At 69.2% G+C, this 55,635-nt stretch carries 56 protein-coding genes and 1 riboswitch (1 of these 57 only partly in view); of the genes, 28 read left to right on the top strand and 28 right to left on the bottom strand.

Features of this window, described 5'->3' with window-relative positions:
• Nucleotides 1-204, top strand: the 3' portion of a protein-coding gene (locus E2L08_RS03920) for a sugar transferase (RefSeq protein WP_133395759.1). 405 nt of this gene lie to the left of the window's left edge; 204 of the gene's 609 nt are visible here — the last part of the coding sequence; its start codon lies off the left edge, out of view; the stop codon is at nt 202-204.
• A gap of 2 nt (nt 205-206) precedes the next feature.
• On the opposite strand, the gene E2L08_RS03915 is transcribed toward E2L08_RS03920, so the two are convergent.
• From E2L08_RS03915 to E2L08_RS03905, 3 genes are all read right to left on the bottom strand, one after another.
• Nucleotides 207-878, bottom strand: coding sequence for a YjbF family lipoprotein (locus E2L08_RS03915; RefSeq protein WP_133395758.1), 672 nt, complete (start codon nt 876-878; stop codon nt 207-209).
• Nucleotides 875-3,055: a YjbH domain-containing protein gene (locus tag E2L08_RS03910; protein WP_133395757.1), complete on the bottom strand. Its 2,181-nt coding sequence runs from the start codon at nt 3,053-3,055 to the stop codon at nt 875-877. Before E2L08_RS03910 ends, E2L08_RS03915 begins: the two co-directional genes overlap by 4 nt.
• A 112-nt stretch (nt 3,056-3,167) precedes the next feature.
• On the bottom strand, nt 3,168-5,150 hold the full coding sequence (locus E2L08_RS03905; protein ID WP_133395756.1) for a polysaccharide biosynthesis protein: 1,983 nt from the start codon (nt 5,148-5,150) through the stop codon (nt 3,168-3,170).
• 290 nt (nt 5,151-5,440) lie between these two features.
• On the opposite strand from E2L08_RS03905, the gene gnd reads away from it, so the two are divergent.
• From gnd to E2L08_RS03890, 3 genes are all read left to right on the top strand, one after another.
• On the top strand, nt 5,441-6,844 hold the full coding sequence (gnd, locus tag E2L08_RS03900) for an NADP-dependent phosphogluconate dehydrogenase (RefSeq protein ID WP_133395942.1): 1,404 nt from the start codon (nt 5,441-5,443) through the stop codon (nt 6,842-6,844).
• A 79-nt stretch (nt 6,845-6,923) separates the two neighbouring features.
• Complete coding sequence (locus E2L08_RS03895; RefSeq protein WP_133395755.1) at nt 6,924-8,159, top strand: putative DNA modification/repair radical SAM protein; 1,236 nt, start codon at nt 6,924-6,926, stop codon at nt 8,157-8,159.
• Nucleotides 8,159-9,595 carry a UdgX family uracil-DNA binding protein gene (locus tag E2L08_RS03890; RefSeq protein WP_133395754.1) on the top strand — a complete coding sequence of 479 codons (1,437 nt, stop codon included), beginning with the start codon at nt 8,159-8,161 and terminating at the stop codon, nt 9,593-9,595. The genes E2L08_RS03895 and E2L08_RS03890 overlap by 1 nt, the downstream gene beginning before the upstream one ends.
• Before the next feature lie 85 nt (nt 9,596-9,680).
• Here the strand turns inward: E2L08_RS03890 and ychF are convergent, their stop codons facing one another.
• A complete protein-coding gene (ychF, locus tag E2L08_RS03885; protein WP_133395753.1) occupies nt 9,681-10,778 on the bottom strand; it encodes a redox-regulated ATPase YchF in 1,098 nt (365 codons plus the stop codon).
• Nucleotides 10,779-10,849: 71 nt separating this feature from the next.
• A complete protein-coding gene (locus tag E2L08_RS03880) occupies nt 10,850-11,044 on the bottom strand; it encodes a hypothetical protein (RefSeq protein ID WP_133395752.1) in 195 nt (64 codons plus the stop codon).
• Nucleotides 11,045-11,147: 103 nt separating this feature from the next.
• On the opposite strand from E2L08_RS03880, the gene trpA reads away from it, so the two are divergent.
• The 7 genes from trpA (at nt 11,148) to trpB (ending at nt 17,035) form a co-directional block, all read left to right on the top strand.
• Nucleotides 11,148-11,939, top strand: a complete 792-nt coding sequence (gene trpA, locus E2L08_RS03875) for a tryptophan synthase subunit alpha (protein ID WP_133395751.1) — start codon at nt 11,148-11,150, stop codon at nt 11,937-11,939.
• A gap of 134 nt (nt 11,940-12,073) precedes the next feature.
• Complete coding sequence (gene rpsA, locus E2L08_RS03870) at nt 12,074-13,825, top strand: 30S ribosomal protein S1 (RefSeq protein WP_276321518.1); 1,752 nt, start codon at nt 12,074-12,076, stop codon at nt 13,823-13,825.
• 179 nt (nt 13,826-14,004) lie between these two features.
• On the top strand, nt 14,005-14,286 hold the full coding sequence (gene ihfB, locus E2L08_RS03865) for an integration host factor subunit beta (protein ID WP_133395749.1): 282 nt from the start codon (nt 14,005-14,007) through the stop codon (nt 14,284-14,286).
• An 8-nt stretch (nt 14,287-14,294) separates the two neighbouring features.
• On the top strand, nt 14,295-14,657 hold the full coding sequence (locus E2L08_RS03860; protein ID WP_133395748.1) for a lipopolysaccharide assembly protein LapA domain-containing protein: 363 nt from the start codon (nt 14,295-14,297) through the stop codon (nt 14,655-14,657).
• On the top strand, nt 14,654-15,316 hold the full coding sequence (locus tag E2L08_RS03855; RefSeq protein WP_133395747.1) for a phosphoribosylanthranilate isomerase: 663 nt from the start codon (nt 14,654-14,656) through the stop codon (nt 15,314-15,316). Before E2L08_RS03860 ends, E2L08_RS03855 begins: the two co-directional genes overlap by 4 nt.
• Nucleotides 15,317-15,407: 91 nt before the next feature.
• Entirely contained in the window at nt 15,408-15,773 is a 366-nt protein-coding gene (locus E2L08_RS03850) for a tryptophan synthase subunit beta (RefSeq protein WP_133395746.1), read from the top strand.
• Between the two features lie 38 nt (nt 15,774-15,811).
• Complete coding sequence (gene trpB, locus E2L08_RS03845; RefSeq protein WP_133395745.1) at nt 15,812-17,035, top strand: tryptophan synthase subunit beta; 1,224 nt, start codon at nt 15,812-15,814, stop codon at nt 17,033-17,035.
• 9 nt (nt 17,036-17,044) lie between these two features.
• On the opposite strand, the gene E2L08_RS03840 is transcribed toward trpB, so the two are convergent.
• The 4 genes from E2L08_RS03840 to E2L08_RS03825 all read right to left on the bottom strand — a co-directional run bounded on the left by E2L08_RS03840 (nt 17,045) and on the right by E2L08_RS03825 (nt 19,584).
• Complete coding sequence (locus tag E2L08_RS03840; RefSeq protein WP_133395744.1) at nt 17,045-17,620, bottom strand: DUF4893 domain-containing protein; 576 nt, start codon at nt 17,618-17,620, stop codon at nt 17,045-17,047.
• A complete protein-coding gene (locus E2L08_RS03835) occupies nt 17,617-18,009 on the bottom strand; it encodes a DUF2237 family protein (protein ID WP_133395743.1) in 393 nt (130 codons plus the stop codon). Before E2L08_RS03835 ends, E2L08_RS03840 begins: the two co-directional genes overlap by 4 nt.
• Nucleotides 18,010-18,062: 53 nt before the next feature.
• A complete protein-coding gene (gene pth / locus E2L08_RS03830) occupies nt 18,063-18,752 on the bottom strand; it encodes an aminoacyl-tRNA hydrolase (RefSeq protein ID WP_133395742.1) in 690 nt (229 codons plus the stop codon).
• Between the two features lie 163 nt (nt 18,753-18,915).
• Nucleotides 18,916-19,584, bottom strand: a complete 669-nt coding sequence (locus E2L08_RS03825) for a 50S ribosomal protein L25/general stress protein Ctc (RefSeq protein WP_133395741.1) — start codon at nt 19,582-19,584, stop codon at nt 18,916-18,918.
• Between the two features lie 169 nt (nt 19,585-19,753).
• On the opposite strand from E2L08_RS03825, the gene E2L08_RS03820 reads away from it, so the two are divergent.
• Nucleotides 19,754-20,929, top strand: coding sequence for an alpha-hydroxy acid oxidase (locus E2L08_RS03820; protein ID WP_133395740.1), 1,176 nt, complete (start codon nt 19,754-19,756; stop codon nt 20,927-20,929).
• A gap of 62 nt (nt 20,930-20,991) precedes the next feature.
• Nucleotides 20,992-22,923, top strand: a complete 1,932-nt coding sequence (locus E2L08_RS03815) for an alpha-amylase family protein (RefSeq protein ID WP_133395739.1) — start codon at nt 20,992-20,994, stop codon at nt 22,921-22,923.
• Between the two features lie 10 nt (nt 22,924-22,933).
• Here E2L08_RS03815 and E2L08_RS03810 read toward each other — a convergent pair whose 3' ends face one another.
• From E2L08_RS03810 to miaB, 12 genes are all read right to left on the bottom strand, one after another.
• A complete protein-coding gene (locus E2L08_RS03810; RefSeq protein ID WP_133395738.1) occupies nt 22,934-23,542 on the bottom strand; it encodes a (d)CMP kinase in 609 nt (202 codons plus the stop codon).
• On the bottom strand, nt 23,542-23,976 hold the full coding sequence (locus tag E2L08_RS03805; protein ID WP_133395737.1) for a GFA family protein: 435 nt from the start codon (nt 23,974-23,976) through the stop codon (nt 23,542-23,544). Before E2L08_RS03805 ends, E2L08_RS03810 begins: the two co-directional genes overlap by 1 nt.
• Nucleotides 23,973-25,325 carry a 3-phosphoshikimate 1-carboxyvinyltransferase gene (gene aroA / locus E2L08_RS03800; RefSeq protein ID WP_133395736.1) on the bottom strand — a complete coding sequence of 451 codons (1,353 nt, stop codon included), beginning with the start codon at nt 25,323-25,325 and terminating at the stop codon, nt 23,973-23,975. The genes E2L08_RS03805 and aroA overlap by 4 nt, the downstream gene beginning before the upstream one ends.
• Before the next feature lie 281 nt (nt 25,326-25,606).
• Entirely contained in the window at nt 25,607-26,326 is a 720-nt protein-coding gene (trmB, locus tag E2L08_RS03795; protein ID WP_133395735.1) for a tRNA (guanine(46)-N(7))-methyltransferase TrmB, read from the bottom strand.
• A gap of 142 nt (nt 26,327-26,468) precedes the next feature.
• Nucleotides 26,469-27,650, bottom strand: a complete 1,182-nt coding sequence (gene metK / locus E2L08_RS03790; RefSeq protein WP_133395941.1) for a methionine adenosyltransferase — start codon at nt 27,648-27,650, stop codon at nt 26,469-26,471.
• 7 nt (nt 27,651-27,657) lie between these two features.
• Nucleotides 27,658-27,707, bottom strand: a riboswitch (SAM-SAH riboswitch).
• 39 nt (nt 27,708-27,746) lie between these two features.
• Nucleotides 27,747-29,249, bottom strand: a complete 1,503-nt coding sequence (gene lnt / locus E2L08_RS03785) for an apolipoprotein N-acyltransferase (protein WP_133395734.1) — start codon at nt 29,247-29,249, stop codon at nt 27,747-27,749.
• Nucleotides 29,242-30,108 (bottom strand): CBS domain-containing protein, encoded by an 867-nt coding sequence (locus tag E2L08_RS03780; RefSeq protein WP_133395733.1) that lies wholly within the window; start codon nt 30,106-30,108, stop codon nt 29,242-29,244. The genes lnt and E2L08_RS03780 overlap by 8 nt, the downstream gene beginning before the upstream one ends.
• A gap of 10 nt (nt 30,109-30,118) precedes the next feature.
• A complete protein-coding gene (gene ybeY, locus E2L08_RS03775) occupies nt 30,119-30,643 on the bottom strand; it encodes an rRNA maturation RNase YbeY (RefSeq protein WP_133395732.1) in 525 nt (174 codons plus the stop codon).
• The gene (locus E2L08_RS03770) at nt 30,627-31,586 is read right to left on the bottom strand and encodes a PhoH family protein (protein WP_370450612.1); all 960 of its coding nucleotides are present in this window, start codon (nt 31,584-31,586) and stop codon (nt 30,627-30,629) included. The genes ybeY and E2L08_RS03770 overlap by 17 nt, the downstream gene beginning before the upstream one ends.
• A 205-nt stretch (nt 31,587-31,791) precedes the next feature.
• A complete protein-coding gene (locus E2L08_RS03765) occupies nt 31,792-32,088 on the bottom strand; it encodes a hypothetical protein (protein ID WP_133395731.1) in 297 nt (98 codons plus the stop codon).
• Nucleotides 32,089-32,093: 5 nt separating this feature from the next.
• Nucleotides 32,094-32,645 (bottom strand): OmpA family protein, encoded by a 552-nt coding sequence (locus E2L08_RS03760; RefSeq protein WP_133395730.1) that lies wholly within the window; start codon nt 32,643-32,645, stop codon nt 32,094-32,096.
• Nucleotides 32,646-32,818: 173 nt separating this feature from the next.
• Nucleotides 32,819-34,138 carry a tRNA (N6-isopentenyl adenosine(37)-C2)-methylthiotransferase MiaB gene (gene miaB, locus E2L08_RS03755; RefSeq protein WP_133395729.1) on the bottom strand — a complete coding sequence of 440 codons (1,320 nt, stop codon included), beginning with the start codon at nt 34,136-34,138 and terminating at the stop codon, nt 32,819-32,821.
• Between the two features lie 117 nt (nt 34,139-34,255).
• Here miaB and E2L08_RS03750 point away from each other — a divergent pair, with 117 nt between their 5' ends.
• From E2L08_RS03750 to E2L08_RS03740, 3 genes are all read left to right on the top strand, one after another.
• A complete protein-coding gene (locus E2L08_RS03750) occupies nt 34,256-35,122 on the top strand; it encodes a hypothetical protein (RefSeq protein ID WP_133395728.1) in 867 nt (288 codons plus the stop codon).
• A gap of 105 nt (nt 35,123-35,227) precedes the next feature.
• Complete coding sequence (locus tag E2L08_RS03745) at nt 35,228-37,519, top strand: FdhF/YdeP family oxidoreductase (protein WP_133395727.1); 2,292 nt, start codon at nt 35,228-35,230, stop codon at nt 37,517-37,519.
• Nucleotides 37,516-38,292 carry a formate dehydrogenase accessory sulfurtransferase FdhD gene (locus E2L08_RS03740; RefSeq protein ID WP_168771040.1) on the top strand — a complete coding sequence of 259 codons (777 nt, stop codon included), beginning with the start codon at nt 37,516-37,518 and terminating at the stop codon, nt 38,290-38,292. Before E2L08_RS03745 ends, E2L08_RS03740 begins: the two co-directional genes overlap by 4 nt.
• A gap of 4 nt (nt 38,293-38,296) precedes the next feature.
• On the opposite strand, the gene irrA is transcribed toward E2L08_RS03740, so the two are convergent.
• Nucleotides 38,297-38,737 (bottom strand): iron response transcriptional regulator IrrA, encoded by a 441-nt coding sequence (gene irrA, locus E2L08_RS03735; protein ID WP_133395725.1) that lies wholly within the window; start codon nt 38,735-38,737, stop codon nt 38,297-38,299.
• A gap of 136 nt (nt 38,738-38,873) precedes the next feature.
• Between irrA and fabA the strand changes: the two genes are divergently transcribed.
• Genes fabA through E2L08_RS03720 form a run of 3 tightly spaced genes read left to right on the top strand, consistent with a single transcriptional unit; the run spans nt 38,874 to nt 41,437 of the window.
• Nucleotides 38,874-39,383 (top strand): bifunctional 3-hydroxydecanoyl-ACP dehydratase/trans-2-decenoyl-ACP isomerase, encoded by a 510-nt coding sequence (gene fabA, locus E2L08_RS03730; RefSeq protein ID WP_133395724.1) that lies wholly within the window; start codon nt 38,874-38,876, stop codon nt 39,381-39,383.
• Between the two features lie 25 nt (nt 39,384-39,408).
• Nucleotides 39,409-40,635, top strand: coding sequence for a beta-ketoacyl-ACP synthase I (fabB, locus tag E2L08_RS03725; RefSeq protein ID WP_133395723.1), 1,227 nt, complete (start codon nt 39,409-39,411; stop codon nt 40,633-40,635).
• Nucleotides 40,636-40,639: 4 nt separating this feature from the next.
• The gene (locus E2L08_RS03720) at nt 40,640-41,437 is read left to right on the top strand and encodes an enoyl-ACP reductase FabI (protein ID WP_133395722.1); all 798 of its coding nucleotides are present in this window, start codon (nt 40,640-40,642) and stop codon (nt 41,435-41,437) included.
• A 39-nt stretch (nt 41,438-41,476) separates the two neighbouring features.
• On the opposite strand, the gene E2L08_RS03715 is transcribed toward E2L08_RS03720, so the two are convergent.
• On the bottom strand, nt 41,477-41,905 hold the full coding sequence (locus E2L08_RS03715) for an FKBP-type peptidyl-prolyl cis-trans isomerase (protein WP_133395721.1): 429 nt from the start codon (nt 41,903-41,905) through the stop codon (nt 41,477-41,479).
• A 288-nt stretch (nt 41,906-42,193) separates the two neighbouring features.
• On the opposite strand from E2L08_RS03715, the gene E2L08_RS03705 reads away from it, so the two are divergent.
• On the top strand, nt 42,194-43,018 hold the full coding sequence (locus E2L08_RS03705; RefSeq protein ID WP_133395719.1) for an alpha/beta fold hydrolase: 825 nt from the start codon (nt 42,194-42,196) through the stop codon (nt 43,016-43,018).
• The gene (locus E2L08_RS03700; protein WP_240758106.1) at nt 43,015-43,992 is read left to right on the top strand and encodes a threonine ammonia-lyase; all 978 of its coding nucleotides are present in this window, start codon (nt 43,015-43,017) and stop codon (nt 43,990-43,992) included. The genes E2L08_RS03705 and E2L08_RS03700 overlap by 4 nt, the downstream gene beginning before the upstream one ends.
• A 42-nt stretch (nt 43,993-44,034) precedes the next feature.
• On the opposite strand, the gene E2L08_RS03695 is transcribed toward E2L08_RS03700, so the two are convergent.
• Nucleotides 44,035-45,414, bottom strand: coding sequence for an aspartate aminotransferase family protein (locus tag E2L08_RS03695; RefSeq protein WP_133395718.1), 1,380 nt, complete (start codon nt 45,412-45,414; stop codon nt 44,035-44,037).
• A gap of 139 nt (nt 45,415-45,553) precedes the next feature.
• On the opposite strand from E2L08_RS03695, the gene E2L08_RS17105 reads away from it, so the two are divergent.
• From E2L08_RS17105 to argE, 4 genes are all read left to right on the top strand, one after another.
• A complete protein-coding gene (locus tag E2L08_RS17105) occupies nt 45,554-45,889 on the top strand; it encodes a hypothetical protein (RefSeq protein WP_206076961.1) in 336 nt (111 codons plus the stop codon).
• Nucleotides 45,886-47,769, top strand: coding sequence for an outer membrane protein assembly factor BamB family protein (locus E2L08_RS03690; protein WP_206076960.1), 1,884 nt, complete (start codon nt 45,886-45,888; stop codon nt 47,767-47,769). Before E2L08_RS17105 ends, E2L08_RS03690 begins: the two co-directional genes overlap by 4 nt.
• 90 nt (nt 47,770-47,859) lie before the next feature.
• Nucleotides 47,860-49,041, top strand: coding sequence for a M24 family metallopeptidase (locus tag E2L08_RS03685; protein WP_133395716.1), 1,182 nt, complete (start codon nt 47,860-47,862; stop codon nt 49,039-49,041).
• Nucleotides 49,038-50,225: an acetylornithine deacetylase gene (gene argE / locus E2L08_RS03680; RefSeq protein ID WP_133395715.1), complete on the top strand. Its 1,188-nt coding sequence runs from the start codon at nt 49,038-49,040 to the stop codon at nt 50,223-50,225. Before E2L08_RS03685 ends, argE begins: the two co-directional genes overlap by 4 nt.
• On the opposite strand, the gene cobD is transcribed toward argE, so the two are convergent.
• Genes cobD through E2L08_RS03660 form a run of 4 tightly spaced genes read right to left on the bottom strand, consistent with a single transcriptional unit; the run spans nt 50,200 to nt 53,454 of the window.
• Nucleotides 50,200-51,168 carry a threonine-phosphate decarboxylase CobD gene (gene cobD / locus E2L08_RS03675; protein ID WP_133395714.1) on the bottom strand — a complete coding sequence of 323 codons (969 nt, stop codon included), beginning with the start codon at nt 51,166-51,168 and terminating at the stop codon, nt 50,200-50,202. The two genes, argE and cobD, sit on opposite strands and share 26 nt — an antisense overlap.
• Nucleotides 51,165-52,097, bottom strand: coding sequence for an adenosylcobinamide-phosphate synthase CbiB (cbiB, locus tag E2L08_RS03670; protein ID WP_133395713.1), 933 nt, complete (start codon nt 52,095-52,097; stop codon nt 51,165-51,167). Before cbiB ends, cobD begins: the two co-directional genes overlap by 4 nt.
• Nucleotides 52,094-52,909, bottom strand: coding sequence for a GHMP family kinase ATP-binding protein (locus tag E2L08_RS03665; protein WP_240758105.1), 816 nt, complete (start codon nt 52,907-52,909; stop codon nt 52,094-52,096). Before E2L08_RS03665 ends, cbiB begins: the two co-directional genes overlap by 4 nt.
• Entirely contained in the window at nt 52,900-53,454 is a 555-nt protein-coding gene (locus E2L08_RS03660) for a histidine phosphatase family protein (protein WP_240758104.1), read from the bottom strand. Before E2L08_RS03660 ends, E2L08_RS03665 begins: the two co-directional genes overlap by 10 nt.
• Before the next feature lie 117 nt (nt 53,455-53,571).
• Between E2L08_RS03660 and cobU the strand changes: the two genes are divergently transcribed.
• The 3 genes from cobU to E2L08_RS03645 form a co-directional block, all read left to right on the top strand.
• On the top strand, nt 53,572-54,078 hold the full coding sequence (gene cobU, locus E2L08_RS03655; RefSeq protein WP_133395710.1) for a bifunctional adenosylcobinamide kinase/adenosylcobinamide-phosphate guanylyltransferase: 507 nt from the start codon (nt 53,572-53,574) through the stop codon (nt 54,076-54,078).
• A gap of 2 nt (nt 54,079-54,080) precedes the next feature.
• Nucleotides 54,081-55,097, top strand: a complete 1,017-nt coding sequence (gene cobT, locus E2L08_RS03650) for a nicotinate-nucleotide--dimethylbenzimidazole phosphoribosyltransferase (protein WP_133395709.1) — start codon at nt 54,081-54,083, stop codon at nt 55,095-55,097.
• Nucleotides 55,094-55,635: adenosylcobinamide-GDP ribazoletransferase (locus E2L08_RS03645; RefSeq protein WP_240758103.1), on the top strand; the 542-nt coding region annotated here is incomplete at its 3' end. The genes cobT and E2L08_RS03645, both read left to right, overlap by 4 nt.

The following is a 55,635-nucleotide window of genomic DNA, read 5'->3' as shown; positions in this document are numbered from 1 at the left end:
ACCGGGCTCGCCACCCTGCGGTTTCACCGCCACGAAGAACGGCTGCTCGCCGCCTGCGCCTCCGGGGCGGAAACCGACGCCGTCTATCGGCGCCGCTGCGTGCCGCGAAAGGCCGCGCTCGACCTGATCTATCAGCGCAACCGCAACCTCTGCATGGACATGGCGATCATGTGGGAGACCCTGGTGCGGGTCGTCCGCCGCTAGGCTCAGCGCCGCCCGGTATGGACGTCGCCGATGGTCAGGTATCCCAGCCCCGGCGTCGCGAACTGGCGCGACTTGCGGATCGCGCCGCTGCCGTCGATCCAATACCGGTTTTCAAAGGTGGGACCGGTCGGCGATGTGCAGCGTTCGGTCAGCACCCGCGTGGCAAAGACGCGGCCCGTGACGGTCACGTTCTCGGTCCCGCCATCGCCGAGGGTGCAGGCGTAATCCACCCGCTCGACCCGCTCGTCACCGCCGAGAATATAGCGCGCCCGGCTCGCCTGCGGCGCGTTGAACGTCGGCGCCGTGGCCGAGGTCAGGTCGTTTCCGAATCCGATGGTCCCGACAAGCTGCCCGCCGCGGGTGACGATCTGCTTTCGGTCGTCGGATTGCCACGTCACCGTGTCCCGGTTCACCGCGGCCTGCACGAAGCCGGTGCGCGAGCCGAGCGTCTCGCTCTCCACGATCAGGACGTTCATCGGCAGCGCGTTGATCTGCGCATCGCTCAACTCGATATCGTCGCCGCCTGACGCCCCGTTGCCGAGGATCGGCCCGCCCGCGAGCGCGCGGTCGAGGATGTCGCCATAGGCGCTGTCCTTGCCGCCGCTGCTGCATCCGGCAAGCGCCGTGGCCAGCAGCGCCGTCAGCGCCAGCGCTCGGGTTCGATGGCTCATCATCTCCACACCCGCCCAAAGGAATTGCCGATGCTGCTTTCGTGGTAATCCGTCACGCGGTCGTAGAGCCGTCCATCGACGCGCAGCCGCGCCCCGCCATCCTGCGTCACGGGGCTGACCGATGTGGACAGCGTCTGGCGCGTGGGCTTGCCCAGGAACCAGTCGAGCGGAACCTCGACGCGGATGCCCTTGTCGAACGAGCCCTCGCCGAAATCCTCGGCCGATACGTCGGTCTTGGTGGCATAGGCGCCGATCTTCCAGCCGCTCGCGAACTCGCGGTCGAGCGCGAGCGTCGCACCCACGTCTCCGGCGAGGTAGCGGCCTACATCCACCTGCGCGGTAAATCCGCGGGGCAGCTCGTAATAGGCCGAGACGTGGCCGGTGACGACGTCGTAATCGCGGAAATCGAACTGCGTCTCGTAGCCGCGCTTCTGCACATAATTGATCTCGGCCCCGAGGCCGAGGCGGCTGTCCACGGGCTTCCACAGGACTTCGGCCGAGACGCCGCCGAACATGCGTTCGAGATAACCCGCCGTGACACGGCCATAGGTGTTGGGCGCGATGTCGAAATAATAGGCGGCCGTCAGGCGGTCGAGCGCGATATCGGTCTCTTCGTTGTAGCGGCCGTAATCGGTTCGCACCTGCGGGATGTTCCCCGCGTCCTCGGTGCGGTCGCTGTCAACGTCGCCGATCAGCCCTTTCGAGACCGATCCCGAAAAGACGAGCCCCGGCAGGGGTTCGTAATCGGCCTGCGCGCGGATGCCGAACTGAAGCCGCACCGGCTCGGCCGGATCGAAGAGCAGCCGCCGCACGAAGGGCGAGATCGCCCAGTCGAAGCGGGGAAAATACTCTTCGTTGCGCGCGGCGGTGGGGTCGATGGGCAGGCCTGCCTCGATCCGCGTCGTCTGCGCCAGCGCATCGGTGCCGCCGGGCGCGTTCACCGTCGCCTCGAGGCTCGAGCGATTCATGACGAGGGTCGAGACCGCCATGCCGTCGATCTCGGGCACGATGCGGAACGTCTCGACCGAGGCCGGCATTACCCGGCTGAGCGAGCGGGCCACGCGCCCCACGGCCTGCGCCTCGGAGTTATAGCGCAGGTTGCGGAAATGCACCTCGACCTCTTGCGGCGAGCGCACGTCGAGCGAGGTCGCCACCAACCCCTCGGTCTCGAGATCGTCGTTGAGCTTTTCGAGGAAAGTCTGCTGCATGTCCTTCACGCCGACCCAGGCGGTGGTCCAGGCCTGCGGCTGGGCCTGCCGCGACGGGCGTTCCGCAAGCGGCTTGGGCGCCGCGCCGGCGCTGCCCACGACGCCGGGGCGGTTGGGGTTGGCGTTGAAGCTGACGCGCAGCCCGAACTCGGAGCCGTAGAGATAGGCGGCGCCCAGCGTCACGTTGTCGTTCAGCCGATAGCTCGCCGCAAAGTTGAAAGCCGAATCGCGGTCGAAAAGCGGCTCGTCGCGGGGGCCGCGCCCGCCGGTTTCGCGAACGTAGTCATCGGACGAATATTCCGCCGTCAGCGTCAGCCGGTCGTTGGGGCGATAGGCGACCGAGGCAAAGGACGCGGCCGGCCCCTTGAAGAACTGGTCAACCTCGAACTCGCCCCCCTGCCCCGCCTTGCGGCGCGGGCGGTCGCCAAAGGGGGTGCCAATCTCGCCGAAGGTACCGAGCCGACCCCAGCCGATGCCGCCGCTGAGCTCGAGCTGCCCGCCGGCGAGGGTCTTGGACGCCACGATATATTCGCCCGACAGGACGCCGGTGCCGATGAAGTCCTGGAACCCGATCTTCATCGCCGGAAGATAGCGGCGTTCCTTGAGGACCTGGACCGTCAGGTCGAAGCTGCGGTCGTAGTAATCCTCGTAGCCGCCGAAATAGAGATTGTCGAAGCCGGTATACCGAAAGGCGCCCTGGACGCGCGGCAGGATCTGGAACGACAGGGTGAACCGGTTGATCCCCGCAAAGCTCGACGCGGTGAACCCGAACTCCCCATCGGGTTGCGAGAATGCCGATGGCGTGTCGATCGCCCCCGTCACGCCGTAGAAGTTGAGCGTGGGCCGCGGGGCGATCTCGCCCGGAGCGGTCTGCGCCGCGGCCGGGACTGCGCCGAGGCTGGCCGCGATGGCGGTCGCCGCCGCTGCGGCCTTGAGCCGGCGCGCGGCCTTGCGGTCAGGGTGGTCTGTCATCGGCAGCACGTCGTCCCCGTCGTCAAGCCAGTCGGTGCATTCGTCCCGACCGGTATGCCCGCCGTCCGCCTTGAGGTAAAGGCCGCGCGTGGCCCCATCTCGGGCGCGCGCATCATGCGGGCGTGGGCGCAACAACCAGCGGGCCGGTATCGTCGTCGGTGGCCTCGGCCATGACGGCCTCGGCCGGGGCGACGACCGGGGCAGGCGCGGGCCGGGTGCCGGTTCGGTGGGCGGCGTAGCCCTCGACCCAGCGGGAGGCGACGGCCGAGGCGGCCGCCTCGTCGCCGGTTGCCAGCGCCTCGCGCAGGGCGCGGATGGCAGAGGCGACCTCGATCTCGGACAGGCGGGCCTCGCGCGCGCAAAAGATCTTTTCGTGCTGGGTGCTGATATGGGCCTGCCCGATCATCAGCTCTTCGTGCAGCTTTTCGCCCGGCCGCAGCCCCGTCTCGACGATCTCGATATCGCCGTCGGGATTGTCGGCCGTCTTTACGGTGGAGTCGGATTCGAGGATCAGCCGCGCCGCGATGTCCCAGATCCGCAGCGGCTTGCCCATGTCGAGAACAAAGACCTCGCCCCCCGCGGCAAAGGATCCGGCGACCAGCACGAGGCTCACCGCCTCTTCGACGCTCATGAAATAGCGGGTGACATCGCGATGTGTCACCGTCACCGGGCCCCCTTGGGCGATCTGTTCCTTGAAGAGTGGAATGACCGAACCCGATGAGCCGATGACATTGCCGAACCTCACCATCGAAAAGATCGTGCCGGTCGACCGCGCGGCGAGGTCCTGCACGACCAGTTCGGCCAGCCGTTTCGAGGCGCCCATCACGTTGGTCGGCCGCACGGCCTTGTCCGACGAGATCAGCACGAACCGCTCGGCCCCGGCGGCATGGCTTTCGCGCGCCAGCGTCCAGGTGCCCAGCACGTTGTTGGCAAGCCCCACCAGCGGATTGCACTCGACGATGGGGACATGCTTGTAGGCGGCGGCGTGGAACACGACCTGGATCGCGTAGGTCTGCAGCACATGGCGCACCAGCCGCGCCTCGGTCACCGAGCCCAGCACCGGCACCAGTTCGACCCCCGCCTCGTCGGCAAGGGGGCGCAGCGCGCGTTCGGTTTCGTAAAGCGCCAGTTCCGATAGTTCGAATATGACGAGCCGGCGGGCGCGGCAGCCCAGCACCTGGCGGCACAGCTCGGACCCGATGGAGCCGCCGCCGCCCGAGACAAGCACTGACTTGTCGCGCAGGTTGCGCACCCCCTCGGCACGGCGGTCGAAGGTCTGGCGCCCCATCAGCTTGGCCGGCGACAGGGTCTTGAGCTTGGCGACCAGCGGCTCCTCTCCGACCAGTTGCGAAAAGGAGGGCAGGACCTGCACCGTCAGCCCGAGAGTCTCGAGCCGCCGCGCGATCTGGCTGAGCTTGGCGCGTGAAAGCGACGGCATGGCCAGCAGCACGCGCTTGACCTTGCGATCCTGCACCACGGTCTCGATATCGGCCGGTCGCAGCACCGGCAGCCCCGCGATGGTCAGCCGTTGCAGCGCCGGGTTGTCGTCGACAAAGGCGACCGGCTCGACCCGCTCATGCGCGCCGAGCGCACGGGCAAGCTGGATGCCGGTCGTGCCCGCGCCGTAGATGATGACGCGCGACCGCGTCCCCCGCATCCGGTAGATCGCGAAAAGCATCTCGAGCAGGACCAGCCGGCTCGAGGTCGAGAGCACGAAGAACGTGATGCCGAAGACGAAAAAGAACCCCGCGGGCGGGCTGTATGTCCCGATCTCGTGCAGCGCCCAGCTGACCAGCGCGGTAATGACGGCCAGCCCCCCGATCCAGCCGAAATTCTTGGCGTCATAGGCCTTGAGCTGCGTGCTGGGGATCTGGAGGATCGTCGATGTGGCGCCCACGACCATGACCGTCAGCAGCAACGGCAACCCGCCCTCGATCGAGAAGACCGCATCCGCGCCCGACATGTCGAAGATCGGCCGCGCCACGAAATAGGCCAGCACGGCAAGCGCCATGTCGACGCCGAGGATGATCGCGCGTTTCTGCGGCCGGCTCAGCCCGACGATGGCCGCGGCCAGCCCCGATTTCGAGCGTTTCATCCCCCGTGAGGCCAGGCGACCGGCCCGTTGCGCGACACCCATTCCGTCCCGTCCCTGTGGCGGCCCGTTCGGGCCTGTCATTAGGATCGCGCCGACCGGCCCCGGAAATCGGCGCGGCGACGGCGAAAACACCTTGCAGCCTTAGCGCAGGTTCCCGCGGATTTACAGTCTTTCGGTCGCATTCTGCATATTTGCCACGGTTTCGGCGGGTCCTCGCGCATTCCTGTGGCTTTACGGACCCGAACGAGCGGCTAAGTGAGGGGGCGAAACGGATCCAGAGGGCAATGAGCATGGAAAAGGCCGATATCGGGCTGATCGGGTTGGGCACGATGGGCGCGGCCCTTGCCCTGAATATCGCGGAAAAGGGGTTCCGCGTGGCGGTCTACAACCGCACCGCCGAGGTCACGCGTGCGTTCAAGGCCGGGGCGGGCGATCTGGCCGACAACATCGTGACGACGGAAAGCCACGAGGAACTCGTCGCCGCCCTGTCCGAGCCGCGCGCCGTCATCCTGATGGTGCCCGCGGGCAGGATCGTCGACGCGCAGATCGAGACGCTGCGCCCGCTCATGGACAAGCCCGACATGGTCATCGACGCGGGCAACGCGGATTTCCACGACACGCGCCGCCGCGCCGAAGCCGCAAAGGCGGCGGGCGAGGCGTTTCTCGGCATCGGCGTCTCGGGCGGCGAGGACGGGGCGCGGCACGGGCCCTCGATCATGGGCGGCGGCACGCCCGAGGCATGGGACCGTGTGAAACACATCCTCGAGGCCATCGCCGCGCGTCATGACGGCCAGCCCTGCGCGACATGGATGGGCCCCGACGGGGCGGGGCATTTCGTCAAGGCGGTGCATAACGGGATCGAATATGCCGACATGCAGATCATCGCCGAGACCTACGGGTTGCTGCGCGACGGGATGGGCCATGACTACGACCGGATCGGGGCGCTCTTCGATCGCTGGAACGACGGCCCGCTGCAAAGCTATCTGGTCGAGATCAGCGCGCGGGTATCCGAGGCCGTCGACACGCGCACCGGGCGACCGCTGCTGTCGGTGATCGAGGATACCGCCGGTCAGAAGGGCACGGGGCGCTGGACCGCGATCGAGGCGCACCATCTCGGCGCGCCGATTCCGGTGATCGAGGCCGCCGTCTCGGCGCGCAACATCTCGGCGCTCAAGGACGAACGCGAACGGGTCGAGACGCGGTTCGGCGGCGCGGTCGAACCGCTCGGCGATATCGACGAGGCGACGCTCGAACAGGCCATGATCGCGGGCAAGATCCTGTGCTACGCGCAGGGGTTCGAGATGCTGCGCGAGGCATCCGAGACCTTTGGCTGGGATCTGCCGTTGCCCGCCATCGCCGAGGTCTGGCGCGCGGGCTGCATCATCCGGTCTGCGATGCTCGACGAAATGGCCGCCGCTCTGGGCGACGCGCCCGGCACGCCGCTGTTGCGCGCACCGGCCTTCGCCGACCGGATCGAACGGGCCCTGCCCGCGCTGCGCCGCCTGACCGTGGCCGCCATGCGATCGGGCCATGCGGTCAGCGCCCATGCCGCGGCGCTGGGCTATTTCGACCAGATGCGCCGCGCGCGCGGCACCGCCGACATGATCCAGGGGCAACGCGACTATTTCGGGCGACACGGCTTTGCCCGGCTGGACGACGAGGGGCGCGACCATCACGGCCCCTGGGCGGACTGAGCACGCCCCCGCCGGGACGGATGCGGCGATACTGTCGCACCCCCTTGGCGGGCGACGTCGCGGAACGTATCATAAACGGATGAGCAAGCCTCCCCTCCAGGAAAAGCTCGCGATCCTGTCGGACGCGGCGAAATACGATGCCTCCTGCGCGTCGTCGGGCACGTCGCGGCGCCATTCGCGCAAGGGCGACGGGCTGGGCTCGACCGAAGGTTCGGGCATCTGCCATGCCTATGCGCCCGACGGGCGGTGCATCAGCCTCCTCAAGATCCTGCTGACGAATTTCTGCATCTACGACTGCGCCTACTGCGTGAACCGGGTCAGCTCGAACGTGCGCCGCGCGCGGTTCACCGTGGACGAGGTCGTGACGCTGACGCTCGAATTCTACCGGCGCAACTATATCGAGGGGCTGTTCCTGTCTTCGGGCATCGTCAAATCGCCCGACGAGACCATGGGCGAGATGGTCGAGATCGCGCGCAAGCTGCGGCAGGAGCATAACTTCCGCGGCTACATCCACCTCAAGACGATCCCCGACGCCGACCCCGCGCTGATCGAGGCCGCCGGGCTGCATGCCGACCGGCTGTCGATCAATGTCGAGTTGCCGACCGATGCCAGCGTCGCTGCCTTTGCCCCGGAAAAGAACCCGGCCACCATCCGCCGCGCGATGGCCGATGTCCGCCTGCGCAAGGAATATGCCGGCGACCGGTCCCATACCGGCAAGCGCCCGCCGCGATTCGCGCCCGCGGGCCAGTCGACCCAAATGATCGTGGGCGCGGACGGGGCCGATGACGCCACCATCCTGCACCAGTCGACCCGGCTATACGGCTCATACGGGCTGAAACGGGTCTATTACTCGGCCTTTTCGCCTATTCCCGACGCGACCGACAAGCTGCCGCTGATCCGCCCGCCGCTCGAGCGGGAGCATCGGCTCTACCAGGCGGACTGGCTTCTGCGGTTCTACGGCTTTGCGCTGGACGAGATCACCGGCGCCACGCGGGACGGCAATCTCGACCTCGCCATCGACCCCAAGCTGGCCTGGGCGCTGACCAACCGCGCCCAATTCCCCGTCGACGTGAACCGCGCGAGCCGCGAGATGCTGCTTCGCGTGCCGGGCTTCGGCGTAAAGACGGTGAACCGCATCCTCACGACGCGGCGCCACCGCACGCTCAGCTACGAGGATCTCGTTCGCATGGGCGCGTCGATGAAAAAGGCCCGCGCCTTTGTCGTGCTGCGCGGCTGGACGCCCGGCGCCCTGACCGACAGCGCCGATCTGCGCGCGCGGTTCGCGCCCCCGCCCGAGCAACTGGCCCTGTTCTGATGCCGACCGTCGCGCTGCCCACCCGCGATACCGCCCGTGCCTGGCGTGACGCGGCGCGGGGACTGCTGGCGCAGGACATCCCGCCCGACCGTGTCCTGTGGCATCGCGGCGACCGGGCAGCGGATCTCTTTGCCGAGCCGCCAGAGCCGATGCCCGCGGGCGGCGCCATGACAGTGCCGAAGAGTTTCGTCGAACTGGCGGAAACCGTCTGCTGGCATTCCGACCCGGAACGGTTCGCGCGACTCTACGCGCTGCTCTGGCGGCTGCGCGAGAGCCGTGCGCGCATGACCGACACCGCCGACCCCGCGCTGTCGCGACTGCGCGAGATGGAGAAATCGGTCAGGCGCGACAAGCACAAGATGAAGGCGTTCCTGAGGTTTCGCGAAATCGACGCGTCAGGCCCCCGGCGCCGCTTTGCCGCGTGGTTCGAGCCCGCGCATTTCATCGCCGAGCCGCTGGCACCCTTTTTCGCGCGCCGGTTCGGCGACATGGACTGGATCATCGTCACGCCCGACCTGACCCTGCGGTTCACGGGGGGCGAGATCGCGTTCGAGGACGGGCAATCGCGCCCGCCCTTGCCCGATGATGCCACCGAAGAGCTCTGGACCACCTATTTTCGGAACATTTTCAACCCCGCGCGCCTGAAGGTTAAGGCGATGCAGGCCGAGATGCCGCGCAAGTACTGGAAGAACCTGCCAGAGGCCGCGGCCATTCCCGACATGATCGCCACCGCCGAGGAACGCGCGCGCCGGATGCAGGCCGCCGCACCGACACTGGCGCCGGCCCGCGCGGCGCGGATCACCGAAAGGCTCAGGATGGACCAGCAGACCCCGCCCCCCGCCGACGATCTGGATGCACTGCACCGGCAGGCTGCCGGCTGCGAGCGCTGCGCGCTTTATCGCGATGCGACGCAGGTCGTGATGGGCGAAGGGCCGCGCGACGCGCCGCTCATGGTGGTGGGCGAGCAGCCCGGCGATCAGGAGGATCTGGCCGGCCGCCCCTTTGTCGGCCCGGCAGGGCAGCTTTTCGACAGGATCGCCGAGGAGGCGGGGCTCGACAGGTCGCGCGCCTTTGTCACGAATGCGGTCAAGCACTTCAAGTTCACGCCGCGCGGCAAGCGGCGCATCCACCAGAAACCCGATGCCGGCGAAGTCAGCGCCTGTCGCTGGTGGCTCGACGCCGAGCGTGAACTGATCCGCCCGCGGCTGATCCTCGCAATGGGGGCGACGGCGGCGGGCGCGCTGACCGGCCGGGCCGAGGGCATCATGAAACGGCGCGGCACCTTCGAGGCGACGGGGGACGGCACGCCGGTCTTGCTGACGCTGCACCCGTCCTACCTGTTGCGGGTGCCCAACGAGCAGGCCAAGGCGGCGGCGACACGCGATTTCCGTGGCGACCTGGCACTGGCGGCCGATTGGCTGCGCGACACCGCCTGAACACGATTATTCTGCGAATAATCGGAGAAAGATATTCTGCGAATAATCGGAGAAAGAAGGTAAGAATGCGTTACGCGGCGCGGGGTCAGGCGTTGAAGAGGAAGTGCATCACGTCGCCGTCCTGCACCTCGTAGGCCTTGCCCTCGACCCGCATCTTGCCGGCTTCCTTGGCCCCTGCCTCGCCGTTCAGCGCGACGAAATCGTCATAGGCGATCGTTTCGGCCCGGATGAATCCGCGTTCGAAATCGCCGTGGATGACCCCCGCGGCCTGCGGGGCCTTCACCCCCTGCGGCACGGTCCAGGCCCGCGCCTCTTTCGGGCCCACGGTGAAATAGGTCTGCAACCCCAAAAGCGCGTAGCCCGCCTTGATGAGGCGGTCGAGCCCCGGCTCGCCCAGGCCCAACTCGGTCAGGAACTCCTCGGCCTCGTCGCCGGCAAGCTGGGCGATCTCTTCCTCGATCCGGGCCGAGATCACCACCGTTCCCGCGCCCTGCCCCGCCGCCATCTCGCGCACGCGTTCGGACTGGGCATTGCCGGTCGCGGCCTCGTCCTCGGCCACGTTGCACACGAAAAGCACCGGCTTGGCGGTCAGAAGCTGGAGCATCCGCCACGCGCGCATGTCCTCTTCGGCGATCTGCACGACGCGCGCCGGGCGCCCCTCTTCCAGCGCGGCCTGCGCGTCCTTCAGCAGCCGCTCCTGCTGGAGCGCCTCCTTGTCGCCGCCGCGCACCTTGCGCGAGAGGTTGGCCAGCCGCCGCTCGACCGAATCCAGGTCGGCGAGCATCAGCTCGGTCTCGATGGTCTGCGCATCGGCGACCGGATCGACCCGCCCCTCGACATGGGTGACGTCGCCATCCTCGAAGCAGCGCAGCACATGGGCGATGGCGTCGCATTCGCGGATATTCGCGAGAAACTGGTTTCCCAGCCCCTCGCCCCGCGAGGCGCCTTTGACCAGCCCGGCGATATCGACAAAGGTCATCCGCGTGGGCACGACCTGCCGCGATCCGGCGATCTCGGCCAGGCGGTCGAGCCGGCGGTCGGGCACCGCGACCTCGCCCACATTGGGCTCGATCGTGCAGAAGGGAAAGTTCGCCGCCTGCGCCGCGGCGGTCCGCGTCAGCGCGTTGAACAAGGTGGATTTGCCAACATTGGGAAGGCCGACAATGCCCATTCTGAAGCCCATCGGGACATCTCCGCTCGGGGGTACGCGGGCCTCTTAGGGGTGCGGCCCGCGGGACACAAGCCGCGCGGGCCTCAGGGGCGGCCGCGACGGTCCGCGTGATCCTGGTAGATCAGGATCCAGGCCAGCACGATGAACATCGGATGGGTCAGGCCGCCCGAAAAGATGATCGCGGGCACCCAGATCACGAAGACCACGAGAGACAGGATGATGCGGCCGAGCAGGAGGATCGACAGCGGCGGCAGGAAAAGTGCGAGTACATAGTTCATGGCCCGATAGATAGGAGCGCACCCGCCATTGCACAATTCCCCCCGAACGGTCAGACCTGCGCCGGGGCGCGGGCCCCGCGACATCGCAAGCAGGGAGGTGCGCGTGAGCCGGATCGAGAAGCGGTTCGCCCGGCTGGGCGAGGAAGGCAGAAAGGCGTTCGTGGCCTATATCATGGCGGGCGATCCCGACCCGGCGCGCTCGGCCGCGCTGATGGTCGGGCTGCCCGAGGCGGGCGTCGACGTGATCGAGCTGGGCATGCCCTTTACCGACCCGATGGCCGACGGCCCGACGATCCAGCTTGCCGGGCAGCGCGCGCTCGAGGCGGGCCAGACGCTGGCCGGCACGCTGTCGATGGTGCGCGATTTCCGCCGGCACGACGACGAGACCCCGATCGTGCTGATGGGCTATTACAACCCGATCTATGCCCGCGGGGTGGAGCGGTTCCTCTCCGAGGCGGCCGAGGCCGGGATCGACGGGCTGATCGTCGTGGACCTGCCGCCCGAGGAAGATGAAGAGCTTTGCCTGCCCGCGCGCGCGCATGGCATCGACTTCATCCGTCTCGCCACGCCGACCACCGACGACGAACGCCTGCCCGCGGTTCTCGCGAACACCTCGGGTTTCGTCTATTACGTCTCGATCACGGGCATCACCGGTGCCGCGACCGCGCAATCGGCCGAGATCGGCCCCGAGGTGGAGCGTATCCGCGCGGCCTCGGGCCTGCCGGTCGTCGTCGGGTTCGGCATCCGCACTCCCGAGGCCGCGGCCGAGTTCGCGGCCATCGGCGACGGCTGCGTCGTGGGCTCGGCCATCGTCGCCGAGAATGCCAGCGGCAAGCCCGTCGAAGAGGTGCTGGCCTTCGTGCGCAGCCTCGCCGAGGGCACGCACCGCGCCTGAGCGGGCGGCCCCGCGCCCTTGCCAAACCGGCCCGCGCCGCCTATACGCGCGGGCGTCGAAGGGGCGGAACAGTCCCGGACGGGGCAGGGCCGGTCACGCACCGGCCCTTTTTCGCATCCCGGCCGCCCGCTTGAATGACCAAACTCCGAGACCCGCGGAGACAACCGCGCGGCCAGCAAAGACGTGAAAAGGAAACCCGAGACCTAATGGCTCAAAACGCATCAATGGAGGAATTCGAAGCCCTCCTCAACGAAAGCTTCGAGATCGACACGCCCGACGAAGGCTCCGTGGTCCGCGGACGTGTCCTGGCGATCGAGGCCGGACAGGCCATCATCGACGTCGGCTACAAGATGGAAGGCCGCGTCGATCTCAAGGAATTCGCCCAGCCCGGCGAAGCCCCCGAAATCAATGTCGGCGACGAGGTCGAGGTGTACCTCCGCCAGGTCGAGAACGCCCGCGGCGAAGCCGTCATCAGCCACGAGATGGCCCGCCGCGAAGCCGCGTGGGACCGTCTCGAAAAGGCCTATGCCGACGAGAACCGCGTCGACGGCGCGATCTTCGGCCGCGTCAAGGGCGGGTTCACCGTCGATCTCGGCGGCGCCGTGGCCTTCCTGCCCGGCTCGCAGGTCGATGTGCGCCCGGTGCGCGATGCCGGCCCGCTGATGGGTCTCAAGCAGCCGTTCCAGATCCTCAAGATGGATCGCCGTCGCGGCAATATCGTGGTCTCGCGCCGCGCCATCCTCGAGGAGTCGCGCGCCGAACAGCGCGCCGAGGTCATCGCCAACCTCGAAGAGGGGCAGGCCGTCGACGGCGTGGTCAAGAACATCACCGAATACGGTGCCTTCGTCGACCTGGGCGGTGTGGACGGGCTTCTGCACGTCACCGACATGGCATGGCGCCGGGTGAACCACCCCTCCGAGATCGTGAATATCGGCGAGACGATCAAGGTGCAGGTCATCAAGATCAACAAGGAAACCCACCGTATCAGCCTGGGCATGAAGCAGCTCCAGGACGATCCGTGGGATGCCGTCGAGGCCAAGTTCCCGCTGGGTTCGGTCCATTCGGGCCGCGTGACGAACATCACCGATTACGGTGCCTTCGTCGAGCTCGAGCCGGGTGTCGAGGGGCTCGTCCACGTCTCGGAAATGAGCTGGACCAAGAAGAACGTCCACCCCGGCAAGATCGTCTCGACCTCGCAGGAGGTCGAAGTGATGGTGCTGGAAATCGACAGCCAGAAACGCCGCGTGTCGCTGGGTCTCAAGCAGACCATGCGCAACCCCTGGGAGCTTTTCGCCGAAAGCCACCCGCCGGGCACCCGCGTCGAGGGCGACGTCAAGAACATCACCGAGTTCGGCCTGTTCATCGGGCTCGACCAGGATATCGACGGCATGGTTCACCTGTCGGACATCTCGTGGGACGAGCGCGGCGAGGACGCGATCCAGAACTTCCAGAAGGGCGACACGGTGCATGCCGTCGTCACCGAGGTGGATGTCGAGAAAGAGCGGATCTCGCTCTCGATCAAGGCCATGGATGACAGCTTCAACGAGGTCGTCTCGGGCGTCAGCCGCGGCTCGATCATCACCGTCGAGGTGACGGCGATCGAGGATGGCGGCATCGAGGTCGAGTACGAGGGCGCCAAGTCCTTCATCCGGCGCTCGGACCTCAGCCGCGACCGGGCCGAACAGCGCCCCGAGCGGTTCCAGGTCGGCAACAAGGTCGACGTGCGCGTGACCAATGTCGATCCGAAGTCGCGCCGCCTCGGCCTGTCGATCAAGGCCCGCGAGATCGCCGAAGAGAAAGAGGCGGTCGAGCAGTACGGTTCGTCCGATTCGGGGGCGTCGCTGGGCGACATCCTCGGCGCGGCGCTGAACCGCGACGACGACTGAGGGTTCACACCCTTATCGAAGACGACCGGGGCCCCGTGCAGCATCGCGCGGGGCCCCGTTTCATCGAAGCCCGCGGATTGCCGCGGAAAATCCGTGGAATAATCAGGTTCCGGTTCCCCGAGACGCCGAAGCGCCCTATACTTCACCGTCATGTGAGCGATGGGCGGAAGACAGCTTCGATGATAAGATCCGAACTGATCCAGAAGATTGCCGACGAGAATCCGCATCTGTACCAACGCGATGTGGAGCGTATCGTGAACACCGTCTTCGAAGAGATCACCGAGGCGATGGCCAACGGAAACCGCGTGGAACTTCGCGGGTTCGGGGCGTTTTCGGTAAAGCGGCGCGACGCGCGGACCGGGCGCAATCCGCGCACCGGCGAATCCGTCGAGGTCGAGGAAAAGCACGTTCCCTTCTTCAAGGCCGGAAAGGCCCTGAGGGACCGTCTGAACGAGGAGTGAGCGCGCCCATGCGTATTATCAAGATCATCCTGCTGGCGATCGTGGCGGTCTGCCTCGTCGTGCTGGCGCTCGCCAATGCGCAGCTCGTGACGCTGCGCGTCCTGCCCGAGGCGATGGCGGGTTTCCTGGGGCTTACCTGGACCGTGACGCTGCCGATGTTCGTCGTCCTGCTGGGCGCCGTGCTGGTCGGGCTGCTGATCGGTTTCCTCTGGGAATACCTGCGCGAGCACAAGCACCGCGCCGCCGTGCGCACCGAACGCCGCCGGCGCGAGGATCTCAAGCGCGAGGTCGACCAGATGAAGACCGAGCGACGCGGATCGGGCGACGACGTCCTCGCGCTCCTGGATGACAGCGGCACCGGCCGCGCGTGACCGTCCGCATCAAGTTCTGCGGCCTGACCGATCCCGCCGACGTGCCCGCCGCGATCCTCGCCGGTGCGGGGTACCTCGGCTTCGTGTTCTACGCGCCCTCGCCCCGGCATCTCGACCTCGCCACGGCCGCCGCCCTGTCGCAGGCGGTCCCGCCGGGCATTGCGCGGGTGGCGCTTACCGTGAACGCGGATGATGCGACGCTCGACGCGCTGACCGACGCGGTGGGGCTCGACATGCTCCAGCTTCACGGGCGCGAAACGCCCGAGCGCGTGGCCGCGCTGCGCGACCGCTGCGGCCTGCCCGTGATGAAGGCCGTCGGAGTCGCCACGCGCGACGATCTCGCCGCGCTCGACGCGTTCGAGGCGGTGGCCGACCAGATCCTCGTCGACGCCAAGCCGCCCAAGGGGGCCGACCTGCCCGGCGGCAACGGCATCGCGTTCGACTGGCGGCTGATCGCGGGGCGGTCCTGGCGCAAGCCGTGGATGTTGGCGGGCGGGCTGACGCCCGGCAATGTCGCCGAAGCCCTGCGCCTGACCGGGGCGCGGCAGGTCGACGTGTCCTCGGGCATCGAAACGGCACCGGGCGTCAAAAGCGGCGATCTCATGCGCGCGTTCGCCGATGCCGCGAACGCCGCCCAGCCCGCCGGGGCGGCGGGCTGATCCGACGGCTTGCACAGGCCACGCGCGGGGTTACGTCGCTACACATGACTTTGCGCGCCGCATCCCCCGCGCCCCGTCCGGGGCGGCAGCCGTGACCGACGAAGAGCGCGAGGCCCGGCGCGAGCGGTCCGGCAAGCGGCTCGACCGCCAGTTCGAGGCGATGGGCCACGCCGTCCCCCCGGCGCAGCGCGCGATCCGCTCGCTGAGGTTCGGGCGGCTGGCCCGGCTGCGGCTGCCGCTCGCCATCGCGCTGATCATCATGGGATTGTTCAGCTTCCTTCCGCTCATGGGGATCTGGATGGTGCCGCTGGGGCTGCTGCTGCTGGCGCTCGACATTCCGGCGCTGCGCCCCGGCGCCTCGGCGGTGGCGATCCGGTCCCGACGCCGGTTCCGCAGGATCAAACGCCGCATCGCCCAGCGCCGCGCCCGCCTTGCCGAGCGGCTGCGCCGCCGATAGACCGACAGCCACCCCGCCATCCCCCGAAAGGTGAACCGATGCCCGAGGATCTGCTCAATTCGTTCATGTCCGGCCCCGACGAAAAGGGCCGGTTCGGCAATTACGGCGGCCGGTTCGTGTCGGAAACGCTGATGCCGCTGATCCTGCGGCTCGAGGCGGAATACGAGCGCGCCAAGACCGACCAGCGCTTCTGGGACGAGATGCACGACCTCTGGACCCATTATGTCGGCCGGCCCTCGCCGCTTTACCATGCCGCGCGCCTGACCGACCGGCTGGGCGGCGCAAAGATCTACATGAAGCGCGACGAGCTGAACCATACCGGCGCGCACAAGATCAACAACGTGCTGGGTCAGATCCTGCTGGCGCGGCGGATGGGCAAGGAACGCATCATCGCCGAGACGGGCGCGGGCCAGCACGGCGTCGCCACGGCGACCGTCTGCGCCAAGTTCGGGCTGAAATGCGTCGTCTACATGGGCGCCCACGACGTCGAGCGGCAGGCGCCCAACGTGTTCCGCATGCGCCTCCTCGGGGCCGAGGTCGTGCCCGTGACCAGCGGACGCGGCACGCTCAAGGATGCGATGAACGACGCGCTGCGCGACTGGGTCACGAATATCCGCGATACGTTCTACTGCATCGGGACGGTGGCCGGGCCGCACCCCTATCCGGCCATGGTGCGCGATTTCCAGTCGATCATCGGCAAGGAGGTACGCGAGCAGATGCAGGCCGCCGAGGGACGCCTGCCCGACACGCTGATCGCGGCCATCGGGGGCGGGTCGAACGCGATGGGGCTGTTCCATCCCTTTCTCGACGACAAGGACGTGCGCATCATCGGGGTCGAGGCCGGCGGCAAGGGCGTCGACGACCGGATGGAGCATTGCGCCTCGCTCACCGGCGGGCGGCCGGGCGTGCTGCATGGCAACCGCACCTACCTGCTGCAGGACGATGACGGTCAGATCCTCGAGGGGTTCTCGATCTCGGCCGGGCTCGACTATCCGGGTATCGGGCCGGAACATGCGTGGCTCAAGGATGTGGGGCGCGCGGAATACGTCTCGATCACCGACCGCGAGGCGCTCGACGCGTTCCAGCTGTGCTGCGAGATGGAGGGGATCATCCCCGCGCTCGAGCCCTCCCACGCACTGGCCCACGTGATGAAGATCGCGCCCGACCTGCCCTCCGATCACCTGATCTGCATGAATATGTGCGGGCGCGGCGACAAGGATATCTTTACCGTGGCCAAGGCGCTCGGGGTCGAGATCGGCTGAGCGCGCGACTCACCGCGTCAGGTACAGGATGTCAAAGGTCGCGCCCGGCACGGGGAACGGGAACATCAGCCGCGCGGCATCGGGCCCGGTCTGCTCGAACACGGCCACCTGCCGGTGGGTCTCGCCCGGCGCCGACAGGCCGAGCCCTTCGGGCAGATCCGCGTAATCGCCCGCCGGCGCGTCGCCGGTGAACCCTGCCCCGCGATAGATCGCCCGGCCTTCGGTCAGGGCGATGACGCCGCGGCTCCGTTCCGATCCGGTGAGCTTTTCGAACCGCCATTCGGTCGGGCCGGTGATCTCGATGCGGCACGCAAAGGGCGCGAACACGGCAAGCGGCGCCACCCCGCCCAGCCGGATCGTGCGGCAGGACCAGTCGCCCGACGGCGCAGGCGGCCCCGCCCGGCCCGACAGCGCCTCGGTCAGCAGGGCCAGATCGCCCTGCGCCCCCCCTGACAGGGCCGCGAGCAGCCCCTCGCCCGCCGCCTCGTCGAACCGGTCAAGCCGCGACAGGTCCGCCGGGTCGAGCGCGGGCGCCGCCGCGACCGGCCCCGCGACCGCAAGGCAAAGCGCCAGCGCGCGCCTCATGGCAGGTCGCTGTCGGGGTCGGGCAAGGCGCGGTCGTGCAGCACGCCGATCGGCACGATATCGAGAGCGCGCGCATGGGTGGCGGCCAGGTCCACCATCGGCGCGGCCCCTTCGCCATGCGCCTGCAGGAACCGGCCCGCACATAGACACCACCGGTCGCCCGGTTTCAGGCCGGGGAACGCGTATTCGGGCCGGGGTGTCGACAGGTCGTTCCCCAGGTATTTCGACAGGGCCAGGAACTCGGCCGTCATCACGGCGCAGACCGTATGGCTGCCCCGGTCCTCGGCGCAGGTATTGCACGATCCGTCCCGGAAAAACCCTGTCTGCGGCTCTATCGAGCAGGGTTGCAGCGCGCCGCCGAGCACGTTGATCGCGGGGTCCTTGTCCATCTTTCACCTCTCTCTGAAGGCCAAGCTAGACCGGCCCGACCAGCCGGAAACCCTCAGCGGAACCGATCCACCAGCTTTTGCAGCGAGGACCGTTCGTCGCGCGGGGCCTCGGCCTCCGCCGGCGGGGGCTCGGGGGGCCGCGGGCCATCGGGGCGGGTGCCGGTCGAGGATCGCGGCGGGTTCAGCCGCAGCGCGACCGCGTTCGAGAACGCCGCCCGGTCGCCCTCGGCCAAGGCGGGGGCGCCGTCGCAGATGCCCCGCAGCATGTCGTCGAGCCAGCCCTCGTCGGCCTTGGCGAAATCGTGCAGCACGTAGCCCGGCACGCGGTCCTTGTGGCCGGGATGCCCCACGCCCATGCGGATCCGCCCGTAATCGGCGCCGATATGGGCGTGCAGCGACCGCAGCCCGTTATGGCCGGCATGCCCACCGCCCTGCTTGACCTTGAGCTTGCCGGGGGCGAGGTCGATTTCGTCGTGGAACACCACGATGTCGTCCGGCTCGACCTTGTAGAACCGCGCCGCCTCGCCGACGGAACGGCCGGACTCGTTCATGAAAGTCTGCGGCATCAGCAGCGCGACCCTTTCGCGGCCCAGACGCCCCTCGCTCAGCAGGCCCTGGAACTTGGCGCGGAACGGCGGAAAGCCGTGATCCCCGGCGATCCGCTCGACCGCCATGAAGCCGATATTGTGTCTGTGCCGTGCATATTTCGCGCCCGGATTGCCGAGACCGACGAACAGCCGCATCGCTGGAGCCTTTCGTTGTGACCTGGCCGAGACTAGCGCGCGGGGCGCGGCGGGACCATGCCCGCGGGACAATCGCGCGGTTCGAAAAATACCGTCGCCAAAACGGAAACGGCCGGCATCGTTATCGGATGCCGGCCGCGTCGTTCACCGTGGGAAAGCCGGATCAGCTTTCGTCCTGCTCGCCATCGGGCGGGCCCATCTCGGTCGTCGGAACCTCGTCGGCCGCCACGTCCTCGTCCTCGTCGTCCTGCTGCGAGGCAAGGCCCGACGGCGCCTGGATGTTGGCGATGACGAAATCGCGGTCGATGGTCGGGCGCGTGCCCTTGGGCAGGTCGATCATCGAGATGGTCAGCGTGTCGCCGATATCGAGACCCGCGACGCTGCCCACGATCTCTTCGGGGATCTCCCCGGCGGTGCAGCGCAGTTCGACCTCGGGGCGGACCATCGTCATCACGCCGCCGCGCTTGAGGCCGGGGCTTTCCTCTTCTCCCTCGATCCGCACCGGAATATACAGCGAAACCCGGCTGGTACGGCGCAGGCGCATGAAATCGACATGCGTCGGCAGATCCTTGACCACGTCGCGCTGGACGCCGCGGCAGATCACGCGGACGTCCTCGTGACCCTCGACCTTGAGGTTGAAGAGCTTGGCGAGGAAACGCCCGGCCTTCAGCTTTTTCAGCAACTCATTGTAGGGAAGATTGATGGGGAGCGGATCTGCCCCCCCGCCATAAACGATACCGGGCACGAGATTGTCGCGCCGGGCTTGACGAGCGGCCCCCTTGCCTGTCCCCGTCCGTTCGGTGGCGATGATATCAGGGATTTCACCGGCCATTCGGTTCTCCAATGTGCAAATGCGTGTAGCCCGCCCGGCCTCCAAGGGTGTCCGGTCGGCGCCGCGCGTATAGGCCAGCCGGGCGCGATTGGAAAGGGGCGCCGGGGCCGCGATTGCACGACGGCGATGCTGTTGCTAGGCCAGAGGCGCAGCCGCCCACGGAGTCGCCATGCCCGTCATCACCGAGATCGCCGATCTCAAGCGTCTCTACAAGCGCCGCGTGCCGCGGATGTTCTACGACTACTGCGAAAGCGGAAGCTGGACGGAACAGACATTTCGCGAGAACACGACCGATTTCGCGTTGATCCGCCTGCGTCAGCGCGTCGCCGTCGACATGGAGGGGCGGTCTGTCGCCTCGACCATGATCGGACAGGACGTGGCGATGCCGGTGGCGCTGGCCCCGGTCGGCATGACGGGGATGCAGCATGCCGATGGCGAGATCCTCGCCGCCCGCGCGGCGGGGCGGTTCGGCGTGCCCTATACGCTTTCGACCATGTCGATCTGTTCGATCGAGGATGTCGCCGCGGCGACCGACCGGCCTTTCTGGTTCCAGCTCTACGTCATGCGCGACCAGGAGTTTCTCGAGAACATGATCGCGCGGGCAAAGGCGGCGGGCTGCTCGGCGCTGGTGCTGACGCTCGATCTGCAGATCCTCGGCCAGCGCCACAAGGATATAAAAAACGGGCTCAGCACCCGCCCCAAGCCGACCGTGGGCACCGTCGCCGACCTGTCCTGGCGCTGGCGCTGGGGGCTCGGGATGCTCGGCACCAAGAGGCGGGGATTCGGCAACATCGTCGGCCACGCCAAGGGCGTGAAGGACGTGTCGTCGCTCATGGACTGGACCGCCGACCAGTTCGACCCCCGGCTCGACTGGGACAAGATCCGCCGCATCAAGGAGCTCTGGGGCGGCAAGCTGATCCTCAAGGGCATACTCGACGCCGAGGATGCGCGCCGCGCCGCCGACCTGGGCTGCGACGCCATCGTGGTGTCGAACCATGGCGGCCGGCAGCTCGACGGGGCGCTCAGCGCGATCCGCATCCTGCCCGAGATCGTCGAGGCCGTGGGCGACCGGGTCGAGATCCTCTTCGACAGCGGCATCCGCTCGGGGCAGGACGTGCTCAAGGCGCTGGCGATGGGCGCGCAGGGCACGTTCATCGGGCGCGCCTATATCTACGGGCTGGGCGCGATGGGCGAGGCCGGCGTGACCCGCGCGCTCAAGATCATCGCCAAGGAGCTCGACACCACCATGGCGCTCTGCGGCCGCAAATCTGTGCGCGATCTCGACCGCGACATCCTGCTCACCGGGCCCGAGTTCGACCGCTATCGCCGGGCGGACCGCCCATGACCGAGCGGCGCGGCAAACCTCCGATGGCCCGGCGATTCCGGCGCGTGGCGAAAGAAAAGACGATGCCCCAGACCCCCGCAGCCCCCGTGGCGGACAAGGCCCCCGCGGCCAGCATGACGGATGACGAGCTGTTCGAGCTGCGCTGGGCGCGAGCCGAAACCGACCTGCTTGAGCCGCTCGGGCGTCTTTACGGCCGGGCAATGCCGACAGCGACCCTGCGCGAGCGGATGCGCGCGCTGCTGGCCGCCAAATGGGCCGGGCGTCCGACCGATCTGCGACGGCTCGACCTTGCCCGCGATCTCGATCCCGACTGGTTCCGCAGCGAACGGATGGCGGGATACGTGTTCTATACCGACCGGTTCGCGGGAACGATGGCCGGCGTGGCCGAGCGTATCCCCTATCTCGAATCGCTGGGCATCACTTATGCCCATTTCATGCCCTGCCTGATGCCGCGCCCCGGCGACAGCGATGGCGGCTACGCGGTGATGGATTACGGCCGGATCGACCCCCGCCTCGGCACGATGGACGATTTCCGCGCCGTCACGGCGGCGATGCGCGCGGCCGGGATCAGCCCTTGCATCGACATGGTGCTGAACCACACGGCGCGCGAACATGCCTGGGCCGAGGCCGCGCGCGCGGGCGATCCGTTCTACCAGGCGTTCTACCGCCTGTTCGACGACGAGCGGATCCCCCTGCAATACGAGGAAACCCTGCTCGAGGTCTTTCCCGACCAGGCGCCCGGCAATTTCACCTGGGACACCGACCTGCAAAAATGGGTCTGGACGACCTTCAACCGGTTCCAGTGGGATCTGAACTGGGAAAACCCCGAGGTCTTTTTCGCGATCATGGGGATCGTGCTCGACCTCGCCAATGCCGGCGCCGAAGTGCTGCGCCTCGACGCCGTCGCCTTCATGTGGAAAAGGCTGGGCACCGTCTGTCAGAACGAGCCCGAGGTTCACGACATCCTCCAGGCGATCAACCAGGCCGCCAGCGTCGCCGCGCCCGCCACCGTCTTCAAGGCCGAGGCCATCGTGGGGCCGCATCAGCTCGTGCCCTATCTCGGCGCGGGGCGGCATGTCGGAAAGGTCTGCAACCTCGCCTATCACAACTCGCTCATGGTGCAGTTCTGGTCGGCGCTGGCCACGGGGCGGTCCGACATGATGACCGACGTGCTCCAGCGGCATTTCCCGACCGGGTTCACCGGGGCGCAATGGGCCACCTATATCCGCTGTCACGACGATATCGGCTGGGCCATCACCGAAGAGGACGCGGCGCGCACGGGCGTCACCGACCCCGGCCATCGCGCGTTTCTCGCCGATTTCTATGCCGGCCGATTTCCCGGCAGTTTTGCCCGCGGCGCCGATTTCCAGGTCAACGAGGCGACCGGGGATGCGCGGACCAACGGCAGTTTCGCGTCGCTGGCCGGGCTCGAGGCCGCGAGAGAGGCCGGCGATCCGACGCTGATCGAGATGGCGGTGGAGCGCATCCTGATGGGCCATGCGCTGATCGCAGGATTCGGGGGCATGCCCCTGATCTACATGGGCGACGAGATCGGGCTGCCGAACGACCTGGGCTATCGCAACGATCCCGACCGGGCCGAGGACGGACGCTGGATGCAGCGCCCGGCGATGGACTGGGACACGGCCGAGGCCGCGCCCGAGGCCGACACTCCCGAGGGCCGCATCTGGCGCGGCACCCGGCATATCCTGTCGGTGCGCGCGGCCACGCGCGCCCTTGCGGGCAGCGTGCCCTCGGTGGTCATGCGGACCGGCCATGACAAGCTGTTCTGCGTCCGGCGGGCGGGGGCGGAAAGCACGCTGGTCGCGGTCTACAACGTCACCGCCGAGACCCAGCAGATCGAGCTCGACCGCATCGGGATCGACCCCGATGCCCCGCCCATGGACCTGCTCGGCGCCAGCGTCCCACCCGTCGAAGACGGCCGCCTCGTCGTGCCGCCTTATGGCCGGATGTGGCTCGACACCCCGTTGTGGTAACGCCCCGCGCCTAGCCGCGCGCCCGTTCGACCACGGCGACGGCGGCCGCCACGGCCTCGTCGATGCCCAGCGCGGTCGTGTCGATATGCACCGCGTCGGGCGCGGCCATAAGAGGCGCGGCATCGCGGCCGGCATCGCGCGCGTCGCGGGCTTGAACGTCGGCCAGCACCTCGGCCAGGGTCGTTTCGGCCCCGGCAGCCCGCAGCTCGGCAAAACGGCGGGCGGCCCGCGTCTCGGGCGTGGCGGTGACGAAGAGCTTAACCTCGGCCTCCGGGCAGATCACCGTGCCGATATCGCGCCCGTCGAGAACCGCGCCATCGCCCAGCCGGGCGAACCGGCGCTGGAACGCCAATAGCCCCGCGCGCACCTCGGGCATGGCCGCGACGACGCTTGCCGCTTCGGCCACCGCGGCGCTGCGCAGGCCGTCGCGTTCGAGATCCTCGGGCACGAGCGCCCATGCCGCTGGCGCCGGATCCTCGCCGTCGAGCATCCGCGCGCCCGTCGCGCGGTAGAGCAGCCCGGTATCGAGATGGCTGAACCCGAAATGCGCGGCCACGCTGCGGGCGATGGTGCCTTTGCCGGCCGCGGCGGGCCCGTCTATGGCCACGGTGAACGCCATCAGGGCATCTCGGTGGTCATGTCGGGATCGGCACCGGGCGCCTGGGGCAGATTGTCGGCAATCTCGTAGTAATCGCCGCGAGACGCGCAAAAGATATGGCCCTGCGCCGACAGCCCCGTGGGCTTGTCGAGCGTCCCGGCATGGATCGACAACCGCGCCCCGCCCCCGTCCCAGAACAGGTTCGAGCCGCAGATCCCGCAAAAGCCGCGCCGCGCCGTGGCCGAGCTGTCGAACCAGGTCACGGGGCCTTCGATCTCGACGCTGTCGCGCGGGGCCGAGGTCGCGGCGACGAAATGACCGCTCGTGCGGCGGCACTGCTCGCAATGGCAGAACACGACCGGACGCAGCGCGCCCGTCACGCGATAGCTGACTTCGGAGCAGAGGCAGCCGCCGGTCTGCGACAGGTCGGCGGGATCGGCATCCAGCAGGCTCATTCCACCGGCCTTTCGAAATGCGCCCCGAGCGCGGTCATCAGCGGCTCGAACACCGGGAAGGAGGTAGCCACCGGCCCGGCATCGTCGACGCCCACGGGCTTGCGCGCGGCCATGCCGAGGCACAAAAACGACATGGCGATGCGATGATCGAGCCGCGCAGCGACCCGCGCGCCGCCCTCGACCCCGCCCGGCCCGCGGCCGTGCACGCGCCACCAGTCCGGGCCTTCGTCGACCTCGATGCCGCAGGCCCTGAGCCCCGAGGCCATCGCGTCGATACGGTCGCTTTCCTTGACCCGCAGCTCGGCCACGCCGGGCATGTCGGTCACGCCTTCGGCAAAGGCCGCGACGACCGACAGGATGGGATATTCGTCGATCATCGACGCCGCGCGCTCGGACGGCACGGTGATCCCGCGCATCTCGGGCGAGAACCGCGCGCGCAGGTCTGCGGCCGGCTCTCCGCCCTCGTCGCGGGGGTTCTCGTAGGTCAGATCGGCGCCCATCTCGCGCAGGGTCTCGAACAGCCCCGCGCGGGTCGGGTTCAGCCCGATATTGGGCACCAGCACGTCCGAGCCCTCGCAGATCAGCGCGGCGCAGACCGGGAACGCGGCCGAGGACGGATCGCGCGGCACGGCGATGGTCTGGGGGCGCAGCTCGGGGCGGCCCTGCAGGGTGATGATGCGCCCCTCGGGGCCGGGGCGGGTCTCGATCGTGGCGCCGAACCCGGCCAGCATCCGCTCGGAATGATCGCGCGTTGCCTCGCGCTCGACCACGACGGTCTCGCCCGGCGCGTTCAGCCCCGCCAGCAGCACCGCCGACTTGATCTGCGCCGAGGCGACGGGGGTCGCGTAATGCACGGGCACCGGATCGGCCGCGCCGATCAGCGTCAGCGGCAACCGCCCGCCCGACCGGCCATGCGATTGCGCCCCGAACAGCGACAGCGGCTGCGTCACGCGCCCCATCGGACGCCCCCTGAGCGAGGCGTCGCCGGTAAAGGTCGTAGCAAAACCATGCGTGGCCACGGCCCCCATGAGGAGCCGAACGCCCGTGCCGGAATTGCCGCAATCGACGATATCCTCGGGCTCGGAGAACCCGCCGACACCCACGCCATGCACCGACCAGGTGCCGTCCTCGCCGCGCGACACGATGGCCCCCAAAGCGGCCATCGCGCGCCCCGTGTCGAGCACGTCCTGCCCCTCGAGAAGCCCCGAGATCCGGGTCTCGCCCACGGCCATGGCGCCCAGGATCAGGGCGCGGTGGCTGATGGACTTGTCGCCCGGCACCTCGGCCGTGCCGCGAAGCGCGGCGCCGCCATGGGTGAAAAGAGGGTCTGGCGCGCCGCTATGGGACATGGGGCCTCGCTGCGTTGAAAGCGGGCCAGACGTTACATGCACCCCGCCGGGGCGCAAGCCGCAATCGCGCCCTCGCGCGGGGCTGCCGGGGCTAGAGCATGGCCAGCGTCGGCAGGACGACAAAGACGAAAAGAAGGAACGGCGCGAAGGTGAGGCGTTTCATGGGGCGACCTGCTCGTCTGCTTTTCTTTTCGGTCTAGCACCCGGATCGCGCGACGCGGCAGGATATTTTCACCCCGCGGCGGGGCATCGGTGGATACTTGCCGACCGGCCCCCGTGGCTCAGCCCGGCCGCCGCGCAAAGGTCAGGTAATGCGGGCGGCGCCCCTCGCGCAGGGCCTTTTGCTCGTAACGGGTCGAGATCCAGTCCGCCCAGGGCGTACGCCAGTCGTCGGGCCGTTCGGCGAGCCAGTCGAACCCCGCGCGCGGCACCTCGAGCAGGGCCTGCCGGACATAGTCGGGAATATCCGTGGCCACCCGCAGGATCGCGCCGGGCGCCATGACGCGGGCCAACGGCTCGAGATGTTCGGGCGTGACGAAGCGGCGGCGGTGGTGGCGCGTCTTGGGCCAGGGATCGGGATAGAGCAGGAACGCCCGCGCGATGGAGCGGGGCGGCAGCACATCGAACAGATCGCGCGCATCGCCGGGATAAACGGCGAGGTTGCCCGCCCCCGAGGCGCGGATCTTGCCCAGGAGCTTGGCCACGCCGTTGATATAGGGCTCGGCCCCGATGATCGCGATATCGGGGTTGGCCAGCGCCTGGTGAATCAGGTGCTCGCCCCCGCCAAAGCCAATCTCGAGCCAGATCGGCCGTTCGCCGAACCGCGCGGCAAGGTCTAGCGGACGCCGTTCGGGGTTCTCGGCCCAGTCGACCGCGCCCGGCGACAGGGCGTCGAGATCGGATTGCAGCCAGGCCTCCTGGTTGGGCTTGAGGTTATGCCCCTTTCGCCGGCCGTAGAAATTGCGCCAGGGCGCGGCGGGGTGTTTGGCTCGATCGGTCATGGGCCGGGGGTTTAGGCCCCCCGCCCGCGGCGCGCAATCGCTCCGGAGCGCGGGCGGCGGCCGGACGACATGAGTATTTCCGGAAACAGAGAAGGCAGGCCCGCCCGCCCCGACCGCGATGGCCGAAGCGGGCGGGCCGGTATCAGACCGCGCGTTTCAGCGTCTCGGCAAGGTCGGTCTTTTCCCACGAGAACCCGCCATCGGGTTCGGGCGCGCGGCCGAAATGCCCATAGGCCGCGGTGCGGGCATAGATCGGCCGGTTGAGTTCGAGATGGGTGCGGATGCCGCGCGGGGTCAGGTCCATGGCCGTGCGGATGGCCTTTTCGATCTGTTCCTCGTGGACCTCGCCGGTGCCGTAGGTATCGGCATAGATCGACAGCGGCTGCGCCACGCCGATGGCATAGGAGAGCTGGATCGAGCAGCGCTTGGCCATCCCCGCCGCCACCACGTTCTTGGCGAGATAGCGCGCGGCATAGGCCGCCGAGCGATCGACCTTGGTCGGGTCCTTGCCCGAGAAGGCCCCGCCCCCGTGCGGCGCCGCGCCGCCATAGGTGTCGACGATGATCTTGCGTCCCGTCAGGCCCGCATCGCCATCGGGGCCGCCGATGACGAAGATGCCGGTGGGGTTCACGTGCCAGTCGGTCGCCTCGGTGATCCAGCCCTCGGGCAGGATCTCGCGGATATAGGGCTCGACGATGTCGCGGATGTCGTCCGAGCTTTGCGACTCGTCGCGGTGCTGGGTCGAGAGGACGATGGACGTCACCTCGACCGGCTTGCCGTTTTCGTAGCGCAGGCTGATCTGGGATTTCGCATCGGGGCCGAGCGTCGGCTCCTGCCCCGATTTGCGCACCTCGGCCAGGCGGCGCAGCACCTGGTGGGCATAGTGGATCGGGGCGGGCATGAGTTCGGGCGTATCCTCGACCGCGTAGCCGAACATGATGCCCTGGTCGCCCGCGCCCTCGTCCTTGTTGCCCGTGGCATCCACGCCCTGCGCGATATGCGCCGATTGCGGGTGCAGCAGGTTCGTGATCTCGCAGGTCTTCCAATGGAACTTTTCCTGCTCGTAGCCGATGTCGCGGATGCAATCGCGTGCGATATCCTCGACCCGGTCGAGATACTCGTCGAGCTTGCCCTTGTCGGTCAGACCGACCTCGCCGCCAATCACGACCCGGTTCGTCGTGGCGAAGGTCTCGCAGGCGACGCGCGCCTCGGGCTGCTGGCCGAGAAAGGCATCGAGCACCGCGTCGGAAATGCGGTCGCAGACCTTGTCGGGATGGCCCTCGGACACGGATTCCGAGGTGAAGACGTAATTCTGACGCGGCATTGGGGAACGCTCCATTGATATGTCCGGACGCACGCCAGGAAGCCGTTGTGCGCCGATTGCCCGGCGATAGCTGCCGCGGCGGGGATTGTCGATACGCTACGGCAATTCGGCCGGGCGGCGGCGGCGCAGCCCGGCCGCGAGCAGCGCCAGCGCCATGGCGAGCGCCGCGGGCCAGTCGCCGATCCGGGCATAGACCGTGGGGGGCAGCGCCGCTGGCACCGGGTGGTCGAGCCGTCCGGCCCGGCCCAGAGGGATCGCGTCGAGCACCCGCCCCTTGCCGTCGATCACGGCCGAGATCCCCGTATTGGCGGCGCGCAGCAGGGGCAGCCCCTGCTCGATCGCGCGCATCCTTGCCTGGGCCAGATGCTGCTGCGGACCGGCGAAGGTGCCGAACCACGCGTCGTTGGTGACATGCAGCAGCCAGTCGGGCCGGGTCGGTGCCGCGCCGACCTCTTCGGGAAAGATCGCCTCGTAGCAGATGAGAGGCATCACCTCGCCCGCGGCCCCCAAGTCGAGGATCTGCGGCCCCGGACCGGCGGCATAGCCGAACCCGTCGCGCGCGGCGAGCCCGCGAAGCCCCAGCCCCGAGGCGAGCCGCCCCAGCGGGACGTATTCGCCGAAGGGCACGAGATGCCACTTGTCATAGGTCGCGAGGATCTTGCCCCCCCGGCCGATCACCGCGAGGCTGTTCCAGTAGCGCAGCCCCTCGGCGCGGTTGGCCCCCAGCGCGACCGGCACCCCGTCGGCGGCCTCCGCGATCTGGGCGAGCTCGGGCGCGCCGGGCGTCAGCAGCACCGGCAGCGCCGTCTCAGGCCAGACGATCAACGCGGGGCGCGCGCCCCCTGCGGTCAGATCGAGAAGCCGGTCGTAGAAGACGCCGGAGAGCACCGGGTCCCATTTCTCGTCCTGCGGGGCGTTGGGCTGCACCAGCCGCACGATGGGCGCGTCGACCGGGATCGCGGGCAGATCGCCCAGCCGCAGCGCCCCCAGCGCCAGCGGCAGGACGCAAAGCCCGGCGAGCCCCGCGGCCGCCGCGATCCGCCGCCCCGGCGCCCAGAGCGCCGCGACCGCCCCCGCCCCCAGGGCGGTCAGCGCCGTCAGGCCGAACGGCCCGGTAAAGGCCGCGATCTGGGCGGCCGGGGTTTCGGACCAGACATAGCCGATCAGGGACCAGGGAAAGCCGGTGAGGATCAGCGACCGCGTCATCTCGGCCGCGCCCAGCGCGGCGCCGAAGGACAGGGCGAACCGCCAGCCCGACGCGGAAAGGCGGCGCGCGCCCCAGAAGGCCGCGGCCCAGAACAGCGCGAAGCCCGTCGAGATCAGCACCAGCGCAAACGGGGCCATCCAGCCGTGGATCTCGGGCTCGACGAGGAACGGCTCGAAGATCCAGTGCAGGCAGAAGGCGAAATACCCGACCCCCCCGGCAAAGCCGATCCAGGCCGCGCGGGCCGGGCGCGACGCGGTTCGGCAAAGCCAGCCCAGCACCACAAGCGCCGCCAGCGCCACGGGCGTCAGCGCGAAAGGCACCTGGCCCAGCCCGGCCCCCGCCCCCGCGAGGGCCGCCAGCGCCAGCCTTGTCCGGGGTCTCGGGTCAGGCAACGTGGCCGGGCAGACGCACGCGCAGACGTTTCAGCCGGCGCGGATCGGCGTCGACCACCTCGAACTCGACCCCCGAAGGGTGGGGGATGACCTCGCCGCGGGCGGGCACGCGGCCCGTCAGCACCACGACGACCCCGCCCAACGTGTCGATCTCTTCCTCCTCGTCGGGGTCGGTCAGCTTGGTGCCGATCTCGTCCTCGAAGGCGTCGAGCGGCGTGCGGGCCTGCGCGACGTAGCTGCCATCCTGTTCGCGGGTGAAAAGATGCTCTTCGTCGGTGTCGTGCTCGTCCTCGATTTGGCCAATGACCTGTTCGATCAGGTCCTCGATCGTCACCAGCCCGTCGACCCCGCCATATTCGTCGATGACGAGCGCCATGTGCATCCGCTCGCTCTGCATGCGTTGCAGCAGCACGCCGATGGGCATCGAGGGCGGCGCGTAGATGAGCGGGCGGATCATCGCCGCCATGTCAAAGGCCGCGGCCCCGCCGAACCCGTTGCGCAGCGCGAAATCCTTGAGGTGAATCATGCCCTTGGGGGAATCGAGCGTGCCGTCATAGACGGGCAGGCGCGACATGCCGCTTTCGCGGAATACGCGCACGAGATCCTCGCAGGAGATGTCGATGGGCACCGACACGATCTCGACCGAGGGGATGGCCACGTCCTCGACCCGCATCCGTCGCAGGTTCAGCAGGCCGGGCGGCGTCCGGCCCGATGCGGTTTCGTCCACGCTTTCCGCGGAGTCGTCGTCCCCGTTCGAGAAAGCCTCGAATATCCGGCCGAAAAACCCGCGTTCGTTACTTTCGGGTTCGTCCGCATCGCTCGGCCCGCCTTGCGCGGACCCGTCCTCGACCTGTGTCATCTTCTCCAACTCATGAGACGTCCCCGGAATATGGATCGTGCAGACCCAGTTCCGCAAGTATTTCGGTTTCCAATCGTTCCATCAGCGCCGCATCGCCGTCGCGGTCGTGATCGAAGCCCAAGAGATGCAGGACGGCATGCACGAGCAGGTGGGTCACATGCGCCTCGAGCGCAAGACCTGCCGCGCGCGCTTCGGTCGCGCAGACCCCGAAAGCAAGCGCGATATCGCCGAGTTCCGCATCCCGCGCCGTGTCGGGCGGCGCGGGCATCTGACCCTCGACGCGCGCGCCGCGCTCGGCGCTGGGCCAGGACAGCACGTTGGTGGGGCGCGGCTTGCCCCGGAAATCGGCGTTGAGCCCCGCGATGCGCGCGTCGTCGCAGCCCAGAACGACGATCTCGCCCGCGCCGAGACCCAGGCGCCCCAGCGTGGCGCGCGCCGCGCGCCCGGCCAGCGCGTCGAGGGGGACGGTGTCCCACGCGGCATCCTCGATCACGGTTTCGACCGAGACGGCGCCCGCGTCAGGCGTCGCGTTCATAGGCCTCGATGATCCGCGCGACGAGCGGATGGCGCACCACGTCCGCCGAGGTGAAATAGCTGAAATCGATGCGCTCGATCCCGGTCAGCAGGCGTTCCGCATCGGCCAGCCCCGAGACCTGCCCGCGCGGCAGGTCGACCTGGCTGCGATCGCCGGTGACGACCATGCGCGACCCTTCGCCCAGCCGCGTGAGGAACATCTTCATCTGCATGGCCGTCGCGTTCTGCGCCTCGTCCAGAACCACGAAGGCGTTGGACAGGGTGCGCCCGCGCATGAAGGCCAGCGGCGCGATCTCGATGCGCTTTTCCTCCATCAGCCGCGCCAGCATCTTGCCTGGAAGGAAATCGTTCAGCGCGTCGTAAAGCGGCTGCATGTAGGGGTCGACCTTCTCCTTCATGTCGCCGGGCAGGAAGCCCAGCCGCTCGCCCGCCTCGACCGCGGGGCGGCTGAGCACGATGCGGTCCACGCGCCCCTCTATGAACATGTTCACACCGACGGCGACGGCGAGATAGGTCTTGCCCGTGCCCGCCGGCCCGATGCCGAAACACAGATCGTTGCCGAAAAGCGACCGCACATAGGACTTCTGGGCCTCGGTGCGGGGCTCGACCAGCTTCTTGCGGGTGCGGATCTCGATCCGGCCGCCCTGGAACAGCTCCATCTGGTCGGTATCGGTGGCGGGCGTCACGGCCTCGTCCTCGGGGGCGCCGCCCATGCGGATCGCGGCGTCGATATCGCCCTGCTCGATCTCGCGGCCCTGTTCGAGCCGGGAATAAAGCGCCTCGAGCACCTCGACCGCGCGCAGGGTCGAGTCGGGCTCGCCCATGACAGAAAGGCTGTTGCCGCGCCGTGCGATCTGCACGCCGAGTTGGTCCTCGATACGGACGAGATTGGCGTCGTACTGACCGCACAGGTCTATGAGAAGACGGTTATCGTCGAGTTCGATACGGCGTTCGACGGGCGAGGTTGCACCGGCTGCGGGGGCCGATACGGGGCTGGTGGAAATGGCCAAGCGGTGCTCCAGAAAGACGAACCTGTATCAAAGGTGGGCCGTTCACCGCGCCGAGACAAGGCCGCAGATCGCGTCAGGCAAGAAAAGGCCGCGCGGAGCGTTCCGCGCGGCCCTGTCCGTTCGACCCCGAGGGGTCGGCCTAGATCGGGTCGGCGATGGGCGATCCCGCCCCGTCGGGCCCATAAAGCGTGAAGGGCTCGAGCAGCCCGCAGACCGGCTTGCCGTAGCGGTCGAGCCGGTTCATCTGGTAGCCCTCGATCCCGTCGTCGATGGCCCAGTGTTCGCAGCCGTCGCCGTCGACCCAGATGCCGGGCGTGCGGGTGAGGTTCTCGAGGCTCTTGGCGTCGATGCCGCGATCGACCGTCTGGTCGACCTTGGTGCCGCATCCGGCAAGGGCGGTCGCCGCGACGAGCGCGAGGATGGAAATGCTTTTCATGGCAATCACCTGATGCAAATGATTTCGACGCGGCGGTTCTGCTGCATGCCCGCGGCGGTCTGGTTCGAGGCGCGCGGCATCCGCTCGCCAAGGCCCCGCACGTCGTTGATCGTGCGGCCCATCCCGGCGGCGATCTGCGCCACGGCATTCGCGCGGTTATAGCTCAGCCGGATGTTGTATTCGTCGCTGGCCCGGCTGTCGGTATGGCCGATGATCGTGTAGGCGCGGGCGTTGGTCTGGCCGAAAAAGGTTTGAAGCTGCTGGCGCCCGGCATGGCTGATGCGGGCGCTGTCGGTGGGGAACAGGACATCGGTATTCATCACGCCGCAGGTCTCGACCTTGTGGCAGACGGGCAGCCCCTGCCGGGTCAGCCGGTTGGAGCCGTAGCCCTCCCAGCCGTCGTCGCGCACCCAATGCTCGCACCCATCCGGGTCGATCCAGATCGTGCCGATGGCGCGCTGCTGCGCATTCGCTTCCGCCGCGACGAAAATCGACCCCGTCGCGAGCGCGACGATACCGAGTGCCAGGCGGGCCGTGTCGAAAAACTTGCGGTTCACGCGAGCCCCTTTCCCAAAATCACGTCGGTTTGTGGCGCAACCGACATCCCCATGATCGCTGTAACAAAACAATAATCGGATTCACGGGCTTGTGAAGCGGAAATGGCGAGACGACCGTTTCCCCTGCGGAAACGATCCCCTGTCGCCCGCATTCCGGGCGCTGCGCGCGATGGCTAGATCAGCGCGCCCTCGAGCGAGTTCGCCGCGCTCGAGGTGATCCGCACGCGGCGCATGTCGCCGGGGCGCAGACCCTCGGCCGCGACAAAGACCGAGTGGAGGTGATCGGACTTGCCGACCATCTGTCCGGGCGACCGGCCCGGCTTTTCGAACAGGACGCCGACCTCGCGCCCCACCATCCGGTCCTGCACCGCGCGCTGTTGGTCGCGCAGCAGCGCCTGCAGGCGTTGCAGCCGCGCGTCCTTTTCGTCCTCGGGAACCTGCGGGCGCTCGGCGGCGGGGGTGCCGGGGCGGGGCGAATACTTGAAGCTGTAGCACTGGCCGTATTCGACCGCCCGTACCAGGTCCATCGTCGCCTCGAAATCGGCGGCGGTCTCTTCGGGGAAACCGACGATGAAATCGCCCGAGATCACGATATCGGGGCGCGCGGCGCGGATGCGCTCGATCAGGCGCAGATAGCTTTCGGCGGTGTGGCTGCGGTTCATCCGCTTGAGCACCGCGTCCGAACCGGATTGAACCGGCAGATGCAGGTAGGGCATCAGCTTGGGGCAATCGCCATGGGCCGCGATAAGGTCGTCTTCCATGTCGTTGGGATGGCTGGTGGTAAAACGGATGCGGTCCAATCCGTCGATCCGCGCAAGCGTGCGGATTAGGCGCGCGAGACCCCATTCGGCGCCGTCTTTCGCCCCGTGATAGGCGTTGACGTTCTGGCCCAACAACGTGATCTCGCGCACGCCGCGCTCGACGAGGTCGCGCGCCTCGGTCACGACGCGGTCCACGGGGCGGCTGACCTCGGCCCCGCGGGTATAGGGGACCACGCAAAAGGCGCAGAACTTGTCGCATCCCTCCTGCACGGTGAGAAAGGCGGTCGGGCCGCGCCGGGCCTTGGGCCGCGCGGCGAGATGGTCGAACTTGTCCTCTTCGGGATAGTCGGTATCGAGCGCGCGGCCCCCCGCGCGCGCCTGCCGCTCGAGCTCGGGCAGACGGTGATAGCTCTGCGGCCCCACAACGAGGTCGACCAGCGGCTGGCGGCGCATGATCTCTTCGCCCTCTGCCTGCGCGACGCAGCCCGCCACGCCGATCTTGAGGTCGGGGTTCGCGGCTTTCAGCCCGCGGAAACGGCCAAGCTCGGAATAGACCTTTTCGGCGGCCTTCTCGCGGATATGGCAGGTATTGAGCAGGATCATGTCGGCATCGTCGGGGCTGTCGGTGGTGACATAGCCCTGCCCGCCCATGGCCTCGGCCATGCGTTCGCTGTCATAGACGTTCATCTGGCAGCCATAGGTCTTGATGAACAGCTTGCGCGGGGTGCCCATGATCGTCCCTCCGGTGAAGACCCGGCCATCTAACGGAACCCGCGCGCGCATTCAATGACGCGGCGCTTGCCAAGCCCGCCCCCGGCGGGACAGAAGGGCGGCGCAACCGGGGGCCAAATGCAGACTTTCGCCAATCTCGACGCCTTCGCCGCCGCGCGCCCCGCGCTGAAGGGTCCGATCGCCATCATCTTTGCCGAGGACGACGCCGCGCTCGACGCGACGCTGGCCCATCATGCCGCCAAGGGGTTCGCGACGATCCTGCTGATGGCCGGGCCGGCCATCGCGCCGACCGCGCCGCCCCCGGCCTGCGTCACGCGCATCGGCTGGACGCAGGTCGCGCCGAATGCCGTCATCGACGCGGTCAACCGGGTGATCGAGCTGGCCCCCCACCAATGGATCTATTACGGCTTCAACGCCGAGTTCCTGTTCTATCCCTTTGCCGAGACGCGATCCGTCGCCGAACTCGTCGCCTTTCACATGGAAGAGCGGCGCGAGGCGATGCTGACCTACGTGATCGACCTCTATGCCGTCGACCTGACGGCCCATCCCGACGGCGTCGGTCTGGCGGATGCGCATCTCGACCGGGCGGGATATTTCGCGCTCGCCCGCCCCGACCCTGCCGAGCCGGCCCAACCGCTCGAGCGGCAGCTGAACTTCTACGGCGGGTTGCGTTGGCGGTTCGAGGAACACGTCCCCAAGGATCGCCGCCGCATCGACCGGATCGCGCTGTTCCGGGCGCGGCCGGGGCTGACGCTGCGCGAAGGCTACCTGATGTCGGACGAAGAGATGAACACCTATGCCTGCCCGTGGCATCACAACCTCACGGCGGCGGTCTGCTCGTTCCGCGCGGCCAAGGCGCTGCGCACCAATGCAGGCTCGCGCTACAGCATCGAGTCGTTTCACTGGTTCAACTCGGTGCGCTTCGACTGGTCGTCGGAACAGCTTCTCAATCTCGGGCTGATCGAGCCCGGACAGTGGTTCTGACCGCAGGCCCCGACTGCCCCGCGCCGCAAAACCGACCGATCCCCCGCAACCCGACACGCCCCTGCGGTGTTGGGCCGCAAAACTCGCGCGTGGAGGAGATGCGGCATGACCGATACCAGGGATCTTCCGAAGGAGGCCGGGCCCTCGGGCGGATGGGGGTCGTTGCGGGGCATCGCCGAGGTCTTCGGCAGCGCCTCGCCCGAGATGGGCGCGCTGGACACGCTGCGCCGACAGAACAAGCCCGGCGGCTTCATGTGCTCGTCCTGCGCCTGGCCGAAACCCGCGAATTACCACCATTTCGAGTTCTGCGAGAACGGCGCCAAGCGCACCTTGTGGGAAACCACGCGCGACCGCTGCACGCCTGCCTTCTGGGAGGATCACACCGTTGCCGAGCTGCGCGACTGGGCCGATCACGATCTCGAAAAGACCGGTCGGCTGACCGCGCCTCTGCGCTACGATGCGGCGACCGACCGCTATGTAGAAGTCGGCTGGGACGAGGCCTATGCCGATATCGCCGCGACGTTGAAGCGGCTCGATCCGAAATCGGTGGTGTTCTACGCCTCGGGCCATGCGGGTCTCGAGGCAAGCTATCTCTATGCGCTGCTCGCCCGGCTCTACGGCAACAACAACCTGCCGCAATCGTCCAACATGTGCCACGAGACGACGAGCGTCGGGCTGCAAAAGGTCATCGGCTCGCCCGTCGGCACGATCATCTGGGACGATCTCTACGACACCGATTGCTTTTTCTTCTTCGGCCAGAACCCCGGCACCAACTCGCCCCGTTTCCTTCATCCGCTCAAGGATGCAAAGGAACGCGGCGCGAAGATCGTCACCTTCAACCCGATCCGCGAACAGGGGCTGGTGTCCTTCGTCGATCCGCAAAGCCCCTATGCCATGGCCACGGGGGCCGAGGTCACGATCTCGGACCAGTATCACCAGGTCCGCGCCGGGGGCGACGTGGCCGCGATGCTCGGGATCTCCAAGGCCGTGGTCGAGGCCGATGACGACGCCGCGCAAAGCGGCGCGCCGCGGGTGATGGACTGGGAGTTCATCGAGGAGCACACGACCGGCATCGACGCCTTTCTCGAAGTCTGCCGCAACACCTCCTGGTCCGAGGTCGAGCGCGAAAGCGGCCTGACCGAAGGCGAGCTTCGCAATGCCGCGCAGGTCTACATGGAGGCCAGGGCGGTGATCGGCGTCTATGGCATGGGCCTGACCCAGCACGCGCATGGCGGGCTCAACGTCGCCATGCTGGCCAACCTGCTGATGCTGCGCGGCAATATCGGCAAGCCGGGCGCGGGGATGTGCCCGGTTCGGGGCCATTCCAACGTGCAGGGACAGCGCACCGTCGGCATCGCCGAAAAGGCCAAGCTGGTGCCCATGGACAAGCTGCGCGAGCTGTTCGATTTCGACCCCCCGACCGAGGACGGGCTGCATATCGTCGACGCCGTGCAGGGGCTTTTCGCGGGCAGCGTCAAGGCCACGATCAGCCTTGGCGGCAACCTCGTGCGGGCGGTGCCCGACATGGACCGGATGGAGACCGCCTGGGCCGCGCAGGAGCTGACCGTCATGGTCTCGACCAAGCTCAACCGCAGTCACCTCTTTCCCGGCAAGACCGCATATATCCTGCCCTGCCGCGCCCGCGCCGAAAAGGATGCGCAGGCGACCGGCGATCAGGCGATCTCGATCGAGGACAGCTTTTCGATGATCCACGGCTCGATCGGCAATCGCGAACCCGCATCCGAGCAGCTTCGCAGCGAGGTCGGCATCGTCTGCGATCTCGGCCGCGCGCTGATCGGATCGCGCCCGCGGCTGGATTGGGACGCGTGGCAGGGCGACTACAGCCTGATCCGCGACCTGATCGAGGCGACCTATCCCGACGATTTCCGCGACTTCAACGGGCGGCTGCACGAGCCCGGCGGGTTCTGGCGCGTCATTCCCGCGCGCAAGCGGGTCTGGCAGACCGAAAGCGGCAAGGCCGTCTTTACCGCACCCGACCGGCTCAACTCGGTCAGCTACGAGGATCGCGCGGACCTGTTCCGGCTGGTCACGCTGCGCTCGAACGACCAGTTCAACACCACGATCTACGGCTATTCCGACCGGTTCCGCGGGATCGAGGGCACGCGCGACGTGCTCTTGATGAACGAGGCCGACATGGCCGATCTGGGGCTCGCGCGGGACGAAAAGGCCGCGCTGGTCTCCGAAGAGGCCGACGGGCGGCACCGCCGCCTCGGCGGGCTGGCGGTCATTCCCTACGAAATCCCGCGCGGGACCGTCGCCTCGTACTATCCCGAGTGCAACGTGCTGATCTCGATCGAGCATCACGACAAGATCTCGAAAACCCCGGCCTCGAAATCCATCCCGGTGCGGATCGAGCGCGACGGGGCGCGGCCGTGATCCGCGCGGGGCAGCCCGGCAGCGTCTCGGTCACGGCGCGACCGGCCGGGGGGGCGCAGGACGGCGAGGCGCGGCCCTGGGCGCTGGCCGAGGAGGTGCCGGTGGGCGTCCTGCTCAACTCGGTGCCCGTGGCCGTCATGATGGCGACGCCCATGGATCTCGAAGAGTTCGGCGCGGGCTTTCTGATCGCCGAGGGGCATCTGCGCGCGGGCGACATCACCGCCGCGCTGGTCTTTCCGACCGACCGGGGCTTTTGCGTGGATATCGCCGCGCCGGGCGTCGATCCGCCCCCCGCGCGGCGCGCGCTAGAGGGGCGCGCGGGATGCGGGCTATGCGGGATGGAGGCGCTGACCGACCTCTCGCTCGACCTGCCCCACCGTTCCCGGCCCCGCCCCGATCCCGACCGCGTGGCGGCGGGGTTCGAGCTGCTGGATCGCCACCAGCCGCTGCGCGCGGTCAACCGCTCGGTCCATGCGGCGGGTTTCATCGCGGAGGACGGCACCATGCCGGCCGCGCGCGAGGATGTCGGCCGGCATTGCGCGCTCGACAAGCTGACCGGGGCGCTGGCGCTGCGGCGGATCGACCCGGCGGGCGGCGTGGCCATCATGACCTCGCGATGCAGCTTCGAGCTTGTGCGCAAGGCGGCCTTGGCGGGGTTCGGCGGGCTGGCCACACGCTCGGCCCCGACGGGGCTGGCGGTGGAGCTTGCGGCACGGGCGGGCCTGCCGCTTTTCGCGCGGCAGGGCGCCGGTGTCGTCGCCTTCGGTGCGTGAGCCGTCAGCCGTCGCGGCGCAGCCGGATCACCACGTCGACCGAGGCCAGCCGTGTGCCCTCGGGCAGTTCGGGCAGCCGCGCGATTTCCAGATCCTCGGCGGGGGCATCGGTGAGGCTGCCGTCATCCTCGAACAGGAAATGCGGGTGTTCGTCGGTGCGGGTGTCGAAATAGGACCGCGCGCCCTCGACCCGCACCTCTTTCATCAGGCCCGCGTCGCAAAAGGCCCGCAAGGTGTTGTAGACCGTGGCGAGCGAGATCTTCTGCCCGGCCGACCGGCTGGCCAGGTGCAGCCCCTCGGCCGTGACGTGCCGATCCTCGCCATCGCCCACCAGAAGCGCGGCCAGCGCGATGCGCTGACGGGTCGGGCGCAGGCTGGCCTGGGACAGCCAGTCCGTCCCCTTGCGGAGGCTGGCATCATCGACTGTGGCGGCGATCTCGGTCATGAAGCCTCTATATGGCGAAAACGCCGGCGACTTCAATTCCCCCGACGCGGGCGCGGCGGGGGCCTGACCCTTGCGCCGCGGCGAGGCGCGGTGATACATCGTCGCCCTGACGTTCCCCAAGGCCCGAGGCTCCCGGATGACCGATTCCCCAACGTCCTTCGACCGCGCGGACCTGATCCGCTGCGCGCAGGGCGAGCTGTTCGGAGAGGGCAACGCCCAGCTTCCGATGCCGCCGATGCTGATGATGGACCGGATCACCGATATCTCGGGCGATGGCGGGCAGCACGGCAAGGGCCATGTCGTGGCCGAGTTCGACATCACACCGGACCTGTGGTTCTTCGAATGCCATTTCCCCGGCAACCCGATCATGCCGGGCTGCCTCGGGCTCGACGGGCTGTGGCAGTTGACCGGCTTCAACCTCGGGTGGCGCGGCTGGAAGGGGCGCGGCTATGCCCTGGGCGTGGGCGAGGTCAAGTTGACCGGCATGGTCCGCCCCGACCGCAGCAAGCTGACCTATTTCGTCGATTTCACCAAGGCCGTGCAATCGCGGCGCCTGACGATGGGCGTGGCCGACGGACGGGTGGAGGCCGACGGCGAGACCATCTATCAGGTGAAGGACATGAAGGTCGCCCTGTCCGAAAGCTGAGATCCACTTAATCGAGGAGAGCGCGATGCGCCGCGTCGTCGTCACCGGGATGGGCATCGTCTCGCCCATCGGCAACACCGCCGAGGAAGTCACCGCCGCGCTCAAGGCCGGGCGTTCGGGGATCGAGGCCAGCCCCGAGATGGCCGAGCACGGCTTTCGCAGCCGCGTCGCCGGCACGCCCAAGATCGACCCGGCCGATCATGTCGACAAGCGCGCGCTGCGCTTCATGGGGCCGGGCGCGGCCTATGCCCATATCGCCATGCAGCAGGCCATCGCGGATGCCGGTCTGCCCGAGGCGGTGGTGTCGAACCCCTCGACCGGGCTGATCGCGGGATCGGGCGGACCCTCGACCAGCGCGCTGTTCCAGGCGCACCAGATCGTGCTGGAAAAAGGCAGCCCCAAGCGGATCGGCCCCTTTGCCGTGCCCAAGGCGATGTCGTCCACGGTCAGCGCGAACCTCTCGACCGCCTTCAAGATCAAGGGCATGAACTTTTCGATCACCTCGGCCTGCTCGACCTCGCTGCATTGCATCGGCATGGCCGCGCAGCAGGTCGCGCTCGGCACGCAGGACGTCATGTTCGCCGGCGGCGGCGAAGAGCTCGACTGGACGCTCTCGTGCCTGTTCGACGCCATGGGCGCGATGTCGTCCAAGTTCAACGACACGCCGGAACGCGCCAGCCGGGCCTTCGACCGCGACCGCGACGGCTTTGTCATCGCGGGCGGCGGCGGGATGGTCGTGCTCGAAAGCCTCGATCACGCACGGGCCCGCGGCGCGCGCATCTATGCCGAGGTGACGGGCTTCGGCGCCACATCGGACGGGCATGACATGGTCGCCCCCTCGGGCGAGGGCGGCGAACGGGCGATGCGGCTGGCCCTTCAGAACCACGACGCGGGCCGCGTGGGCTATATCAACGCCCATGGCACATCGACCCCCGTGGGCGACGTGGGCGAGGTCGAGGCCGTGCGCCGCGTCTTTGGCGAGGGAAAGACGCCGCCGATCAGCTCGACCAAGTCGATGACCGGGCACAGCCAGGGCGCCACCGGCGCGCAGGAGGCCGTCTATTGCCTGCTGATGCTGCAACACGACTTCATCGCGCCGTCGATCAATGTCGACACGCTCGACGACGGCATCCGCCCCGGCGAGATCGCGACCGAACTCGTCGAGAATGCCGGACTCGACACCGTCATGACCAACTCGTTCGGCTTTGGCGGAACGAACGGCTCGATGCTGCTGACGAAATACAGGGACTGAACGCATGGCGGATCTGATGCGGGGCAAGCGCGGCCTCATCATGGGGGTCGCGAACGATCGCTCCATCGCGTGGGGGATCGCCAGGGCGCTGTCGGCCGAGGGGGCCGAGCTTGCCTTTTCCTACCAGGGCGAGGCCCTGAAAAAGCGGGTCGTTCCGCTGGCCGCATCGGTCGGCAGCGATCTGCTGATGGAGATCGACGTCACCGACGACGCGACGCTCGAGCGCAGTTTCGCCACCCTGAAAGAGCAATGGGGCAGCATCGACTTCGTCGTGCACGCCATCGCCTATTCCGACAAGACCGAGCTTACCGGCCGGTTCTCGGACACCACCCGCGCCAATTTCCAGAACTCGCTGACGATCTCTTGCTTTTCGCTGATCGACGTGGCGCGCCGCGCGGCCGAGCTGATGCCCGATGGCGGCACGGTACTGACGCTGACCTTCCAGGGGTCGAACCGGGTCTGGCCGTCCTACAACGTGATGGGGGTGGCCAAGGCGGCGCTGGAATCGACGGTGCGCTATCTCGCCTCGGATCTCGGGCGCGACGGGATCCGCGTCAACGCCATCTCGCCCGGCCCGATGAAGACGCTGGCCGGGGCCGCCATCGGCGGGGCGCGCAAGACCTTCAAGTTCACCGAGGAAAACGCGCCGCTGCGCGCCAATGCCACGCTCGAGGCTGTGGGCGGCACGGCCGTGTGGCTCGCGTCGGATTACGGCGCCTGCACGACCGGCGAGATCGTGCATGTGGATGGCGGCGTGCATGTCGTGGGAATGCCCACGCCCAAGGCCAACGGCACCGACTGAGCGGCGGGGGACGCCCGAGGGGCGCCCCCCGCGCGGGCCCTAGCGGATTTCGACGAGTTCCACGTCGAAGGTCAGGTTCTGCCCGGCCAACGGGTGGTTCGCGTCAAGCATCACTTCCTGCTCGGTCGCACCCGCCACCGTCACCGGAACGGTCTGGCCCTCGGGCGTCTGAAGCTGAAGCTGCGTGCCCGGATCGGTCGGGATATGGTCGGGGATCTGTTCGCGCGGCACGGCCTGAACGCGTTGGGGATCGCGCTCGCCATAAGCGTCCTGGGGCGCGACGGTGACGGTCTTTTTCTCACCGACCTCCATGCCCGCGACGGCCTGGTCGAGCCCCGGAATGATCTGGCCCGAACCGACCGTGAACTCGAGCGGATCGCGCCCGGCGCTCGAATCGAACGGCGTGCCGTCGTCCAGCTTGCCTTCGTAGTGCATACGCACGGTATCGCCTGCCTTGACCTGGCTCATGATGACTCCTTGGGTGGGATGGGATTTGACGAGGCCGCCAGTCTCGGCGGGTGCTCTTTGCGTGACCCCGTCAAGGTGGGGCGGGGCGGCGCCGATGTAAACCGGCAGGGCGGAAAAACCCGCGAAACGCCTGTAAACCGGCTGTATTTGCTGCGTATCCGACGGATCATCCGCTTGCCGTGCCCGGTCCGCCATGCGACCTTTGCAACGGTTGGGATGGAACGGGCGGGAACGGAATGACGGTAAAGCCTGAGGCCGGCGGCGCGCCGTTCGACGTCGGTGCCGCCCATGCCTGATTTCACGACCTCCGACGGGCTGGGGCTGCATTACCGGCTGCACGGCCCCGAGACGGCGCCGCCGGTGCTGTGCCTTGCCGGTCTCACGCGGTCTTCGCGCGATTTCGACTATCTCGCGCAGGCCCTGCCCGAGGCGCGGCTGATCGCACTCGATTATCGCGGGCGCGGCCGGTCCGATTGGGGCGCGCCCGACAGCTACACGATCCCGGTCGAGGCGCGCGATACGCTCGAGCTGATGGATCACCTCGGCCACGACGCGCTGCCCATCCTCGGCACCTCGCGCGGCGGGCTGATCGCGATGACGCTGGCGGCCACGGCGAAACACCGGCTTCGGGGGGTCTGCCTCAACGATATCGGGCCGGAACTCGGGGCGGTCGGGCTGGCGGCGATCCGCGACTATATCGGCAGGACGCCCGCGGCGCGGACGCTGGACGAGGCCGCGGATCTGCGCGCCGGTCTCGTGCCGGGCTTTGCCGGGGTGCCCCGCGCCCGCTGGCTGCAAGAGGCGCGCCATGCCTTTCGCGAAACCGATGACGGGCTGGCGCTGCGCTATGATCCGGCACTGGCCGAGACGGTGCGCGCGGCATGGGCCGCCCACCTGCCCGACCTCTGGCCCTTGTTCGACGCCCTCGACGGCCTGCCCCTCGCGGCGCTGAGGGGGGCGAATTCGGACCTGCTGACGCCCGAGACCTTTGCCGCGATGCGCGCCCGGCGGCCCGACATGATCGCGGCCGAGATCCCCGACCGCGGCCATGTGCCCTTTCTCGACGAACCCGAGTCGCTCGACGCGATCCGCGCCTGGCTGGCGGCCTTGTGAGCGTCGGCATCGACGATATCGTGGCCGCCGCCCGCAGGCTGCGGGGCCATGCCGTGCGGACGCCGCTGCTGGCCTCCCCGGACCTCGACGAGGTGGCCGGGCGGCGGGTCATGGTCAAGGCCGAGCCGTTGCAGCGCACCGGCAGCTTCAAGTTCCGCGGCGCATGGGCGGCGCTCGGCCTGCTGTCCCCGGCCGAGCGGTCGCGCGGGGTCATCGCCTTTTCGTCGGGCAACCACGCGCAGGGAATCGCGCTTGCCGCGCGCGACCATGGCGCGCCGGCGGTGATCGTCATGCCCGCCGATGCGCCGCGGCTCAAGATCGACAACACCCGCGCGCTCGGGGCCGAGGTGGTGCTCTATGACCGCGCCGGGGGCGAGGATCGCGACGCCATCGGCGAAAAGCTGGCCGAGGCGCGCGGGCTGACGCTGATCCGCCCCTTCGACGATCCCCGCGTCATCGCGGGTCAGGGTAGCGTCGGGCTCGAGATCGCCGAGGATCTGGGGCCCGCGGCGCAGGGCGACGTGCTGGTCTGCTGCGGTGGCGGCGGGCTTGCCGCGGGGGTCGCGCTCGCGCTCGAGGCGCGCGCGCCGGGGCTGCGCGTCCGCCCGGTCGAGCCCGCGGGTTTCGACGACATGACGCGGTCGCTTGCCGCCGGCACCCGATTGCGCAACGCGCCCGGCGCGGCCTCGATCTGCGATGCCATCGTTACCGACAGCCCCGGCGCGCTGACATTCCCGATCCTGCACCGGCTCTGCGGGCCGGGGATCGTCGTCACCGACGCCGAGGCGCTGCGCGCTATGGCACTGGCCTTCCTGCGGCTGAAACTGGTGCTCGAGCCGGGGGGCGCGGTGGCGCTGGCCGCGGCGCTGTTCCACCCCGACGCGATCGCGGGCGACATGGTGACGGTGGTGGCCACGGGCGGCAATGTCGACCCGGCCACCTTTGCCGACGCGTTGCGCCGCATCGACGCGTAACGGGCGGGCGGGCGGGCGCAGCGGCCTGCCCGCCCGCACCCCTTACAGCCCGGCGGCGCGCACCGCCTTGACGGTCGAGCCGACAATCTCGTCGACATGCTCGCGCCCCAGGCTGAAGGGCGGCGCGAAGCCAAGGATATCGCCCCCCGGCATGGCGCGGCCGATGACATGCAGGTTGGCAAGCTCTCCGGCCACCTTCGGCCCGATCTTGCGCGCCGGGTCAAAGAACCGGCGGCGGTCCTTGTCCTCGACGAACTCGAGCGCGCAGAGCATCCCCTCGCCCCGGACCTCGCCCACATGCGGGTGATCGGCCAGCGCGCGCGCCATCTCGGCGTTGAGATAGGCGCCGATCTCGGCGGCATTGGCGATCAGGCCCAGCTCGTCCAGCAGCTTGAGGTTGGCGACACCCGCGGCCGCCCCGATGGGATGGGCGGAATAGGTCCAGCCATGCCCGATGGGGCCGTTCTCGTCGGTGCCCTTCTCGAGCACCTCCCAGACCTTCTTGCTGACGATGGAGCCCGACAGCGGTGCATAGGCCGAGGTCAGCCCCTTGGCGATGGTGATGAAATCGGGCTCGAGCCCGTAATGCTCCGAGCCGAACATCGTGCCGAGGCGGCCGAAACCGGTCACGACCTCGTCGGCCACCAGCAATATCTCGTGCCTTTCGAGGATCGGCTTGATCGCCTCCCAATAGCCCTTGGGGGGCGGGACGATGCCGCCCGTGCCCAGCATCGGCTCGGCCCAAAAGGCGGCGATGGTATCGGCGCCCTCGCGCGCGATCAGATCCTCGAGGTCGGCGGCGCATTGGGCCGAGAACTGCTCTTCGGTCTGCGCGTCGTTCTCGCGGCGGTAGTAATAGGGCGCCGTGGTGTGCAGCACCGGCGTCATCGGCAGGTCGAACTTCTTGTGGAACATCTCGAGCCCGGTTAGCGACCCGGTCATCAGCCCCGAGCCGTGGTAGCCGCGCCAGCGCGAGATGATCTTTTTCTTTTCGGGGCGCCCGAGGATATTGTTGTAATACCAGACGAGCTTGAGGTTCGTCTCGTTCGCATCCGACCCCGACAGCCCGAAATAGACCTTGGACATATGCGCGGGCGCGCGGTCCATGACCATCTGCGCCAGCGTGATCGCGGCCTCGGTGCCGTGGCCGACATAGGCGTGGTAATAGGCCAGCTCCTTCGCCTGCGCCGCAATGGCGTCGGCGATCTCGGTGCGGCCGTAGCCCACGTTCACGCAATAGAGCCCCGCGAACCCGTCGAGCCAGCGCTGCCCGTCGCGATCCTCGATATGAACGCCCGAGGCGGTCTTGACGATGCGGGTGGGCGACTCGCCGCGCGCGTGCTGCGCGAGATGGGTCGAGGGATGAAAGAAGGACCCGCGGTCCCATTCGTCGAGCTGATCGTTGCGGCGAAGATCGTCCATGGCGGTCCCTCCTTCGGGTCTGGCGGCCCCTTCGCCTTAGCGCCGTCGCGCCCCCATGGAAAGCCCGGCGCCCGAACCCGCGTCGCCGGAACCGCCCCCCGCGGGTGGCGTTGGACAAAAAAAGACGCTGCGAGGCCCCATGACCCATCCCCGCCCCGTATTCCTGTCGGCAACCGTCGTCGCCGCCCTCGTCGGGCTGGGATTCTCGGTCTGGTCCTATGGCGCGCCGATGACCGGCATCGACGACACCGCCGGGCCGATCCTGACGGCGCTGGGCCATGCCGGGATCGCGCTTTGCGCGGTGCTCTTCCTCGTCATGGCCCGCGGCCGGGCGGCATGGGCCGGGCTGGGCCTGCTTGCCGCGCTGCTGACCTCGGTCGCGGGGTTCATGCTGATGCAACCCGGCATCACGCTCTCCGCCCTCGTCGCGCTGGGAACCCTGCTGATCGGACTGCTGCTCGGAGACACCGCATGATCCGCCTGATCGCCACGCTCGCCGCCACCGCCGCCGCCCTGCCCGTGCTCGCGCAGGACGATTGGACTGCGTTCCACGGCGACCTCGCGGCGCGCAAATACGCCCCCGCCGACCAGATCACCCCCGAGAATGTCGGCCGGCTACAACGCGCCTGGGAATATCACACGGGCGACCTGTCGGACGGCTCGGGCGATCTGCCGCCCACGGTGTGGTCGGCCACGCCGGTCTATGCCAACGACACGCTCTATTTCGGGACGCCCTTCTACCGGATCATCGCGCTCGACCCCGCCACGGGGTCCGAGAAATGGTCCTATGACAGCCAGACCCGGCTCGAGGCGCTGACTCAACCCGCGCTCAAGAACCGCGGCGTCGCCTATTGGGAGGACGAGGGCGCCGAAGGGGCCTGCGCGCGGATGGTCTATCTCGGCACGATGACCGCGACGTTGCACGCGGTCGATGCGGATACGGGCGAGCCCTGCGCCGGTTTCGCCGATAACGGCATCCTCGACGTGAACCGGTGGAACACGACCAACGACCGCTGGCCGCTGTCGCTGTTGCAGCCGCCCACGGTGGTCGAGGATACGCTCGTCATCGGGTGGGCGGGCAAGGACTGGGCCATGTCCGAGGCGCCGCCGGGCACCGTCTTCGGCGTCGATGCACGCACGGGCGAACGGAAATGGACGGTCGAGTTCATCCCCGACGAGATCCGCCCGCGCACCGGCACCGCGAATGTCTGGACCGCGATGAGCGCCGATCCCGAGCTCGGGCTGGTCTATATCCCCGTCTCGTCGCCCAGCCCAAATTTCTGGGGCGGCAACCGCACCGAGGACATCCCGCTGGCCACATCCGTCACGGCCGTCGACGTCGAGACCGGCGAGATCGCGTGGTCGCGCCAGCTCGTGCATCACGACATCTGGGATTACGACACCAACGCGGCGCCCACGCTGGTCGATCTCGACCGCGACGGCGAAACGGTGCACGCGCTGGTGCAGACGACCAAGCAGGGGCTGCTCTACGTGCTCGACCGCGAGACCGGCGAGCCGATCTTCGACTGGGAGGATCGCGAGGTGCCCGCCTCGGATGCCGAGGGCGAACAGGCCGCGCCGACGCAGCCCTTCCCGACCGCGCCGCCGCCGACCAACGACCCCGAGGCCTGGCCGGGGGTCTGGTGGCTGGCCGATCTCGTGTCCTTCGGCAGTTGTTCGCGCCGGGCCGAGGCGATGCGATATGACGGGCTCTACACCCCGCCGTCGGTCGAGGGGACGATCACCTACCCCGCCACGGCGGGCGGGATGCAATGGGGCGGCGGCAGCTTCGACCCCGAGACGGGGCTCTACTACGTCAACGCAAGCCGCGTCGTGCAGGAATATCGCCTGATCCCGCGCGAGGAATACGAGGATATCACCGGCGATTCCGGCGCCGAGCAGGGCTATTCCGAGATGGAGGGCGCGCCTTACGGCTTCTACCTCATGAACTTCAACAACTGGGCCGGGATGCCCTGCTGGAAGCCGCCCTTCGGCACGATGACCGCCTATGACCTCGCCGCTGCCGAAAAGGTCTGGGAAAAGCCCTTTGGGCAGATCCAGCGCTATGGGTTCTACATGCCGAAATCCTGGGGCACGCCGACCATCGGCGGGCCGGTGACGACCGGGGGCGGCGTGATCTTCATCGGGGCTTCAATCGACGCCCGCGTGCGCGCGCTCGACGCGGGCACGGGCGAGGAACTCTGGTGGGACAACGTCATGGCGCCCTCGGTCTCGAACCCGGCCGTGTTCGTCCACGAGGGCGAGCAATACGTCGTCTTCGTCGCGGGCGGAAACTCGATCCTCAAGCCCGAGGTGGGCGACCAGATCGTGGCCTACAAGCTTCCGCCCGAGTGACGCGGACGGGCGCCCCTGCGCCGGTGCTTGACAAGGGGATATCGTCTGGGGTCGGGCTGTCGCGACACGCCACGATCGCCGGAGCCCGCGATGACCCCCCAGCCCCGTTTCTCGGACACCGAATACGCGCGGCGCCTCGACCTGACCCGCGCCGCCATGGCGCGCGACGGGCTCGACGCGCTTTTCGTCACCAACCCGTCCAACATGGGCTGGCTCACCGGCTATGACGGCTGGTCCTTCTACGTCCACCAGGGCGTTCTGGTCCTGCCCGAGGGCCAGCCGCTCTGGTGGGGGCGGCGCATGGACGCCTTCGGCGCCTACCGCACCGTCTGGATCGACCGCGCGAACGTGCGCGACTATTCCGACGACTACATCCAGTCGACCGACCGCCATCCGATGCAGACGCTGGCCGCGATCTTTCGCGAACACGGGCTCGAGCGCGCGCGGATCGGCGTCGAAAAGGACAATTACTATTTCACCGCCCGCGCGCTCGAGGTGCTGGTCGAGGAACTGCCCGACGCCGCCTTTCCCGACGCCACGAACACGGTGAACTGGCAGCGCACCGTCAAGTCCGACGAGGAAATCGCGCTGATGCGCAAGGCGGCGGGGATCAGCAGCAAGGTCATCGCCGGGATCATGGAGCGCGTCGAGCCCGGCCTGCCCAAGAACGAGCTCGTGGCCGAGATCTATCGAGACGCCATCCGCGGCACCGCGGACGCCTGGGGCGATTACCCGGCCATCGTGCCGCTTCTGCCGTCGGGCGAGGATGCCACCGCCGCGCACCTGACCTGGGACGGGCGCCCGTTCCAGCGCGACGAGGCGACGTTCTTCGAGATCGCGGGCTGTCATCGCCGCTATCACGCGCCCTTCTGCCGGACCGTCTACCTGGGCAAACCGCCGCAAAAGGTGCGCGACACCGAGGCCGCTTTGCTCGAGGCGATCGAGGCCGGGCTCGACGCCGCCCGCCCCGGCAACACCGCCGCCGATATCGCCATCGCGCTCAAGGACGTGCTGCGCCGCCACGGGATCGAGCGGCCGGGCCGCGTCGGCTATGCGGTGGGGCTGTCCTATCCGCCCGACTGGGGCGAGCATACCGTCTCGATCCGCGAAACCGACCGGACCGAGCTGAGGCCCGGCATGACCTTTCACTTCATGCCGGCGCTGTGGATGGAGGATTGGGGGCTCGAGATCACCGAGACGATCCTGATCCGCGAGGGCGCGCGGGCGGAGTGCCTGTGCGACTATCCCCGCGCCCTCGTCGTCAAGCCATGAGCCGGCTCGCGGCCACGGCCCGGACATTGGGCGAGTTGATCGCCTTTCCCACGGTCTCGGCCGAAAGCAACCGCGCGCTCATCGCCATGATGGCCCACCGGCTCGAAGACGCCGGCGCGCGCATCCGGCTCATCGCGTCGGCGGACGGCACCAAGGCCAACCTGCTCGCGAGCTTTGGCGCCGAGGCGCCGGGCGGCGTGGTCCTGTCGGGCCATTCTGACGTTGTCCCCGCCGAGGAAACCGGCTGGAGCGGCGACCCCTTTCTCATGCGCGACTCCGGCGGGCGGCTTTACGGGCGCGGCGCCTGCGACATGAAAGGGTTCCTGGCCTGCGTGTTGGAAACCCTGCCCGATCTGGCGCGCGCCACCCGCCCCGTCCACATCGCCGTGACCTATGACGAGGAGGTCGGCTGCCTCGGGGGGCGGCAACTGGTCGAGACGATGCGCGCCGAGGGGCTGCGCCCCCGCCTTGCCCTGATCGGCGAGCCGACCTCGATGCGGATCGTCGAGGGGCACAAGGGCTGCTGCGAATACTCAACCCGGTTCCACGGGCTCGAGGGGCATGGCTCGCAACCCGATCGCGGCGTGTCGGCGGTAGAATACGCTGCCCGTTTCGCCATGCGCCTGCTCGAACTGCGGGCCGATCTGCGCGACCGCTGCCCCGCGGGCTCGGCATTCGATCCGCCGCACACGACGCTGCAGATCGGACGCATCGAGGGCGGGGTGGCCCATAACGTCATCGCGGGCCTGGCGCAGGTCGATTGGGAACTGCGCCCCGTCGCCTGGGCCGACCGCGATTTCGCGCTGGGCGCGGCGCGGGCCTATTGCGACGAGGTGCTTTTGCCCGCGATGCGCGCCGTCCACCCCGAGGCGGCGGTCGAGATGCTGACCGTGGGCGAGGTGCCGGGCCTGGAGCCGGTGCCCGAGAACGAGGCCCGCGCCGTCATCGCGGCGCTGACCGGTGCGAACGGGGCCGAGCTCGTGTCCTTCGGCACCGAGGCGGGGCTGTTCCAGTCGCTGGGCTGCGATGCCGTGGTCTGCGGGCCGGGCGATATCGCGCAAGCCCACAAGGCCGACGAATACGTCGACTGCGGGCAGTTGCAGGCCTGTCTCGACCTGCTCGAGGGCATCGCCCGGCGGCAGGCCGGGGATGGGGTATTTATGAAAGAGAAGACAGGGCCGTAGCGAGCCGGGACCATTCGTGCTCATGCCCCGGCAGGCCGAGCCGGATCGCGCGGGCCGACCACGGAAAGATGCGCGACCAGATGGCATGGCGCGCAAGCCCCTCCTGCGACGCCCCCGCATCGGGCGTGTCGTAGAGCCGGAACAGCGCCGTCCCGCCCTCGAGGCGCCACCCCGCGCCCTCGGCCAGCCGGTCGAGCCGCAGGGCATCGCGGGCGAGCGCATCGGCGGCCTCGCGCGCCCAGGCCGCATCGTCGAGCGCCGCGCGCCCGATGGCGCAGGCCGGTCCCGACACGGCCCATGGCCCGGCCATGGCCGCCAGCGCGTCCAGCGTGTCGCCCCCCCCGATGGCAAAGCCGAGCCGCAGCCCCGCGAGCCCGTAGAACTTGCCGAAAGAGCGCAGCACCAGCAGGTTGCCGCCCGCGGCGGGGACCACCGATGCCGCCGGGGTCGGGTCGCGAAAGCTCTCGTCGACGACGAGCCGCCCGACCTGGGCCGCGATCCCCGTCAGCGTCGCGGCGGGCAGGTCGCGCCCCGTCGGGTTGTCGGGATTGACGATGACGGCCAGATCGGCGCCGCAAAGTGCCTCGGGGGTCGCGACCTCGCGCACGCGCCACCCTGCCGCGCGCAGGCTCGCGGCGTGTTCGTTATAGGTCGGGCCGAGCACGCGCGCCGCGCCCGGCCGCTCGAGCCGCGGGTAAAGCTGGATCGCCGCCTGCGCGCCGGCGAGCGGCAGGACCGCCCCGCCTGCGCCGTAGCGGCGGGCGGCCGCGGCGGCGAGCGCCTCGATATCGGCGCGGGTCGGCAGGTCGCGCCAGGCATGGGGCGGCAGCGGCGGCAGTGGATAGGGCCGGCGGTTGATCCCGGTCGAGAGGTCGATCCAGTCCGCCCCGCCGAACCGGGCGCGGGCCTCGTCGAGATTTCCGCCGTGATCGCGTCGCGTCATGCCGCCGCCCATAGCGCAAGCCCGGCCGCCACGCCAAGCATCGCGCGCAGGTAGAGCCGCAGCCCACGGGCCAGCGTGTCGCGCCCCGGATCGGGGGCCGCGCCGTTCAGCCAGGGCTCGGGCGCGATGCGGTCGCCGTAGATGCGCGGACCCGACAGCCGCACCCCGAGCGCGCCGGCCATCGCCGCCTCGGGCCAGCCCGCATTGGGCGAGCGGTGCCGCCTCGCATCGCGGGCCATCGCTCCCAGCGCGGCGCGCGGGCGGGGCGAGACGGCGGCAAAGATCATCCCGGTCAGCCGCGCGGGCACCCAGTTGGCCAGGTCGTCGATCCGCGCCGAGGCGGCGCCGAACGCCTCGTGACGGGGGGTGCGGTGGCCGATCATCGAATCGAGCGTGTTGATCGCCTTGTAGCCCGCGATCCCCGGCAGGCCGAACAGCGCGCCCCAGAAAAGCGGCGCGACCACCCCGTCCGACGTATTCTCGGCCAGGCTTTCGAGCGCGGCGCGCGCCACCCCTGCGGCGTCGAGCGTCGCCGGATCGCGGCCGACGATCATCGCGACCGCGGCCCGCGCGCGGGGCAGGTCGCGCGCGGCCAGCGGGTCGGCCACGGCGCGCAGATGGGTGAAAAGCGAGCGCGCCGCGACCAGCGGCCAGGCCAGCACGCCGGTCAGCACCGCCCCCGTCACGCCGCCGGGCAGGATCGCGGCCAGCGCCATCGCGGGCAGCACGGCCGCCGCGATCACCGCCGCCGCCGCCGCGATCCCCGCGCGGTGGCGGGCGCGGTCCGTGCCGCGGTTCCAGCGCCGGTCGAGCAGGTCGATCAGCCGACCCAGCCATGTCACGGGATGGCCGATGCGGCGATAGGCGGCGTCGGGCCAGCCCAGCGCGCCGTCGATGGCCAGCGCGATCAGCATCGCCGCCGCGCTCATCGCCCGCCCCCCGCGCGGAACCGCAGGACGCCGCGGCCGCCCGCCGCGCGCAGCGTCGCCGCAGCGCCCGGCGGAACCGTGCCCGGCGCAAAGACCAAGGCGCGCGCCGGGCCGGTATGGGCGATGGCAAAGCCCAGCGCCCCGAGCCGCGCGGCCAGCGCCGGGGCCGGGTCGTCCGCGGGGCCGCGCAGGGCCAGCGTGCGGCGCGCGCTTTCGCTTGCCACGGCGGCCAGCGCGGCGGCATCGCGCGCGGCCCGCCACTCGGGCACGAGGTCCGAGATATCGGGAAAGGCGTCGTCCAGCGGATCGGTGCGGCATGGTGGGCCGAAAAGCGCGCCGACGACATCGAGCGGCGGCATCGCGTCGCGCCGCGCGACGACGGCCCCCATGCGCGAGGCCCAGAGCAGCCGCTCGGGCGCGTCAAACATCAGCGGATCGGTCGCGCCCTCGATGGCAAGCGCCGCCCGCGCGATCCGCTCGGGCCGGGCGTCGGGGGCGGCAAACCGCGCCAGCGCCACCAGCGCCGCGGTCGAGGCCCCCGCCCCGCCGCCGGGCGGCAGGTCGCTGCGCAGTGCCGCGTGGACCGGGCGCGCGCCTAGGCCCGCCAGCAGCCGCCGCGCCGCCCCCGGCCCCAGCACCCGCGCCGGGTCGTGGATCGCCAGACGCCGCGCCGCGCGGCCGTGGATCGTGGTGCCGAGCGCGGCGCAGGGCAGCGTCACCAGCACCACCGGCCCCGCGGGCCCCAGCCGCCCTTGCAGCAACTCGCCGAAATGGCCCGGCACGCGCAGGCGGCGCGGCGCGCTCAGGGGCATCGGTTCACCCCCCGCACCACCCATCCCTGCGGCAGGCGCAGGATCTCGGTGACGGATAGCGGAGCGATCTCGAACCGAAGCGCCGTGGGGATATCGCCCAGCGCAAGCGAGAGGGCCGCGCGGACGGTGCCGGCATGGGCCACGATCGCCGCGGGCTCCGACAGCGCCGCCAGCACGGGCGCCACCCGCGCGCGCATGTCGTCAAAGCTTTCGCCGCCGGGCGGGCGGTGCGTGGCCAGCGCGGCCCCGTCGAGCCGGCCGATATCGGGCAGGTCGGACAAAGGCAGCCCCTCCCATGCGCCGAGATCCTGCTCGAGCAGGGCGGGCTCGGGTTGCGCCACCAGATTGGGCCAGATCGCGGCGGCGGTCGAGAGGCAGCGCGCGGCGGGGCTCGCGATCAGGCGCGACGGCGGGGGCAGCGCCGCGCGCAATCGGGCGCAGGCGGCCGGGTCGATGCGCGCGGGCAGGTCGCGCCGCCCGTAGGCGCGGCCATCGGCCACGACCGGGGCATGGCGGATCAGCGTGAAAGGGATGGCGTCCCGCACATCGCACCTCGTTGCGGCCCGCGCGCCGTGGCGGGGCCGGATCGCCCGCGGCCGATCTTGGCGCCGCGCCATTCCGTGTCTTTCCTTCGGTCCCGGCTTCTGCTTTGTCGCCGACCCATGAGCAAGATCATTCTCGTCACCGGCGGCGCACGCTCGGGCAAGAGCGCCATCGCCGAGGCGCGGACGCTCGCGCTGGGCCGGCCCGCGATCTATATCGCAACGGCCGAGCCGCGCGACGGCGAGATACGTGCGCGGATCGCGACCCACCGCGCCCGGCGCGGCCCGGACTGGAGCGATATCGAGGCCCCGTTCGACCTTTCGCGGGCGCTGATGCGCAGCGACGGCGCGGGGCCGCGGCTGGTCGATTGCCTGACGCTGTGGCTGACCAACCTCATGCTGGGCGGCCACGACGTCGCGGCGGCGGGGGCGCGGCTTTGCGACACGCTGGCGGAACAATCCGCGCCGGTGGTGATCGTGACCAACGAGGTCGGGTCTGGGATCGTGCCCGAAACGCCGCTGGGGCGCGCGTTCCGCGACGCGGCGGGCGAACTCAACCAGCGCGTCGCGGCCACGGCCCACGAGGTCGTCCTGGCCGTGTCCGGCCTTCCCCTGCAGGTGAAATGACCATGAAAGACGCCTTCTCCCTTGCCGATCTGGATGCCGTATCCCGCCTGGCAGGCCATCTGACCGCCCCCGATGCCGATGCCGCGCGCGCCGCGGCTGCGCGCCAGGGGCAGTTGACCAAGCCACCCGGATCGCTGGGCCGGCTCGAGGATCTGGCGATCTTCATGGCCGGCTGGCAGGGCCGCGAGATCCCGCGCATCGACCGCGCGCAGGCGCTGGTTTTCGCTGGCAATCACGGGGTTTGCGCGCAAGGGATCAATGCCTTTCCGCCCGAGGTGACGGCGCAGATGGTCGCCAATTTCCGCCATGGCGGCGCGGCCATCAACCAGCTTTGCGGCTGGGCGGGGGCCGAGCTTGCCGTCGTGCCGCTCGATCTGGACCGGCCCACGGCCGATTTCACCCAAGGCCCCGCGATGCGCCCGGACGAAACGCTCGCCGCGATGAACGCGGGCGCCGCGGCAAGCGATCCGGGCGCCGATGTGCTGGTGCTGGGTGAGATGGGGATCGGCAACACCACCATCGCCGCGGCGCTTGCCGCCGCCTGCCTCGGCGGAGAGGTGGCCGAATGGGTCGGGCCGGGCGCGGGCGCCGACGACGCGACGATGGCGCGCAAGGCCCGCGTGGTCGCCGCCGCGCTCGAGCGGAACCCCGACCGCGCGCCCATGGCGATCCTGTCGGCGCTGGGCGGGCGCGAACAGGCGGCGATCTGCGGCGCGGTTCTGGCCGCGCGCGCGGCGCGGGTGCCGGTGATCCTCGACGGGTTCATCTGCACCGCGGCCGTCCTGCCGCTTTTCGCCGCCGATCCGGGGTTTCTCGATCACTGCCTCGTCGCGCATCGCAGCGCCGAGCCGGGCCATGGCCGCATGATCGCGGCGCTGGGCAAGGCGCCGCTGCTCGATCTGGGGATGCGGCTGGGCGAGGGGTCGGGCGCGGCGCTGGCGCTGGGCGTGCTGCGCGCGGCGCTGGCATGTCATGGCGGCATGGCGACCTTTGCCGAGGCCGGGGTCGCCGGAGGGTGATCCGCACCCGCCTCGCCGAGGCGCAGGTCGCGCTGATGCTGCTCACGCGGCTCCCGGCGGGACGGATCGCGGGTGCGGCGCCCGGCATGGGCGCCTCGGCCTGGGCCTGGCCGCTTGCGGGACTGGTTGTGGGGCTGATCGCGGCCGCCGCGCATGGCGTGGCATGGGCCGCGGGGTGCGATCCGCTGATCGCGGGGCTGCTGGCGGTGGCCGCCGCCGTGCTGGCCACCGGCGCGCTGCACGAGGACGGGCTGGGCGACGTGGCCGACGGGTTCGGCGGTGGGCGCGACCGGGACGCCAAGCTCGCGATCATGCGCGACAGCCGGGTGGGCAGCTATGGCGTGATCGCGCTGATCCTCGCACTGGGGCTCAAGGCGGCGGCGCTGGCGCAGCTCGGGGCCGAGGCGGCCGGCCCCCTCGTGGCCGCCGCGATGGCCAGCCGGGCCGTCATGCCGGTGCTGCTCGTCGCGCTGCCCCCCGCGCGGGGCGACGGGCTGGGCCGGGGCGCGGCGGCGGTCGGGCGGGGCCGCGCCGCCCT

Origin of the sequence: Palleronia sediminis (assembly GCF_004358695.1) — a bacterium.
Classification (GTDB): domain Bacteria; phylum Pseudomonadota; class Alphaproteobacteria; order Rhodobacterales; family Rhodobacteraceae; genus Palleronia; species Palleronia sediminis.
The sequence above is the reverse complement of the archived record's forward strand: the minus strand, read 5'-3'. Positions and strand labels throughout refer to the sequence as shown.

Coding starts and splice junctions, on each gene's coding strand:
- E2L08_RS03915 (WP_133395758.1), bottom strand. CDS start 878: ATGATGAGCCATCGAACCCGAGCGCTGGCGCTGACGGCGCTGCTGGCC.
- E2L08_RS03910 (WP_133395757.1), bottom strand. CDS start 3,055: ATGACAGACCACCCTGACCGCAAGGCCGCGCGCCGGCTCAAGGCCGCA.
- E2L08_RS03905 (WP_133395756.1), bottom strand. CDS start 5,150: ATGAAACGCTCGAAATCGGGGCTGGCCGCGGCCATCGTCGGGCTGAGC.
- gnd (WP_133395942.1), top strand. CDS start 5,441: ATGGAAAAGGCCGATATCGGGCTGATCGGGTTGGGCACGATGGGCGCG.
- E2L08_RS03895 (WP_133395755.1), top strand. CDS start 6,924: ATGAGCAAGCCTCCCCTCCAGGAAAAGCTCGCGATCCTGTCGGACGCG.
- E2L08_RS03890 (WP_133395754.1), top strand. CDS start 8,159: ATGCCGACCGTCGCGCTGCCCACCCGCGATACCGCCCGTGCCTGGCGT.
- ychF (WP_133395753.1), bottom strand. CDS start 10,778: ATGGGCTTCAGAATGGGCATTGTCGGCCTTCCCAATGTTGGCAAATCC.
- E2L08_RS03880 (WP_133395752.1), bottom strand. CDS start 11,044: ATGAACTATGTACTCGCACTTTTCCTGCCGCCGCTGTCGATCCTCCTG.
- rpsA (WP_276321518.1), top strand. CDS start 12,074: ATGACCAAACTCCGAGACCCGCGGAGACAACCGCGCGGCCAGCAAAGA.
- ihfB (WP_133395749.1), top strand. CDS start 14,005: ATGATAAGATCCGAACTGATCCAGAAGATTGCCGACGAGAATCCGCAT.
- E2L08_RS03860 (WP_133395748.1), top strand. CDS start 14,295: ATGCGTATTATCAAGATCATCCTGCTGGCGATCGTGGCGGTCTGCCTC.
- trpB (WP_133395745.1), top strand. CDS start 15,812: ATGCCCGAGGATCTGCTCAATTCGTTCATGTCCGGCCCCGACGAAAAG.
- E2L08_RS03840 (WP_133395744.1), bottom strand. CDS start 17,620: ATGAGGCGCGCGCTGGCGCTTTGCCTTGCGGTCGCGGGGCCGGTCGCG.
- E2L08_RS03835 (WP_133395743.1), bottom strand. CDS start 18,009: ATGGACAAGGACCCCGCGATCAACGTGCTCGGCGGCGCGCTGCAACCC.
- pth (WP_133395742.1), bottom strand. CDS start 18,752: ATGCGGCTGTTCGTCGGTCTCGGCAATCCGGGCGCGAAATATGCACGG.
- E2L08_RS03825 (WP_133395741.1), bottom strand. CDS start 19,584: ATGGCCGGTGAAATCCCTGATATCATCGCCACCGAACGGACGGGGACA.
- E2L08_RS03820 (WP_133395740.1), top strand. CDS start 19,754: ATGCCCGTCATCACCGAGATCGCCGATCTCAAGCGTCTCTACAAGCGC.
- E2L08_RS03815 (WP_133395739.1), top strand. CDS start 20,992: ATGCCCCAGACCCCCGCAGCCCCCGTGGCGGACAAGGCCCCCGCGGCC.
- E2L08_RS03810 (WP_133395738.1), bottom strand. CDS start 23,542: ATGGCGTTCACCGTGGCCATAGACGGGCCCGCCGCGGCCGGCAAAGGC.
- E2L08_RS03805 (WP_133395737.1), bottom strand. CDS start 23,976: ATGAGCCTGCTGGATGCCGATCCCGCCGACCTGTCGCAGACCGGCGGC.
- aroA (WP_133395736.1), bottom strand. CDS start 25,325: ATGTCCCATAGCGGCGCGCCAGACCCTCTTTTCACCCATGGCGGCGCC.
- trmB (WP_133395735.1), bottom strand. CDS start 26,326: ATGACCGATCGAGCCAAACACCCCGCCGCGCCCTGGCGCAATTTCTAC.
- metK (WP_133395941.1), bottom strand. CDS start 27,650: ATGCCGCGTCAGAATTACGTCTTCACCTCGGAATCCGTGTCCGAGGGC.
- E2L08_RS03780 (WP_133395733.1), bottom strand. CDS start 30,108: ATGACACAGGTCGAGGACGGGTCCGCGCAAGGCGGGCCGAGCGATGCG.
- ybeY (WP_133395732.1), bottom strand. CDS start 30,643: ATGAACGCGACGCCTGACGCGGGCGCCGTCTCGGTCGAAACCGTGATC.
- E2L08_RS03765 (WP_133395731.1), bottom strand. CDS start 32,088: ATGAAAAGCATTTCCATCCTCGCGCTCGTCGCGGCGACCGCCCTTGCC.
- miaB (WP_133395729.1), bottom strand. CDS start 34,138: ATGGGCACCCCGCGCAAGCTGTTCATCAAGACCTATGGCTGCCAGATG.
- E2L08_RS03750 (WP_133395728.1), top strand. CDS start 34,256: ATGCAGACTTTCGCCAATCTCGACGCCTTCGCCGCCGCGCGCCCCGCG.
- E2L08_RS03745 (WP_133395727.1), top strand. CDS start 35,228: ATGACCGATACCAGGGATCTTCCGAAGGAGGCCGGGCCCTCGGGCGGA.
- irrA (WP_133395725.1), bottom strand. CDS start 38,737: ATGACCGAGATCGCCGCCACAGTCGATGATGCCAGCCTCCGCAAGGGG.
- fabA (WP_133395724.1), top strand. CDS start 38,874: ATGACCGATTCCCCAACGTCCTTCGACCGCGCGGACCTGATCCGCTGC.
- fabB (WP_133395723.1), top strand. CDS start 39,409: ATGCGCCGCGTCGTCGTCACCGGGATGGGCATCGTCTCGCCCATCGGC.
- E2L08_RS03720 (WP_133395722.1), top strand. CDS start 40,640: ATGGCGGATCTGATGCGGGGCAAGCGCGGCCTCATCATGGGGGTCGCG.
- E2L08_RS03715 (WP_133395721.1), bottom strand. CDS start 41,905: ATGAGCCAGGTCAAGGCAGGCGATACCGTGCGTATGCACTACGAAGGC.
- E2L08_RS03705 (WP_133395719.1), top strand. CDS start 42,194: ATGCCTGATTTCACGACCTCCGACGGGCTGGGGCTGCATTACCGGCTG.
- E2L08_RS03695 (WP_133395718.1), bottom strand. CDS start 45,414: ATGGACGATCTTCGCCGCAACGATCAGCTCGACGAATGGGACCGCGGG.
- E2L08_RS17105 (WP_206076961.1), top strand. CDS start 45,554: ATGACCCATCCCCGCCCCGTATTCCTGTCGGCAACCGTCGTCGCCGCC.
- E2L08_RS03690 (WP_206076960.1), top strand. CDS start 45,886: ATGATCCGCCTGATCGCCACGCTCGCCGCCACCGCCGCCGCCCTGCCC.
- E2L08_RS03685 (WP_133395716.1), top strand. CDS start 47,860: ATGACCCCCCAGCCCCGTTTCTCGGACACCGAATACGCGCGGCGCCTC.
- argE (WP_133395715.1), top strand. CDS start 49,038: ATGAGCCGGCTCGCGGCCACGGCCCGGACATTGGGCGAGTTGATCGCC.
- cobD (WP_133395714.1), bottom strand. CDS start 51,168: ATGACGCGACGCGATCACGGCGGAAATCTCGACGAGGCCCGCGCCCGG.
- cbiB (WP_133395713.1), bottom strand. CDS start 52,097: ATGAGCGCGGCGGCGATGCTGATCGCGCTGGCCATCGACGGCGCGCTG.
- E2L08_RS03665 (WP_240758105.1), bottom strand. CDS start 52,909: ATGCCCCTGAGCGCGCCGCGCCGCCTGCGCGTGCCGGGCCATTTCGGC.
- cobU (WP_133395710.1), top strand. CDS start 53,572: ATGAGCAAGATCATTCTCGTCACCGGCGGCGCACGCTCGGGCAAGAGC.
- cobT (WP_133395709.1), top strand. CDS start 54,081: ATGAAAGACGCCTTCTCCCTTGCCGATCTGGATGCCGTATCCCGCCTG.